This window comes from Paraburkholderia sp. BR10872, assembly GCF_040965835.1.
Lineage (GTDB): Bacteria > Pseudomonadota > Gammaproteobacteria > Burkholderiales > Burkholderiaceae > Paraburkholderia > Paraburkholderia nodosa_A.
The window spans coordinates 1-57,671 of record NZ_JBFRCN010000056.1; the positions used below are offsets into that span (position 1 = coordinate 1).

50 protein-coding genes, 2 pseudogenes and 1 riboswitch (1 of these 53 running past the window's edge) are annotated in these 57,671 nt (G+C 62.7%); of the genes and pseudogenes, 19 read left to right on the forward strand and 33 right to left on the reverse strand.

Annotated elements, in window-relative coordinates:
• The 3 genes and pseudogenes from AB4Y43_RS32325 to AB4Y43_RS32335 form a co-directional block, all read left to right on the forward strand.
• Positions 1–183 (forward strand): hypothetical protein (locus AB4Y43_RS32325; protein ID WP_368729641.1); only part of this gene is annotated, 183 nt, incomplete at its 5' end.
• A 57-nt stretch (positions 184–240) separates the two neighbouring features.
• A pseudogene (locus AB4Y43_RS32330) lies at positions 241–898 on the forward strand (carbonic anhydrase).
• A gap of 72 nt (positions 899–970) precedes the next feature.
• Positions 971–2,500, forward strand: coding sequence for a SulP family inorganic anion transporter (locus AB4Y43_RS32335; RefSeq protein ID WP_368617542.1), 1,530 nt, complete (start codon positions 971–973; stop codon positions 2,498–2,500).
• Positions 2,501–2,720: 220 nt separating this feature from the next.
• Here the strand turns inward: AB4Y43_RS32335 and AB4Y43_RS32340 are convergent, their stop codons facing one another.
• From AB4Y43_RS32340 to AB4Y43_RS32360, 5 genes are all read right to left on the reverse strand, one after another.
• Positions 2,721–3,458, reverse strand: coding sequence for a BON domain-containing protein (locus AB4Y43_RS32340; RefSeq protein ID WP_368729642.1), 738 nt, complete (start codon positions 3,456–3,458; stop codon positions 2,721–2,723).
• Between the two features lie 134 nt (positions 3,459–3,592).
• Positions 3,593–5,092 carry a type I glutamate--ammonia ligase gene (gene glnA / locus AB4Y43_RS32345; RefSeq protein ID WP_368617540.1) on the reverse strand — a complete coding sequence of 500 codons (1,500 nt, stop codon included), beginning with the start codon at positions 5,090–5,092 and terminating at the stop codon, positions 3,593–3,595.
• Positions 5,093–5,111: 19 nt separating this feature from the next.
• A complete protein-coding gene (locus tag AB4Y43_RS32350; protein WP_069262085.1) occupies positions 5,112–5,315 on the reverse strand; it encodes a hypothetical protein in 204 nt (67 codons plus the stop codon).
• 61 nt (positions 5,316–5,376) lie between these two features.
• On the reverse strand, positions 5,377–6,351 hold the full coding sequence (locus tag AB4Y43_RS32355) for a cysteine synthase A (protein WP_368603131.1): 975 nt from the start codon (positions 6,349–6,351) through the stop codon (positions 5,377–5,379).
• Positions 6,352–6,519: 168 nt separating this feature from the next.
• Entirely contained in the window at positions 6,520–6,864 is a 345-nt protein-coding gene (locus AB4Y43_RS32360; protein ID WP_368729643.1) for a hypothetical protein, read from the reverse strand.
• Positions 6,865–7,185: 321 nt separating this feature from the next.
• Here AB4Y43_RS32360 and AB4Y43_RS32365 point away from each other — a divergent pair, with 321 nt between their 5' ends.
• Positions 7,186–8,163: a pseudouridine-5'-phosphate glycosidase gene (locus AB4Y43_RS32365; protein WP_368729644.1), complete on the forward strand. Its 978-nt coding sequence runs from the start codon at positions 7,186–7,188 to the stop codon at positions 8,161–8,163.
• On the opposite strand, the gene atzF is transcribed toward AB4Y43_RS32365, so the two are convergent.
• The 14 genes from atzF to AB4Y43_RS32435 form a co-directional block, all read right to left on the reverse strand.
• The gene (atzF, locus tag AB4Y43_RS32370) at positions 8,160–9,962 is read right to left on the reverse strand and encodes an allophanate hydrolase (protein WP_368729645.1); all 1,803 of its coding nucleotides are present in this window, start codon (positions 9,960–9,962) and stop codon (positions 8,160–8,162) included. The genes AB4Y43_RS32365 and atzF overlap by 4 nt on opposite strands.
• Before the next feature lie 18 nt (positions 9,963–9,980).
• Complete coding sequence (gene uca, locus AB4Y43_RS32375; RefSeq protein WP_368729646.1) at positions 9,981–13,580, reverse strand: urea carboxylase; 3,600 nt, start codon at positions 13,578–13,580, stop codon at positions 9,981–9,983.
• Positions 13,581–13,752: 172 nt separating this feature from the next.
• Positions 13,753–14,394, reverse strand: a complete 642-nt coding sequence (locus tag AB4Y43_RS32380) for an urea amidolyase associated protein UAAP2 (RefSeq protein WP_368729647.1) — start codon at positions 14,392–14,394, stop codon at positions 13,753–13,755.
• Positions 14,395–14,408: 14 nt separating this feature from the next.
• Positions 14,409–15,113, reverse strand: coding sequence for an urea amidolyase associated protein UAAP1 (locus tag AB4Y43_RS32385; RefSeq protein WP_368729648.1), 705 nt, complete (start codon positions 15,111–15,113; stop codon positions 14,409–14,411).
• Positions 15,114–15,126: 13 nt separating this feature from the next.
• Positions 15,127–15,915, reverse strand: coding sequence for an ABC transporter ATP-binding protein (locus tag AB4Y43_RS32390; protein ID WP_069262093.1), 789 nt, complete (start codon positions 15,913–15,915; stop codon positions 15,127–15,129).
• Positions 15,912–16,727: an ABC transporter permease gene (locus AB4Y43_RS32395; protein WP_069262094.1), complete on the reverse strand. Its 816-nt coding sequence runs from the start codon at positions 16,725–16,727 to the stop codon at positions 15,912–15,914. The genes AB4Y43_RS32390 and AB4Y43_RS32395 overlap by 4 nt, the downstream gene beginning before the upstream one ends.
• A 33-nt stretch (positions 16,728–16,760) precedes the next feature.
• Entirely contained in the window at positions 16,761–17,831 is a 1,071-nt protein-coding gene (locus AB4Y43_RS32400) for a putative urea ABC transporter substrate-binding protein (RefSeq protein ID WP_368729649.1), read from the reverse strand.
• A gap of 58 nt (positions 17,832–17,889) precedes the next feature.
• Positions 17,890–17,989, reverse strand: a riboswitch (guanidine-I (ykkC/yxkD leader).
• Between the two features lie 321 nt (positions 17,990–18,310).
• Entirely contained in the window at positions 18,311–19,195 is an 885-nt protein-coding gene (locus AB4Y43_RS32405; protein WP_368729650.1) for a dienelactone hydrolase family protein, read from the reverse strand.
• A gap of 174 nt (positions 19,196–19,369) precedes the next feature.
• Positions 19,370–20,197, reverse strand: a complete 828-nt coding sequence (locus AB4Y43_RS32410; protein WP_368729651.1) for an enoyl-CoA hydratase-related protein — start codon at positions 20,195–20,197, stop codon at positions 19,370–19,372.
• A complete protein-coding gene (locus AB4Y43_RS32415; RefSeq protein WP_368729652.1) occupies positions 20,194–20,640 on the reverse strand; it encodes a nuclear transport factor 2 family protein in 447 nt (148 codons plus the stop codon). Before AB4Y43_RS32415 ends, AB4Y43_RS32410 begins: the two co-directional genes overlap by 4 nt.
• Before the next feature lie 40 nt (positions 20,641–20,680).
• Positions 20,681–22,705 carry an NADPH-dependent 2,4-dienoyl-CoA reductase gene (locus AB4Y43_RS32420; RefSeq protein WP_342948132.1) on the reverse strand — a complete coding sequence of 675 codons (2,025 nt, stop codon included), beginning with the start codon at positions 22,703–22,705 and terminating at the stop codon, positions 20,681–20,683.
• Positions 22,706–22,833: 128 nt separating this feature from the next.
• The gene (locus AB4Y43_RS32425; protein ID WP_342948133.1) at positions 22,834–23,946 is read right to left on the reverse strand and encodes a beta-propeller fold lactonase family protein; all 1,113 of its coding nucleotides are present in this window, start codon (positions 23,944–23,946) and stop codon (positions 22,834–22,836) included.
• Positions 23,947–24,096: 150 nt separating this feature from the next.
• Positions 24,097–24,789, reverse strand: coding sequence for a DUF1223 domain-containing protein (locus tag AB4Y43_RS32430; protein WP_368617532.1), 693 nt, complete (start codon positions 24,787–24,789; stop codon positions 24,097–24,099).
• A gap of 98 nt (positions 24,790–24,887) precedes the next feature.
• Positions 24,888–27,785 (reverse strand): EAL domain-containing protein, encoded by a 2,898-nt coding sequence (locus AB4Y43_RS32435; protein WP_368729653.1) that lies wholly within the window; start codon positions 27,783–27,785, stop codon positions 24,888–24,890.
• Positions 27,786–27,817: 32 nt separating this feature from the next.
• On the opposite strand from AB4Y43_RS32435, the gene AB4Y43_RS32440 reads away from it, so the two are divergent.
• A complete protein-coding gene (locus AB4Y43_RS32440; protein ID WP_368729654.1) occupies positions 27,818–29,257 on the forward strand; it encodes a GGDEF domain-containing protein in 1,440 nt (479 codons plus the stop codon).
• A gap of 30 nt (positions 29,258–29,287) precedes the next feature.
• Here AB4Y43_RS32440 and AB4Y43_RS32445 read toward each other — a convergent pair whose 3' ends face one another.
• The 4 genes from AB4Y43_RS32445 to AB4Y43_RS32460 all read right to left on the reverse strand — a co-directional run bounded on the left by AB4Y43_RS32445 (position 29,288) and on the right by AB4Y43_RS32460 (position 32,743).
• Positions 29,288–30,148 carry a substrate-binding periplasmic protein gene (locus tag AB4Y43_RS32445; RefSeq protein WP_368729655.1) on the reverse strand — a complete coding sequence of 287 codons (861 nt, stop codon included), beginning with the start codon at positions 30,146–30,148 and terminating at the stop codon, positions 29,288–29,290.
• A gap of 84 nt (positions 30,149–30,232) precedes the next feature.
• Positions 30,233–30,934, reverse strand: coding sequence for an ectoine/hydroxyectoine ABC transporter permease subunit EhuD (gene ehuD, locus AB4Y43_RS32450; protein WP_342948138.1), 702 nt, complete (start codon positions 30,932–30,934; stop codon positions 30,233–30,235).
• 56 nt (positions 30,935–30,990) lie between these two features.
• Positions 30,991–31,815, reverse strand: a complete 825-nt coding sequence (locus AB4Y43_RS32455; RefSeq protein WP_083245058.1) for an IclR family transcriptional regulator — start codon at positions 31,813–31,815, stop codon at positions 30,991–30,993.
• 568 nt (positions 31,816–32,383) lie between these two features.
• On the reverse strand, positions 32,384–32,743 hold the full coding sequence (locus tag AB4Y43_RS32460) for a DUF3564 family protein (protein ID WP_368617528.1): 360 nt from the start codon (positions 32,741–32,743) through the stop codon (positions 32,384–32,386).
• Positions 32,744–33,013: 270 nt separating this feature from the next.
• Here AB4Y43_RS32460 and AB4Y43_RS32465 point away from each other — a divergent pair, with 270 nt between their 5' ends.
• Both AB4Y43_RS32465 and AB4Y43_RS32470 read left to right on the forward strand, forming a co-directional pair.
• Positions 33,014–34,900 carry a putative bifunctional diguanylate cyclase/phosphodiesterase gene (locus AB4Y43_RS32465; protein WP_368729656.1) on the forward strand — a complete coding sequence of 629 codons (1,887 nt, stop codon included), beginning with the start codon at positions 33,014–33,016 and terminating at the stop codon, positions 34,898–34,900.
• 4 nt (positions 34,901–34,904) lie between these two features.
• Positions 34,905–35,291, forward strand: a pseudogene (locus tag AB4Y43_RS32470) (response regulator); the annotation flags it as partial.
• A gap of 74 nt (positions 35,292–35,365) precedes the next feature.
• Here AB4Y43_RS32470 and AB4Y43_RS32475 read toward each other — a convergent pair.
• The 4 genes from AB4Y43_RS32475 to AB4Y43_RS32490 all read right to left on the reverse strand — a co-directional run bounded on the left by AB4Y43_RS32475 (position 35,366) and on the right by AB4Y43_RS32490 (position 41,648).
• Positions 35,366–37,957, reverse strand: coding sequence for a hybrid sensor histidine kinase/response regulator (locus AB4Y43_RS32475; RefSeq protein WP_368729657.1), 2,592 nt, complete (start codon positions 37,955–37,957; stop codon positions 35,366–35,368).
• A gap of 37 nt (positions 37,958–37,994) precedes the next feature.
• The gene (locus AB4Y43_RS32480) at positions 37,995–39,032 is read right to left on the reverse strand and encodes a 3-oxoacyl-[acyl-carrier-protein] synthase III C-terminal domain-containing protein (RefSeq protein ID WP_069262111.1); all 1,038 of its coding nucleotides are present in this window, start codon (positions 39,030–39,032) and stop codon (positions 37,995–37,997) included.
• A 542-nt stretch (positions 39,033–39,574) separates the two neighbouring features.
• The gene (locus AB4Y43_RS32485; RefSeq protein WP_368729658.1) at positions 39,575–40,819 is read right to left on the reverse strand and encodes an NAD(P)/FAD-dependent oxidoreductase; all 1,245 of its coding nucleotides are present in this window, start codon (positions 40,817–40,819) and stop codon (positions 39,575–39,577) included.
• Positions 40,820–40,850: 31 nt separating this feature from the next.
• Positions 40,851–41,648: an ABC transporter substrate-binding protein gene (locus AB4Y43_RS32490; protein WP_368729659.1), complete on the reverse strand. Its 798-nt coding sequence runs from the start codon at positions 41,646–41,648 to the stop codon at positions 40,851–40,853.
• Positions 41,649–41,807: 159 nt separating this feature from the next.
• Here AB4Y43_RS32490 and AB4Y43_RS32495 point away from each other — a divergent pair, with 159 nt between their 5' ends.
• Positions 41,808–42,785, forward strand: a complete 978-nt coding sequence (locus tag AB4Y43_RS32495) for an ornithine cyclodeaminase family protein (RefSeq protein WP_368729660.1) — start codon at positions 41,808–41,810, stop codon at positions 42,783–42,785.
• A gap of 104 nt (positions 42,786–42,889) precedes the next feature.
• Positions 42,890–43,537, forward strand: a complete 648-nt coding sequence (locus AB4Y43_RS32500; protein WP_368729661.1) for a transcriptional regulator — start codon at positions 42,890–42,892, stop codon at positions 43,535–43,537.
• A gap of 19 nt (positions 43,538–43,556) precedes the next feature.
• Here AB4Y43_RS32500 and AB4Y43_RS32505 read toward each other — a convergent pair whose 3' ends face one another.
• From AB4Y43_RS32505 to AB4Y43_RS32525, 5 genes are all read right to left on the reverse strand, one after another.
• A complete protein-coding gene (locus AB4Y43_RS32505; RefSeq protein WP_342948144.1) occupies positions 43,557–45,365 on the reverse strand; it encodes an SLC13 family permease in 1,809 nt (602 codons plus the stop codon).
• Positions 45,366–45,424: 59 nt separating this feature from the next.
• Positions 45,425–47,086 carry a gamma-glutamyltransferase gene (gene ggt, locus AB4Y43_RS32510; protein ID WP_368729662.1) on the reverse strand — a complete coding sequence of 554 codons (1,662 nt, stop codon included), beginning with the start codon at positions 47,084–47,086 and terminating at the stop codon, positions 45,425–45,427.
• A gap of 69 nt (positions 47,087–47,155) precedes the next feature.
• Positions 47,156–47,374 carry an EmrB/QacA subfamily drug resistance transporter gene (locus tag AB4Y43_RS32515; RefSeq protein ID WP_069262417.1) on the reverse strand — a complete coding sequence of 73 codons (219 nt, stop codon included), beginning with the start codon at positions 47,372–47,374 and terminating at the stop codon, positions 47,156–47,158.
• Positions 47,375–47,384: 10 nt separating this feature from the next.
• Positions 47,385–49,019, reverse strand: coding sequence for an L-lactate permease (locus tag AB4Y43_RS32520; RefSeq protein WP_342948146.1), 1,635 nt, complete (start codon positions 49,017–49,019; stop codon positions 47,385–47,387).
• A gap of 495 nt (positions 49,020–49,514) precedes the next feature.
• On the reverse strand, positions 49,515–49,778 hold the full coding sequence (locus AB4Y43_RS32525; protein WP_368603155.1) for a hypothetical protein: 264 nt from the start codon (positions 49,776–49,778) through the stop codon (positions 49,515–49,517).
• On the opposite strand from AB4Y43_RS32525, the gene AB4Y43_RS32530 reads away from it, so the two are divergent.
• From AB4Y43_RS32530 to AB4Y43_RS32570, 9 genes are all read left to right on the forward strand, one after another.
• On the forward strand, positions 49,777–49,971 hold the full coding sequence (locus tag AB4Y43_RS32530; protein ID WP_342948147.1) for a hypothetical protein: 195 nt from the start codon (positions 49,777–49,779) through the stop codon (positions 49,969–49,971). The genes AB4Y43_RS32525 and AB4Y43_RS32530 overlap by 2 nt on opposite strands.
• A gap of 199 nt (positions 49,972–50,170) precedes the next feature.
• A complete protein-coding gene (locus AB4Y43_RS32535; protein WP_069262118.1) occupies positions 50,171–50,386 on the forward strand; it encodes a hypothetical protein in 216 nt (71 codons plus the stop codon).
• A gap of 121 nt (positions 50,387–50,507) precedes the next feature.
• The gene (locus tag AB4Y43_RS32540) at positions 50,508–51,608 is read left to right on the forward strand and encodes a GGDEF domain-containing protein (protein WP_368603156.1); all 1,101 of its coding nucleotides are present in this window, start codon (positions 50,508–50,510) and stop codon (positions 51,606–51,608) included.
• Positions 51,602–51,931 (forward strand): hypothetical protein, encoded by a 330-nt coding sequence (locus AB4Y43_RS32545; protein WP_368729663.1) that lies wholly within the window; start codon positions 51,602–51,604, stop codon positions 51,929–51,931. The genes AB4Y43_RS32540 and AB4Y43_RS32545 overlap by 7 nt, the downstream gene beginning before the upstream one ends.
• Positions 51,932–52,226: 295 nt before the next feature.
• Entirely contained in the window at positions 52,227–52,703 is a 477-nt protein-coding gene (locus tag AB4Y43_RS32550; protein WP_069262120.1) for a MarR family winged helix-turn-helix transcriptional regulator, read from the forward strand.
• Positions 52,704–52,752: 49 nt separating this feature from the next.
• Positions 52,753–53,745 carry a carbon-nitrogen hydrolase family protein gene (locus AB4Y43_RS32555; protein WP_069262121.1) on the forward strand — a complete coding sequence of 331 codons (993 nt, stop codon included), beginning with the start codon at positions 52,753–52,755 and terminating at the stop codon, positions 53,743–53,745.
• A gap of 78 nt (positions 53,746–53,823) precedes the next feature.
• The gene (locus AB4Y43_RS32560; RefSeq protein ID WP_368729664.1) at positions 53,824–54,759 is read left to right on the forward strand and encodes an NAD(P)H-binding protein; all 936 of its coding nucleotides are present in this window, start codon (positions 53,824–53,826) and stop codon (positions 54,757–54,759) included.
• A 153-nt stretch (positions 54,760–54,912) separates the two neighbouring features.
• Complete coding sequence (locus AB4Y43_RS32565; RefSeq protein WP_368729665.1) at positions 54,913–56,271, forward strand: epoxide hydrolase family protein; 1,359 nt, start codon at positions 54,913–54,915, stop codon at positions 56,269–56,271.
• A 68-nt stretch (positions 56,272–56,339) separates the two neighbouring features.
• Positions 56,340–56,768, forward strand: a complete 429-nt coding sequence (locus AB4Y43_RS32570; RefSeq protein ID WP_368729666.1) for a hypothetical protein — start codon at positions 56,340–56,342, stop codon at positions 56,766–56,768.
• Positions 56,769–56,800: 32 nt separating this feature from the next.
• Here AB4Y43_RS32570 and AB4Y43_RS32575 read toward each other — a convergent pair whose 3' ends face one another.
• A complete protein-coding gene (locus tag AB4Y43_RS32575) occupies positions 56,801–57,427 on the reverse strand; it encodes a LysE family translocator (RefSeq protein WP_368729667.1) in 627 nt (208 codons plus the stop codon).
• Positions 57,428–57,550: 123 nt separating this feature from the next.
• Here AB4Y43_RS32575 and AB4Y43_RS32580 point away from each other — a divergent pair, with 123 nt between their 5' ends.
• Positions 57,551–57,671: the beginning of an Lrp/AsnC family transcriptional regulator gene (locus tag AB4Y43_RS32580; protein WP_069262125.1), read on the forward strand. The gene runs 332 nt beyond the window's last position; only the first 121 of its 453 coding nucleotides appear in the window; it begins with the start codon at positions 57,551–57,553; its stop codon lies beyond the right edge, outside the window.

Sequence of the window (57,671 nt, forward strand, 5' to 3'; positions counted from 1 at the left end):
CCATCAGGCGCGACTCTCATCGTGGCGCGGGGAGTGATCCCCACAACGACGCCGGATAGATTTAGGCAAGCCAACCACAACGTCAACGATCAAGGTTGCAAAAACGGGGGTGACCATAGATTTTTTTATATTCGCCGCGCATTGTTCCGATTTATTTTTCGAAACCGACAGGCTGATTTCTGATAGAAAGGTATACGTAAGGATTGAGCGAAGCCGCCACCTTCAACGGAGCCTCGACCCATGAATCTGCCGAAACGTATGCTCGTTGCCAACGTCGCCTGGGCACAGGAAATCGCCCGGCGCGATCCAATTCTTCAGCACGCTTGCCACAGGGCAAAAGCCCCAGGTGCTGTGGATCGGCTGCTCCGACAGCCGCGTGCCCGCCGAAAGCGTCACGCACTGCGCGCCCGGAGACTTGTTCGTTCACCGCAATATCGCGAACCTTTTCCATCCCGACGATGACAACAACATGAGCGTGCTCGAATACGCGCTGCGTGTGCTGCGAGTCGCGCACATCATCGTTTGCGGGCACTACGGCTGCGGCGGCGTACGCGCCTCGCTGCTACCGCCCGCCGACGCCCTGCCCCATGTGAACCGTCGCATCGAGCCGCTTTGCGCGCTCGCGCAAACGCACCGCTCGACGCTGGCGCGCCTGCCATCGGAAGAGGCACGCATCAACCGCCTTGCCGAACTGAACGTGATCGAACAGGTGCGCCTGCTGCGCGAGCATCCGCTCGTACGTGAGGGCGAACCCGCGCCGCTCGTGCACGGCTGGATCTTTTCGCTGAACGACGGCCAGCTGCGTGAACTCGCGTCGGGCTACGACGTTGGTTCAGCGAAAGCAACCGCCGCGGCCTGTGCTAATCCATTGCGCATTGCACAGCCCACGCACGCTTGAGGCGCACGCCTCAAGTCGCGTCAGGACCGCCGCCGTCGAGTCCTCCACCCTTCTTTTCTACCCGCTTCCATCATGACTTCGAAAGCTTCACTGTCCGCGCTTGCGCGTGACCTCGCCGCCGGCACCGTCGTCTTTCTCGTCGCCCTGCCGCTATGCCTCGGCATTGCCAGGGCTTCTGGGGCCGAGCCGTTGGCCGGCCTCGTTTCCGGTATTGTCGGCGGCATCGTCGTCGCCGCGCTCAGCGGCTCGCGCCTGAGCGTGAGCGGCCCCGCCGCTGGCCTCGTCGTGATCGTCGTGGATGGCATCGCGCGCCTCGGCAGTTTCTCTGCATTCCTGATTGCTGTGCTGCTCGCCGGTGTGCTGCAGTTCGGCTTTGGCATGCTCAAAGCCGGGCGGCTCGCCTCGTATGTGCCCACACCCGTCATCAAGGGCATGCTCGCCGCCATTGGCCTGATGCTGGTCATCAAGCAGATCCCGCTCGCGCTCGGACTGACGTCGGGCAACGAGACCGGGTCTCTCACTCACGCGCTCGAGTCGATCTCGCCCATCGTATGCATGGTCACTGTGATCTCGCTCGCCATTCTCGCGGGTTGGGAAACACGCGCATTGCGACGCTTCACATTGGTGCGGCTCGTGCCCGCACCGCTCGTCGTCGTGCTTGCGGGCGTTAGCGCGACGCTGGTTTGTGGCTCGCTCGGCTCGGCATTCGCGTTGCCGGTCGAACAACGCGTGGCACTGCCTGCCATCGAATCATTTGCGGCCCTCGGCGACGCTCTTCAGTTCGGTGAATTCGAGCTGAGCGTCGCGCGCTTTGCCGACCCGGAGATCTGGATCGTCGCCCTGACGCTCGCCATCGTTGCAAGTCTCGAGACGCTGCTGAGCCTCGAAGCGGTCGAACAGATCGACCCGCAGCGGCGCGCCGCGCCGCCCAACCGTGAACTCAAGGCGCAAGGGGTCGGCAATATCGTCGCCGGCGCGATCGGCGGACTACCCATTACTTCGGTCATCGTGCGCAGCTCGGCAAACGTGCATGCCGGCGCGCAAAGCCGGCTCTCTGCGATCGTGCACGGCGTGCTGCTACTCGTCAGCGTGTTTGCACTCACCGACGTGATCAACATGATTCCGCTCGCGAGTCTTGCGGCCATCCTCATTCACACCGGCCTCAAGCTCGCCAAACCTTCGTTGTTCGTCGCGCTCGCGAAACAAGGCGCGGCGCCGTTCGCGCCATTCATCGTTACGATCGCCAGCGTGCTCGCCACCGACCTCCTCACGGGGATCATGCTCGGCGTGCTGTGCAGCGCGGGGCTCGCGCTGTGGGCGAATCTGCATCGGCCGATCGCGCTCGCGCGGCACGACGATCATTTCCTGGTCTCCTTTCGCAAGGACGTATCTTTTTTAGGCAAGGTGCCGCTCAAGCAGATGCTCGCTCACATCCCGGATCGCGCGACAGTGATTGTCGACACCTCGCGCGCCGATTACATCGATTACGATGTGCGCGAACTGCTCGACCGTTTCATTGCCGAAGCTCCGTTGCGGTCGATCGCGGTGGAAGTCCGCCATGCTGCAGCCGTGCTACCGCCTGCGACTCGCTCGGGCATTTGAGCGCTCGCCCAGCGATGCCTGAGGGGTGCATGGCGGACAGCCCGGAACGCGCCATTGGGTTTTGGGTGCTTCCTCGGGAAGCCGACCGCTGCCGCCGAACTGCTTGCTGCCCAGCAGTGAGCAGCGCCATGACCCGCAGGTACGCGCACAGCCACCATGCGGCTATCAGATCCTGTGATCGCCCGATGCCGGGGAATTTCGCGATGGCGACGACTCACACTCAGGCGCGCACCTCGATCCGGTTGACCACGCCTCCTACGGTGTCCAGACACCACGCATCCATCTCTGCCTGGCGCCTCTCAGCTTCGGTCGCTACACGCCCCGCAAGCGTAATCCGCTTGCTCTCCACGTTGATTGTGATTTGTTCTGCGTGAACGCGCGGATCGGATTCGAGCACGAGAGCGAGGGCCTCGTGAATCTCTTCGTCGCCATCCGCTTCGGCCGGCACCAACTCCAGCAGATTCGTCACGTCCCGGCACCCGCCGACCCACCACGCGATCACGCTTGCGAGCCGTCGATGCGACAGGCTCATCACCTGGCCCGTCAACGTCACGACGCCACCTTCCACGGTGACCTCCACAACGCCGCCGCCCTCCTCGCCGGCCTGGTCCATGGTGCCGCGCAGCATTTCGAGCTGGTCTTTCACGCGCGCACATATCACACAGTTGCGGAACTCCACCGTTCGCAAAATCCGTTCGCAGATCCGCGTGCGCAACTCGCCGTCGCCAATCGGCGGCTCAGCGCTGACGCGCAGTCGGTCAATGAGGGGTTCGCCGTCGCTGTAAGTCCGGGTCAACCGAATAAACCGCTTCTTGGACGCTATGTCCGGCACTTCGCCTGCAACCGTCAAGGCACCGCTGTCGCGGCTGATGTGAATGGGGAAATTGTGGAGTTTCAGGTGCGATTCGCGTTCGAACGCCGCCATCACCTGCTTGAGGATCGCATCAGGGCGTTGCATGATTTGCCTCGCGCAAAGGGGAACGAAGCAGCCACCTCGATGCCCCGCAGTACAAAACGCGTCACGCGAGGCGGGCGCCGCCCAATTCATTATAGTTATTGCGCCCACCCTTCCCCTCAGCGTTGCACGTGTGATCAGACGTCGAAGTACAAATAAAACTCCCACGGATGCGGACGCAGCCTGATTGCGTCGATCTCATGCTTGCGCTTGTACTCAAGCCACGTATCGATGACATCTTCAGTGAAGACATCGCCTCTGCGCAGAAACTCGTTGTCGGCCTCGAGCGCATTCAGCGATTCGTCGAGCGAACCCGGCACCTGACGGACGTCCTTCGCTTTCTCGGGGGGCAGGTCGTAAATGTTGACGTCAAGCGGATCGCCTGGGTCTGTCCTGTTTTCGATGCCGTCGAGCCCGGCCATCAGCATTGCTGAGAAGGCGAGATACGCATTGGCCGACGGATCGGGACACCGGAACTCGACGCGCCGCGCGTTCGGCGAATCGGAGTACATCGGAATGCGCGCGGCCGCCGAGCGGTTGCGTTGTGACATCGCCAGATTCACCGGCGCTTCATATCCGGGCACGAGGCGCTTGTAGGAGTTCGTGGTCGGAGCGCAGAACGCCATCAGCGCTGGCGCATGCTTAAGCAGGCCGCCGATATACCATCGACACATGTCAGACGTAAGCGCCCAGCCATGCGCATCGTAGAACAGATTCTCGTCGTCCTTCCACAGGCTTTGATGGCAGTGCATGCCGCTCGCATTGTCGGCGAAGAGCGGCTTCGGCATAAACGTCGCCACCTTGCCGTGCTGGCGCGCGACGTTCTTGCAGATGTACTTGTAGATCATGACGTTGTCGGCCATCCGCGTAAGCGTGGAAAACCGCATGTCGATTTCGTTCTGCCCCGCTGTCGCCACCTCGTGGTGATGCACTTCCACCTGCACGCCGGCCTGTTGAAGCAACAACACGATCGTCGAGCGGATGTCCTGCAGTGTGTCGTGCGGCGGCGCCGGGAAATATCCTTCCTTGAAGCGAGGCTTGTAACCGAGGTTGCCGCCGCCATACGCGCCTTCGTCGCGGCCCGAATTCCAGTCCCCTTCGGCAGATTCGACAAAGAAGTAGCCGCTATGGGCATCCTGGCCAAAACGGATCGAATCGAATATGAAGAACTCGAGCTCGGGCCCGAAATAGCACGTCGTCGCCATGCCGGTCTGCTTCAGGTAGGCTTCGGCCTTCTTCGCGATGTAGCGCGGGTCGCGCGAGTACGGCTGATGCAACACCGGATCGATCACGTCGCAGATCATCGAGAGTGTGGGCGTTTCGCTCACGTGATCGATGAACGTGGTCGTGGGATCCGGCTTGAGAAGCATGTCGGATTCCTGAATTTCCTGAAATCCGCGGATCGACGAACCGTCGAAACCGATCCCGTTGGCAAAGAGGTCTTCGTGCACCTCGGGCAGCGTGATCGAAAAGTGCTGCCAGAGACCGGGCAGATCCGTGAATTTGAGGTCGACGATCTGAATCTTGTGTTCGCGCAGTAGTTCGATAACCTGTTGCGGGTTATCAGGACGCGCGACACGATAACTGCCGGCGTCGACGGTTACATCGAACGCCGGTGCACCTCGTGGACTGGCCATGGGGACTCTCCCTGCGCAGCTACTGATCGTGTGCGAGCGCTTCGAGACGGGCGTAGCCCGCGTCTTTCGCCGCGCGCTCCGTCGCAAAGGGCTCTTCGGCGACGAGCGAGCGCCGCACTTCGCGCGCATCGAAATCGACGAGCGAGATAACCCACACCCAACCGCCGATCTGCTCGGCCGTCTGCACGAATGCGCGCACGTTGCCTTTGTCCTTGGTGCTCATTTGACCTCCTCACGAGATAAACACAAGGGGAACATGGGTGACGCCAGACTTGACGGGCAGTCTACGCCGGGACCAGGCCCCTTTGTTTCAACCAGTCCAGATTGAAAAGGCGGGAGCGGTACAACTCGCCGCCGTCGCACAGCAGTGTGACGATCGTATGCCCCGGCCCCATCTCCCGGGCAAGCCTGACAGCAGCCGCGACGTTGATGCCTGTCGAACCGCCGACATAGAGCCCTTCTTCGCGCAGCAATCGGTAGACCATGGTGACGCATGACTGGTCGTCGATCTGATAAGCGTCATCGATCGGCGTGCCGTCGAGGTTCGCGGTAAGGCGGCTGGAGCCGATCCCCTCGGTAATCGAGCTGCCTTCCGCGTGAATCTCGCCCGTCTTCACGTAACTGTACAAGCCGCTGCCGTACGGGTCGGCGAGAACGATCCACAGATCGCGGTTCTTCTCCTTCAGGAAGCGGGCCACCCCGGCGAGGGTGCCGCCAGTACCGGTCGCGCTGACGAACGCATCGACCGTGCCAGCGGTATCGCGCCAGATTTCTGGGCCGGTGCTCTCGTAGTGAGCCTTGCGATTGGCAAGGTTGTCGAACTGGTTCGCCCAGATCGCGTCGTCCAGTTCCTCCGCGAGCCTTCCGGCGATCTTCTGGTAGTTGTTCGGGTCCTTGTAGGGGGCGGCCGGTACCGGGTGGACTTCCGCACCCAGGACGCGCAACAGTTCCATTTTCGCGGGAGACTGGGTCTCGGGAATAACGATGACACAGCGATAGCCGCGAGCCGCGCAAATATGGGCAAGGCCGATGCCGGTATTGCCCGCAGTCCCTTCCACTACCGTGCCGCCGGGCCTAAGTTCGCCACGCTGCTCGGCGTCCAGAATAATGGACAGCGCCGCCCGGTCCTTCACCGAACCACCCGGGTTCATGAATTCGGCCTTACCGAGAATCTCGCAGCCGGTTTCGTCGCTGAGACGAGCGAGCCTGATCAGCGGCGTGTCGCCTACGCACCCGACAAAACCCGTCCGAACATGCATATCCTTTCCCCTGCAATCGCAAGCCTGGCATCAGGCCACTCTCACACTGGAAGCATAGGCAAAGATCCGGCGCACTTCCCGACGTTTGAGTGCAGTCGGTGAAGATGACCGGGAAGGGGATACGCCGACTCACTCGCAAAAAGCTTGCCAACGATCAGGGCACGCCGATCATCGCCCGGTCAGCAGCCGAAGGATCTTCTGCACGATGCGTTCGTGCAACTCGAGCGCCTCACCGAGCGTGCTTGCGCCAAAGCTCTCGTTGTCTTTTCGCGCTTGCATTCCGGCGATGCGCGTCACGAAGAGCGCGGGCTCGGCGGTCCGCGCGTCAGTCACACCGCGAAATCGCGTCGTGACCGTCACGCCGGACTCTTCGAGCAGCGTGCGGCGAAAGATCAATTCGTTTTCGGCCATCCAGCGCGACCACTCGCTGCGGTCGAACACCGCAACAGGCCTGTTCTTCGCGTCGAGGATGTAGAAGCGTTCGCACTGGGGCGGGATCGGGCGGGTTCTCATCCATTCCGATCCGGAAGGTGCGAGCAGGAAGCCGATCGCCTCCCGCCACCGGCTATCGTCGACGTGGCCAGGCCAGTCGTTATGCTCAGCCGCCTGGGAAAGTAGAGAAAATGTTCCTGCAACATGACGACGCCTGTCAAATGGATCGGCACGCGAAGGCGAGCCTCAGTTCGATTCCCGTGAACAATGCGCCGGTCAGGGTTTGTCCGCAACCCGGACTGCCCGATCGTTCGTCTGGAGCACGTGGATCGGGCGAGCGATGCGCTGTGAAGCGTCCCCATGCGGCATACTCGAGTCCACGATACCCGAAGGCGCAAAGACATGGTTGCCGACCTCGCACACTCCTGGTTGACGTTCAGCGCGGCTGTAGCCGCTGCAAAGGCCGCCGGCCGCCCGCTTGTCGCGCTCGAGTCGAGCATCATCGCTCACGGCATGCCCTATCCGGAGAATATTCGCACTGCGCGCGAAGTGGAGGCCCTGGTCCGCGCGACGGGAGCCGAACCCGCGACGATTGCACTGATCGGGGGGCGAATTCACATCGGACTTGCTGACGACCAACTGGAACTGCTCGGCCGCTCTGAGCATGTACACAAGGTTAGCCGCCGCGACCTGCCGGCCGTGCTGGCCGCCGGCGGGCTCGGTGCCACGACAGTGGCTGGCACGATGATATGTGCCGCGCTGGCCGGCATCGAGGTCTTCGTCACGGGAGGCATTGGCGGCGTGCACCGGGGCGCGCAGGAAACCTTCGACATCTCGGCCGACCTGCAGGAATTGGCAAAGACCTCGGTGGCGGTGGTGTGTGCCGGTGCGAAGTCCGTCCTGGACATCGGGCTCACACTGGAATACCTGGAGACTTACGGCGTGCCGGTGCTCAGTTGCGGGCAGGACAATTTCGCGGCGTTCTACACGCGCGATAGCGGCTTTCGGGCGGACTTCCGGCTGGACGACGCAGCGGACCAGGCGCGCTTCATCCGCACCAAGTGGAACCTGGGCCTCGAGGGCGGCGTAGTGTTGAGCACGCCGGTGCCGGAGGCATCAGCAATGCCGTCCGCAGAGATCGACGCGCTGACTCAGCAGGCGCTGACTGAGGCCAGGGCACAAGGCATCACAGGTAAGGCCGTGACGCCCTTCCTTCTGTCTCGCATCACGGCACTCACGGGTGGACGCAGTCTGGCGACGAACATCGCGATCGTGAAACACAACGCCGAGGTCGGGGCACGACTGGCGCTGGCGTTGGCACACAGGTTGTGCACTGGATGTCGCGACGAGCGTTCCATCTCGCAGGGTCAATCGGGCTAGCGCTCGCTCGCGAGCCATGCACGCCATCCGCCGAATCCGGAGATATCGGTTCCCGACTTCACGCCATAGGGTTCGCACAAGAAGCCGGTCACCCACGAGCCGTCCGACAATTCGACCTTCCCCAGCACCAGCGGAGACGGCACGGTTGCCATGAACGAGCCTAACTCGACGCTCGGCATGTCCCAGACTTCGACCGCGATCTCGGAGCCGTTCCCGGCAACTCGCCACAATCCCGGGCGTCGGGTGCCGTCCGCGGAAGGCGGCAGCGCGGCCAGCCGATAATGGGCAGCCGTATGCGTTACCTGCATGCGTCGCGCGCCTCGCGAAACCAGGTCCTTGTTCAACGGCAGCCCTTGCATGTGAGCACCGCACACCGCGACGCGAATCCGGTCGTTGGCCGCGACTCGCCTGGCGGAAGGCTCCGGGCGGCTTCCGCCAACACATTCGATGCCACTCGCCGTCTGCAACACATCGGCAACCCCCAGCAGATACTGGTCGGCGAACGCGCGGCCAAAGACCGTCACGCCCCACGGGAGCCCGTTCTTCATGAACGCTGTCGGCGTGGCGACGGCCGCGTAATCGAGCAGATTCATGAAGTTCGTGTAGTAGCCGAGCAATGAGTTCGGCCCAATCGGGTCCTTCTCCAGTTCAGCGAGCGTCACAGGGCGCGGATACGTCGGCGTCAGCACGAAGTCCAATGAATCGAGCACCGCATCGCAGATCGCCTTCAACGCCTGCAGACGATACTGCGCGCGAAACAGTTCGACCGCCGTCGCGCCCGGCGCCTTGGCCAGCACGTTCCGAATAACGGGAAGCACGGCGTCTGGCGTCGCTGACATCAACTCTCCGGCCACGCTGTAGCGTTCCGCAACCCACGGGCCCTGATAAAGGAGATTAGCGGCCTCGACAAAGGGCTCGAAATCGATCTCCACTGCCTCGCCGCCTGCTGCTTCCAGACGCGCACGCGCGCTTGCGAACAATTCCGGACTCTCAGCGCATCCCGCAAATTCAAGACGCGCCGGAACCCCGAACCGGAACGAGGTAGGCTTGCCGAACCCGCTTGCCGAGTTCCATTGCGGGTTTCTGCGACTGTATGCATCGCGAACGTCGGTTTGTGCGGTCAATGAGAGAAGCTCACTGGCCTCGCCGGCCGTTGCCGTGAAGTAGGTCACGCAATCGAGTGTGCGGCAGGCCGGGACGACACCCGCCGTCGACAGGATGCCTTTGGTCGGCTTGAGTCCGATGAGATTGTTCAGGCCGGCAGGCACACGTCCCGACCCCGCCGTGTCGGTACCGAGCGCGAAACTCGCCACGCCCAATGCAACGGCAAGCGATGAACCCGCGCTGGAACCACCCGACGGGTAGTCAGGATGCACGCTGTTGCGGCATTTGCCGTATGGCGAACGCGTGCCGTTCAGACCCGTCGCGAACTGGTCGAGATTGGTCTTCCCGATCGGGATGGCGCCAAGCGAAATCAGCTGGCTGACGAGCGTCGCGGACTCCTTTGGCATGTACGCAAAGCCGGGGCACGCGGCGGTCGTTTGGACTCCTGCAAGGTCGATGTTGTCCTTGATCGCGAACGGGACGCCGTACAACGGCAGACGCTCGAAGTCCTGCTTCTCGAGCCAGTCGAGGTATGGCGCGACTTCGCTTTCGGTCAGTAGATGAATGAAGAGATTGAACTCCGGATTCAGCGCGCTCGCTTTTCCGAGCAGTTCAGTCACGAGCGTGCGCGGCGTGAGGCGCCCGTCACGATACGCGCTGCGAAGCGTGGAAAGCCGCAGATCGAATGTCGGCATGATTTTCTGTCCTTGTACTTAATGGCGTTCAATGACTGCGACTCGTTGCCCTGCGCGCACGGGCGAGCCGGGGGCCACGTAAATATCGCCGACGGTCCCCGCACACGAGGCGAACACCGAAATCTCCATCTTCATCGACTCGACAATGAGCAATACGTCGCCCGCGGCAACGACGTCTCCCGTCTTCACCTTCACCTGCCAGAGGCTGCCGGCGATTTCACAGTCCACGGAGACCTGCCCGTCTTCCAACGGAGCCAGTTGGGCGTCCTCCGCGTCCGGTGCCTCGATTGCCTCTTCAGGGGTGCCCGCTTCGCGCCAACGCTCGCGCTCGGCCTGGAAGGCCGCCTGCTGTCGCGAACGAAACTTGCCGATGCTGTCGGCTTCGCTCTCGAGAAACGCTTGATAATCCGGCAGCGAGAGTTCCGACTCTTCAATCTTCAACGGATAACGCCCAAGCGGAAAATCGGCGCGGATGCGAAGCAGTTCGTCGGCCGACACTTCGTAGAAGCGAATCTGGTCGAAGAAGCGCAGCAAATAGTGCTGACCGGCGAAATCCGCGACCTTGCGATAGCGATTCCACATCTGCAGCGTGCGGCCGACGAATTGATAGCCGCCGGGCCCTTCCATGCCGTACACGCACAGATACGCGCCGCCGATGCCGACCGAGTTCTCCGCGGTCCACGTACGAGCCGGGTTGTATTTGGTCGTCACGAGGCGATGACGCGGATCGAGCGGTGTCGCAACGGGTGCACCCAGGTAGACGTCACCGAGACCCATCACGAGATAGCTCGCGTCGAACACGATCTCTTTGACGGCATCGATGGATTCGAGGTCGTTGATCCGGCGAATGAACTCGAGGTTGCTCGGGCACCACGGCGCATCTTTGCGCACCGTGGTCATGTATTTTTCAATCGCAAGCTGGCACGCCGGGTCATCCCAGGAGAGCGGAATGTGCACGATCCGCGACGGCACGCGCAAATCCTTCTTCAGCAAGACCTGCTCCCACGCCTGACGTACGACATCCAGCAATTGCGCGAGCGCCAGCTGCTCCGGTCGATAGTGAATCTGGAGGGAACGGATGCCAGGCGTCAGATCAACGACGCCGGGAAGCGCCATGGCCTCGAGAGACTGCATGAGCGCGTGTCCACGAAAGCGCGAGACGAGGTCCAGCTCGGCGGGCCCAATCTCGAGCAGCAGATGCGTGTCACCGGACACGCGCGCAACGAGCCGCTCGCCGCCCGAACCCAGGTCGAGCACGATGGGCGAGGTCAGGGACGAGCGTTTGCAGGTCGACGCGTTCGACTCGACCTCCAGGCTTTCCAGTTCGCGGGCGCGTTGACGTGCGGCTTCACGCGCCTCTTCTACCTCCACCGGAACGAAGCGGATCTTGTCGCCGGCCTTCAGTTGCCCGATGTGCCAGAGGTCGGCCTCGATGATGGTCACCGGACAGACGAAGCCGCCAAGACTCGGTCCATCGGGGCCGAGAATCACGGGCATGTCGCCCGTGAAATCGATGGCGCCGACCGCATAGGGATTATCGTGAATATTCGACGGGTGCAGTCCGGCCTCGCCGCCGTCTTCGCGTGCCCATTCCGGCTTCGGCCCGATCAGGCGCACTCCGGTGCGGCTCGAGTTGAAGTGAACTTCCCAATCCGTCTCCAGAAACCTTTCGATGTAGCGCGAGCTGAAGTACTCTGGCGCGCCATGCGGACCATAGATCACGCGGAGGCTCCGCACGTCTTCGAGCTTCGGCACGGCATTCAGCGTCTTGCCAAACTGCGGATTCTCGAGCGGATAGAGGTGAAGTACGTCACCTGCGCGTATTGCGCGCCCGCCATGCCCGCCGAACTGACCGAGCGTGAAGGTGCTGCGGCTGCCGAGATACACGCCGACGTCCAGGCCGCCGCGTACGCACAGATAAGCGCGTGCGCCGGCGCCGCGAATGGTGCCGAGCGACAACGTCGAGCCTGCCGGGACAAAGAGGCTCGTATTCAACGGTTGCTTGACGTCGCCGAGCAGTACGGGAATGTCCGCCCCCGTGATGGCAACGACCGCGTCGGTATTGAAACGCAGCGTCGGGCCGCTCATCGTGATTTCGAGCGCGGCGGCATCGGGGGCGTTGCCAAGCAGGCGGTTGCCCAGCCGCATGGCGCGATCATCCATCGGCCCGGAAGGCGGAATGCCGACTGCCCAGTATCCGAGACGGCCGGGGAAATCCTGGACCGTCGTCTGCGTACCGCCGCTGACGACTTCGACCGTACTGGCCTCGTACTTGAGTCCCTCGAGGCACCGGGTCCATGGTTCGCCCGATGCAAACGGCTTGTCGTCCAGGATCTGACGCAGATAGTCGCGGTTCGTCTCCACGCCGTAAATGCGCGTGCTTTCGAGCGCGTCCTTGAGCGCGCTGCGCGCCTCGTCGCGAGTCTGGGACCAGGCGATCACCTTGGCGAGCATGGGGTCGAAGTACGGCGGCACTTCGCAGCCGGCTTCGATCCACGTGTCGATGCGTAGCGCGCGACCGTCGGCTGGCGGGAACGCGACGTCGGTCAGCAGGCCGGGGCTGGGCTTGAAGTCCCGGCCGGGGTCTTCTGCATAGAGCCGCGCCTGAATCGCATGGCCGCGCGGCGTCAGCTTCGCTGCGAGTTCATGCAACGGCTCGAGCGTGCCCGCTGCCAGCTCGATCATCCAGCGCACGAGGTCGACACCCCACACCTGCTCCGTTACGCCGTGTTCCACCTGCAGGCGCGTGTTGACTTCGAGGAAGTAGAACTGCTCGGCGGCGCTGTCGTACACGAACTCGACGGTGCCGGCGGAGCGATAGTCCACCGCCTTCGCGAGCTTCACGGCAGCCGCACAGAGTGCCTCGGAAATCCCGTCCGGCAAGCACGGCGCGGGCGTTTCCTCGAGCACTTTCTGGTTGCGCCGCTGCACAGAGCAGTCGCGCACGCCGAGTGCGATGGCATCGCCCTTGCCGTCTCCGAAGACCTGCACTTCAAGATGTCGCGCCCGCTCGATGTACTTTTCGAGGAAAACGCCGGAGTCGCTGAAATTGTTTTCACCGAGCCGCTTCACGGCATCGAAATGCGCACTGAGTTCGGCTGCATTCCAGCACACACGCATGCCGATACCACCGCCGCCGGCCGTGCTCTTCAACATCACCGGATAGCCGATGACTTCCGCCGCTTCCAGCCCCGCCATCAGGTCACCGAGCAAGCCGGTGCCCCTGAGCATCGGCACGCCCTCCTTCTCCGCGATTTCGCGCGCCGTGTGCTTCAGGCCGAAGGCGCGCAACTGCGCGGGCGTGGGCCCGATGAACGCGATCCCTGCCGCTTCGCAAGCCTCGCCAAAGGCGGCGTTCTCGGAGAGGAATCCATACCCGGGATGAATGGCCTGCACGCCCTCGCGGCGAGCGATCTCGAGGATTTTTTTCGTCTCGAGATAGGTCATTGCCGCGGGCCCGTCGCCCAGGCAGTGCGCGACGGGAGCCTCGCTTACATGACGGCTCGCTCTATCCGCCTCCGCAAAAACGGAGACTCCGGTGACATCGAGTTCGCGCAGCGTTCTGAGAATCCGGCACGCGATGGCGCCACGATTGGCGATAAGAATCTTCTCGAACATGGAAGGAATCTTGATTCAGAGGCGGGCCGTCCCGCCGTGGGAGATGCGAGCCGCGGTCGTCCACGGCCGTATTCGCGTCAGCGATCTGCCTGAGTCAGCGCTTCGCGCGTGAGCGTGAAATGACGTCCCGCGCGCACGAGCATGGCGAACGAGATCCAGCTGCGGAGATGCTTCAGTCCCATATCAGCAGCTCCGCGGGCGTCGGGTTGTAGGCGTTGCACGGATTGTTCAACTGGGGGCAGTTGGAAATCAGCACGATCACGTCCATCTCGGCACGCAGCTCGACGTACTTCCCCGGTGCGGAAATGCCGTCTTCGAAGGTGAGGCCCCCTTCCGCCGTCACGGGCACATTCATGAAGAAGTTGACGTTCGCGCCGATGTCCTGCTTCGAGAGGCGGCCGTCATGCGCGCAAGCGCGCAGGAAGTTGTCGCGGCAGCTGTGCATATAGCGCTTTCCCAGCGCATAGCGCACGGTGTTGCTCTCCTGTGCGCAGGCACCGCCGAGCGTATCGTGGCGTCCGCAGGTATCGGCAACGACGGTCAGCATCGGATTGCCGAAATTCGAGTACAACACCGAGCCGGCCGTCAGGTAGAGCCTTTTCTGCCGACGCAGCGTGCGTTGTGGGTCAAAGCGCTCGCGCGGATCGGCGAGGCTGTAGAACAGCGTATCGACCGCCTGGTTGCCCTCCAGATCGACGATGCGCAGTGTCTGGCCCGCCTTCACTTCGTGAAGCCAGGGCTCACCCGCGGCCACCGTCTCGCGGTAGACCGCGCTCTCGGGCTGTTTGTCGCTGACGACAAGCGTGCTCATCATGAAGTGGCCTCCGCTCAAAGAAAGAATCGCTCTGTGTTGATAAACCCGCGCACGTTTTCCTCGCATGCGGTACGGCACACTTCAGCCACGCCAGGCTGCGCCTCGCTCAATTCGAGTTTCACCGCTTTGGGCGCATATTCAGGGTTCGGGTCGAGCGGGTGCTGAATCGCGGTGAGCACGACAAGCGTGTTCATCGGCGCATACAGTTCGACGTAGTCGCCGGCCTTCGAGTTGTGGCTCACGAAATTCAGCTCTCCTTCGCTCGTGACATCAACGCGGCTGAAAAGATTGAGCGTCATCAGGAGGTCTGAGATCTCGAGGCCCCACTTACTCATCTCGACGAGCAAGTTGTCCGTGCCGTTCCGGTAGAACGCGTTGCGCAGTTCCTGATAACGGCCAGCACCGTACCGCGCCGTGACCTCGTCGGCGTTCGAGACACCGCCGATGCTGTCGTGCCACCCGCATGTGTCGTCGACGATGGCAGCGAGAACACGCCCCATATCGGAGTACAGGCAGTGCCCCGTCGTGAGCTTTGCAGTGTGCTGGCACTTCAGCGAATCCGGGAGGTTCAGTCGCTCGCTCTTCTCCGTTGCATTGACCATCATGACGCTGACATTGGCGCCACCGTGCAGGTCGGTCACGCGCAGCGATTGCCCGCGCTTCACGATGAGCGAGGTATGGCCCCCGCCCGGTACGGTTTCTTCAAGCAATAACTTCATGTTCGAGTTCCCTTCATGAGACCGCTTCGATGCTGGACGCGCCTTGAACCGCCGCGCGCGCCAGATGCACCGCGGACACCGATTCGCGGCTGCGGTCGAGTGGAATGTTGTAGGTGACACGGGCTCCGTAGGCACCCGGCGCCTGGGGGTCCACGCGGACCTTGTCGAAAACCAGCACACGGCTTCCCAACGTGAAGCCCTCTTTGAGGTCATGCGTAACCATGAAAATGGTCAGCTTCGCTTCGCGCCACAGGTCCGAGAGCAGCGTGTGCATGTCCTTGCGGATACCGGGGTCGAGTGCGCCAAACGGCTCGTCGAGCAGCAGGACGCGCGGCTTCATCATCAGGGCCTGTGCGATGGCGAGGCGTTGCTGCATACCGCCGGAGAGTTGCTGCGGGTACTTGTTCAAGGCCGCACCGAGCCCCACCCGCTCGAGCATGGCGGCCGCCTCGTCTCGCGCGGCGCGCCGCTGCGCCCCGAAGAGTCTGCCCGTGAGCTTCGCTTTCGGAAGCTCCAGTCCCAGCATCACGTTGCGCAATACGCTCAGGTGCTCGAACACCGAGTAGCGTTGAAACACCACGCCACGATGGGCATCCGGCTCGCCCGGCAGCGGTTGACCGTCCAGCAGGATCTCGCCGCGCGTCACTTGCTCCTGACCCAGCAGCAGCCGCAAAAACGTCGACTTTCCGCAGCCGGAAGCGCCGACCATCGAACAGAACTCGCCCTCCTGGATCGTCAGATTCAAACGTTCCAGAACTACCTGGCCGCCGTACTCTTTCCATACATTACGGACTTCGATCATCGCCCACCTCCGCCGTACCAGGGGAAGGACCACTGCGTGATGCGGCGAAGCAGTTCATCGGTGAGCCACGCGAGCAGCGTGATCCAGGCGACGTACGGCAGAATCAGATCCATGGAGAGGTAGCGGCGCACGAGGAAGATGCGATAGCCCAGGCCGTCCGTCGATGCGATCGCTTCGGCGGCGATGAGAAAGAGCCATGCAGCTCCGAGCGAAAGCCGCATCGCCACCAGCAGGCGCGGCAGGAGTTGGGGCAAAACCAGACGCAGAATCACCGTCCAGCTCGTGGCCCCCAACGTCTGCGCCTTGACCCACAGCTCGGCGGGAATCTCGCGGGCACGGGCGTGCAGGTCCCGAATGATCATCGGCGTGATGCCGAAAACGATGAGCACGACCTTCGATAGCTCATCGAGCCCGAAGACGATGAAAAGAATCGGCAGCACGGCCAGTGGAGGCACCATCGAGACGACGGTGATGAATGGCGAGAGCGTTGCGCTGACGAGCGGAAACGAGCCGGTCGCGATAGCGGCCACCAGTGCAATCACCGCGCTTACGACGAGACCGATACCCAGTCGTCGCAAGCTCGACAGCGTGTCGTCCCACAACAGATATTCACCCGTGCGCTTGTCTTCGGTGAATGCGACCAATCTCACGGCATCGCTCATTTGCGCCGCGCTCGGAAGCAGCTTGTCATCGGGATTGAGCTTGAGCCGCTGCGCAGATCCCGTGAAATACACGGCAAACAGCACGACGAACGGCAGCAGGAGCAGCATCATGCTGCCGATCCGGCTCGGATGTCGATTGATGAGTCGCATGGTGACCGCCTGGTTGTGGCTTCGAAATCAGTCTCAGAGCTTGCCCGCGGCCGCCATCTCGACGTAGCTCGGGTCGAAACGCAGCTTGACGTTGTTCTTGTCGCCGACGATCACATTCTTGTCGAATGCCATGCCCACGGAATCCGCGCTCTTTGCATCCTGGCCGAGCAGACCGTGGTCAAAGGAGAACTTCGCGACGCGCGTCATGATCTTCGGCATGTCCGGGCTCGTGACGAAAGCGACTGCCGCCTGAGGTGTGTAAAAGAGCGCGGTGGTCGACAGCTGCCCCCTGAAGTTCGCAAGGTCGGTACCGGAGGCCTTCGCCATCGACGTCAGCGCGCTGGTGCTCGCCGCCGAATTGCTGTGCATCAGCGCGACCATCTCGAACCATGCGCCGGTCAGTGCCTTGCCGAGCGCCGGGTTCTCCTGCAGCGTCTTCGTGTTGACGACCATCATGTCCATGATTTCGCCGGGAATCTTGCTCGAATCGAAGACTTCGGTAACGTTCGGCTGCGCCTTCAGATCGGCGAGCATCGGGTTCCACGTCACCGCGTTGTGAACAGTCGGCGTCGCGAATGCGCCCGAGATATCGGCGTCGGATGTGTTCACGACCTTGAGATCGCGCTCGCTCATATGGGCGCTTTCCAAGGCGCGCGCGAGCAGGTAGTGAGAGACCGAGAACTGCACGAGATTGACCTGCTGGCCTTTCAGGTCGGCGATCTGCCTGCCCTTGCCCTTCATGAGCACGCCGTCGTTGCCGTTCGAGTAGTCGCTCACGATCAGCGCAGTCGAATCGACGCCGCCCGAAGCCGGGATGGTGAGCGCGTCCATGTTGGTCATTGCGCAGCCGTCGAACTTGCCAGCCGTGTACTGATTGATGGATTCGACGTAGTCGTTCAGCTGGACGACATCGATCTTGATGCCGTACTTCGTGGCCCACTTAGAGATGATGCCCTGGGTTTTTGCCTGGCCCCACGGCATCCAGCCGGCGTAGATGGTCCAGCAAACCTTGAAGTCGCTGCGGCCCGCAGCGAACACGGAACTTGAAGCGAAGGTGGCGAGGGAGACGGCGGCGATGCCAAGACAGCGAACGAGCTTGCGCATGAGGTTGACCTCGAAAGGGACGGTTAGCAACGGCAGGGAGCAGCGCAAACATCGCGTTCTCTCCCGGGCTTTTATCCCGCCGTGTAACCTCGCCTGAGGTCGCCAGCTCTCGGACCAGCACCTGCGAGAAGCAGGCCGGAACCCTAGCTGTCCATTTCCAGATTGTCTGAACCGGATGCTGCGCCGGCTCCTTGCCCACTCCTTAAAGCGAGAAGCGTGCCAATGAACCCAGGCACGGCTTTGTGGCGTGGAAGGCGTTTCTTCGCCCTGCGCCGGTAACAACGTGCACTAATATGCGTCGCGGCGCACCCGTTTCGGGCACTGCGACGGGCCATTCGTATCGCGGTTCGAACCCAAACCGCGCGAATTCTATGCGGCCGACGGCAGTACGGGCTTGCGCCACGACCTTTCGTCGCCCGATGTGAAATGCCGTTTCGGGACTGGCGAAGCTCCCGGCCTTCGACCCGGTCACAGTGAACCTATGGCTTCAGCACGGCCCTGACGATTCCGCCGACGGCTTCTTTGGCACTGGCCGCCGCGTTCTCGTCGTATGCGATGGTTGTCCCGCGCTCGATACACGCATCGCTATAACTAAACGGTTGCTTCGTCGTGGCGTCGACGAGCAGTCCGTTTTCGACCTCGACCGTCCGGCAGTTTCGTGTGGTCTGCGCCTGCGATAGCTGCTGGGGTTCCCTGAGCGCTCGCGCGTCAAAGAAGTGACTGGCGCCGACGTACTCGGTCAACTGGACGTCATGCAGTTTCGTTCTCAGACGTTCCACATAGGCACGGCATGGCGCGACGGGATTGTAGTTGTCTGCAGTCCCCTGGAAAATACGCACAGGTTTGCCAACGACATCCTCGTCTTCGAGATACGTGGAGGTACAGTCGGGATAGAAAGCGACGAACGCCGCGAACTGGGTGCCGGGTTGGGCGTGCATCTTCTGGAACCGGCTCAGGCTTGCATAGAGCGCGTTTTGCCCTCCACGCGAGAAGCCCATGAGCATGATCCGGTTCGGGTCGATTCTCGGGTGCTTCGAAAGCGTCGCAATGGCGCGATAGGCATCCTCGGTCTGTGCCAGGCGGCCGAGTTGCGCTTGATCGTTGATCGTGTTGACGATACCTCGGCCGGAGAAGCTGTCGATCACGAAAGTCGCGACACCGAGCGATAGAAAATACTCCTCCCAGTCGGTGATGCTGCTGCCGATTCCGCCGGACGCATGCAGCAGGATGACGAGCGGAAGCCGGTCAGCACCGTTTCGGGGAAGCCGAAGTTCGCCAGCCACCGTAACAGGTTTGCCATCCTCGCGCCCGCTCAGAAATTCCTGGTCCGTGAGCGTCACGGACGGAATCGGGATGACCTCCATTCGCGTCACCTGCGCGCGTGAGGCGTTCGCGAGGCAGCTGCACACGCAGATCAATGCGATTCGGACGAGCAGAGTTTTGCTTGTTCTCGACATGACGCGCCTCTTCTTCAGTACTGGTTCGCGTGACTGACTTACGAAGTCCAGTATAGGCAGACGTAGTGCGAGAGCGGGAGATCAGTCAGGCAACGGCGGCAAGCCATCGAAGCGCGGTTCACGCCTGGCCTGCCAGCCTGCGATGGCTTCGGAGAGGTCCGCCGTATCGAATATGGCGCTCTGAAGCAGGGCCATGTGCTGCAGCGACTCCGCGGTTGCGTGGTCGCGGGCGAAGTTCATCGCCGTCTTGGTCCCCGCCACAGCCAGCGGCGATTTCGATGCGATGCTGCGGGCCAGCTCCATCGCATGGTGCTGGAGCGCATCGGCGTCGGGCAGCACGGCATTGACGAGCCCCACGGCGAGCGCCCGTTCGGCACTCAAACGCTCGCTCGTGTACGCCATCTGGCGCGCCACGCCCGCAGGAATGAGTTTGGGCAGGCGTTGCAGCACGCCCAGATCGGCCACCATGCCGATCTGCGTTTCCTGCAGGCAGAAGAAGGCGTCCGCCGTGCACACGCGAATGTCGCAAGCAACGGCAAGGTCGAGCCCGCCTCCGATGCATCCGCCCTGCACGGCGCAGATAACGGGGAAACGTGCCTTGTCGAGTACGTCGAAGCAGTCCATCAGATCTGCGAGAGCGCGCTGAAAACCGAGGCGTTTGCGTGGACTGCGGGTGTCGAAGTCGTTCGCTATGTTGGCGAACACCTCGAAATCCATGCCGGCCGAAAAGTGCTTGCCCATCGAACTGATGACGAGCACGCGGACCTCGCCACTCGCATCGAGTGCCTGCACCATTTCGCGCAGGCCCGTATAAAACGCGAGGTCCATTACATTGAGCCGGTCGGGACGGTTCAATTGAAGATGCGCGATGCCGGCTTCGTTACTGAGGCGAAAGTATTGATCGTTCATGGATGGCTCGCGGCTTTATACGCGGGGAGAACATGAGCCAGACGCGCGCCCATCTCGGCACCCAGTACCTGCAGTGCATTGAACGGCCGGATCATCACTTCGAACTCGACGATGAGGCCCGCCTCATCGAAGCGGATCATGTCGATGCCTTTGAGCTGCTTGTCCTGCACGGTCGCGCTGAACTCAAGCACGACGTTCAGCCCGTCGGCACTGCTGAACTGCCTATGATAGGTAAAGTCCCCGAAAATGGTGATCACCGTACGCAGCGCCATCAGCAAGGCGGGCGCGGGACCGTAGGGCTTGAACGCCATCGGCGAGCGAAAAACGGCCTCCGGATGCACGATGGGCTCCAGCCGGCTGAGATCCTTGCTGTCCACGAGCTCATGCCAGATCGCGAGGGACCGCGCGACAGCGGGAGAAAGATTGAGTATGGCGTCAGTCATATCGGGTCCGTTTTCAGGTCCTGGGGAAAACGCAGCGCGCTCACAACGAAGCGGCAAGCGTGGTGCCCTCATGGATGGCCCGCTTGGCGTCGAGTTCGGCAGCCTCGGCAGCACCGCCGATCACGTGCACCTTGCGGCCGGCGGCCAGCAACTGGTCCGCCAGCTCGCGCAGCGGCTCCTGTCCTGCGCAAACCACGACGTTCTCGACAGCGAGGGTTTGCGGCACACCGTCGATGCTCACGTGCAGCCCATCGTCGTCGATGCGCTGATATTCCACCGAGGAGGACATGCCGACGCCGCGCGCCTTCAAGGCCGTCCGGTGAATCCATCCTGTCGTCTTGCCAAGGTTCTCGCCAACCTTCGAGCGCCTGCGTTGCAGCAGATGCACGCTGCGAGCCGCCGGACTCACGACCGCCCGACGCAATCCACCGCGTTCGGCATAGTTCGTATCGACGCCCCATTCGGCGAAGAATTTTTGCGGATCGAGACTCGCGGACTCGCCTTCGTGCACGAGGTACTCGGCCACGTCGAAGCCGATTCCGCCAGCCCCCACAATGGCGACGTCAGATCCCACCGGCTTGCCGTCGCGCAGCACGTCCAGATAGCCCAGCACCTTGGCATGGCTGGCGCCTTCGATGCGCAGCTCGCGCGGCAGAACGCCGGTTGCCACGACCACCTCATCGAAGCCCTCCTGCATCAGCGCTTCGGCGCTCGCACGCGTGCCGAGGCGAAGCTCGACGCCCGTCAATTCGATCTGGCGGCGGAAGTAGCGCAGCGTTTCATTGAACTCTTCCTTGCCCGGCACTTTTTTGGCGATATTGAACTGGCCGCCGATCTCGGTGCTGGCCTCGAAGAGCGTAACGGCATGCCCGCGGCTGGCCGCGGTCACCGCGCAGGCGAGACCGGCCGGACCCGCACCCACGATCGCCACGCGCTTTGGCTGCGCGGCGGGCCGGATGACGATTTCCGTCTCGTGACAGGCGCGCGGATTGACGAGGCAGGACGTGACCTTGCCAGCAAAAGTATGGTCGAGACAAGCCTGATTGCAGCCGATGCAGGTATTGATCTCGTCGGCGCGGCCCTCGCGAGCCTTGCGCACGAATTCGGCATCGGCGAGGAATGGGCGCGCCATCGACACCATGTCGCACGCGCCGTCGGCGAGCAGCTGTTCAGCGAGCTCGGGCGTGTTGATGCGATTGGTGGCGACGAGCGGCACCGCGACCTTCCCCATCAGTTGCTGGGTGACCCAGGCCCAGGCGCCGCGCGGCACCTTGGTGGCGATGGTGGGAATGCGCGCCTCGTGCCAGCCGATGCCCGTATTGATGATGCTGGCGCCCGCCTGCTCGATAGCCTGTGCGAGCTGGATGACTTCCTCCAGCGTCGAGCCGCCCTCGACCAGATCGAGCATCGAAAGCCGGTAGATGATGATGAAATTGCGGCCGACGCGCTCGCGCACGCGGCGCACGATCTCCACCGCGAAACGTATGCGATTCTCGTAACTGCCGCCCCAGCGGTCAGTGCGATGATTGGTACGCATCGCGATGAATTCGTTGATGAGGTAGCCCTCGGAGCCCATGATCTCCACGCCGTCGTAGCCGGCATGTTGCGCGAGGGCTGCGCAGCGGACGAAATCGTCGATGGTTTCTTCAACCTCGTCGTCACTCAGCGCGTGAGGGGTGAACGGATTGATGGGGGCTTGCAGCGCGCTGGGTGCGACCAGCATCGGCTGGTACGAGTAGCGGCCGAAATGCAGGATCTGCATCGCGATCTTGCCGCCTTCCGCGTGAACGGCGCGCGTAATCGTACGGTGCCGCTCGGCTTCCCCCTCTGTCGTCAACATCGCGCCGCCATGCATGGGGCGCGCGCGTTCGTTCGGCGCGATGCCGCCGGTCACGATCAACCCAACTTCGCCACGCGCGCGCTCCGCATAGAACGCGGCCATACGTTCGAAGCCGTTCGGCGCTTCCTCCAGACCGACGTGCATGGAGCCCATCAGCACGCGGTTCTTCAAGGTCGTGAAGCCCAGGTCGAGTGGGCGCAGAAGATGGGGATAGTGATTGGTCATGTTTATGCAACTGGCTGTATGACGGCGAGGTCGATAATGCAACCAGTTGCATAGAGAATCAAGCGATTGCGAGGATTTCGAAAACCTCCTCTATAACGTCTCTTTGATCAGACGTGACTCGCGCACCCCTAGCGCGCCGCGATCCCCTGGGCTCCGGGCGGTACGCCGGTCACCGAACCGATCGGTTCGAGCGTGCCGTCGGGCATCACGCGAAAGCCGCTTACGGCGCCGTTGCCTTCCCGCACATAGAGGAATTTGCTCCGACTGCTGAGCGCCATGTCGAGCGGAGCGCTGAGCGTACCAGCAGCGGCATTGAGCAGGTTGATCTTCCCGTCCGCGGCAATGCGCAGACTGCTGATCGTGCCGCTACCGGCATTGGCAGTAAAGGCGAAACGTCCGTCGCCGGTCGTGACAAGCCAGCAAGGAGCGGCCTGGCCCAGCGGGATCGCCGCGCTGATCGACTCGAGATGTTTGCCGTCTTCGACTTCGTATGAGGAAACGGAACCGGACCCGGCCTCGGAGACGATTGCATATCCGCGTGTCGTGATGGAAAAGCCGAACGGCGTAACGCCGTTCGAGGCATGAGGGGTCGATGTCGAGGCGTAGCCGGTAAAGCCGACAGAATACGTGTCAATGAGTTGCGTGCCCTTTTCGGTCACCAGCAATTCGTTGCCTTCCGGTGCGAACCTGACTTGCGCCGGCTGGGCGGCGGTTCCGCCGGCCAGCGGCCGCTGCGAGCCGGGTAACGCAACGAGGCGCTTGCCGAGTGCGTCGACAAAATAGCCGCTAATGTTCGGCGTGCCGCCGGCGTTGAGCACATACGCGATCGGCCCCTTGACCGTCACGCTGACGGGCATCTGACCGCCCGACGGCTTTCTGTCGAGCAGCGTCAGTTTGCTGCCATCGATTGCGAAAAGCGAAACATCATTGCTGCCGGCATTCACCGCCAGCAGAAAGCCCGAGTCCAACGTCAGCGCGCCCTGCGAGCCCAACGGATCGGCGCCCGTGCCCGCTCCTTTTCCGCCGGTTTGGTAGGTAGCCGCGTAGGTCAGTGTTCCGTTTGTGGCTCGAGCATAGACGAGAACCGAGTTTCCGGAAGGCTGGTTCGACATGACGTAGACGGCCCCGGGCGGATCGACCTCTGAAGCGGCTTGCGCAAAGCTGCTTGAAGCGAATCCCAGCGCTGCGGCGAACGCGATGGTCCGCAAAGGAAACGATGAAGCGAACGTGACAAATGACATGACGAACTCCTTGCCTGGTAGACACGACTTCGTTAGGGGAACTGCCACTGCACTGCGCACTCCTTCTGCTCTCATAGCGTCGTTCGACGATATACAAAGCACACCTTAGTAATGGCGATGGAAAGACCTGTTAGCACCATCCCCGGCGGCTCAAGGCGCGCCGTTGGTCACTCGCGCCGCGCCGATGATCGCACCATCCGTCGACTGGATCAGGATTGCCGCCTGTTCACCGGCCGGCGAAGGAGGCTCGAGTTTCAACGGCGCGCCGGTCCATTCGCCGACGGCCTGTATCGAGCGAACGACGTTGGACTCCCTGAGCGTACGCCCCGTGTTTTCGCCTCGCCCGACGTCGGTGACATGCCCGGTGTCATAGCCAACCAGCAAGACCCGACCGTGGCCGGTGCCGCGTCCCACCATGACTGATAACGTCCCGCCGTGGCGCACACCACTCACATCCACCCCTGCTTCATCCGCTTTCTGCGCGATCGCGATCGCCGCCTCGGCTGCACGTCGATTCGAACCCACCAGTCCCTTCTGGCCGTCGATCACCATTTCGGGCGTGTAGGCGCTCTCACCAAAACGCGCGCTGTACTCGGCCTGGCGCTGCGTGGCGGCTTCCAGCGAGTAGGGGTCGCGCCAGCCCAGGCCGTCCCAGTACGTCACATGAAATGCGAGGGGAAGCACCTCCCGGCGCTCGCGAGATAGCTCAGACAGGTAGGCATCCGCGGGAGGACACGAGGAGCACCCTTCCGAGGTGAACAGCTCGACCACGACCGGCCTGGCTGACGCCACGACGGGCGCGACGAGAAAAAAGAACGCAATAGCAACGAGCCGAACGGACATGATCTGTCTCCAGAACGACAGGACTGCCTCTTAGTTCGCTCGGTTGCGCTTCCCGGTTACAGCTGGAAGGAATTTATTTCGTCGGGCCTCGCACGCCCTTACGGATTGTCCGTGTACGCAGCGCCTGGATCGAGATGGCGCGGAAGCGATGCAATGGCAGGCTTTGGCAGCGGCACGCTGTAGAGAAAGCCCTGCGCAATCTCGCATCCATGGGCATCGAGAAAGGCGGCCTGCTCTATGGTTTCGACGCCTTCTGCAACGACCCGCTGCCCGAGGCAACGTGCGATGGAAAGGATCGCTTTCACGAGTTCGGCATGGCGCCGATCCGTCGTGACTCGCTGCACGAACGTACGATCGATCTTGAGCGTATCAATCGGGAATCGGGTCAAATAGCTGAGTGCGGAATAGCCGGTGCCAAAATCATCGATCGCGATCGATAGACCCATGCTTTCAAATTCGAGAAGCGCGTTCAGAACCGAGTCGTCCTCTTCCAGCAGCAGACTTTCCGTAATCTCGAACTCCAGCCATTCCGGTCGACAACCGGTTTCATCGAGGACATCCTTGACCGTCAGTGCGAGGTCGCGCGACTGAAACTGTCGCGCGAAAAGATTGATCGACACCCTGTGGCGCGCGCCACGCCCGGTATTCCATTCGACGGCCGAGCAACAAGCCTCGCGAAGCACCCACCGCCCAAGATCGACGATAAGACCGGTTTCCTCCGCAAGCGGCACGAACTGATCCGGGCGAATGAAGCCTTCTCCGGGCCGATTCCATCTCAACAGCGCTTCCGAGCCGATGACTTGCGCACCGCGAAGCGTCACCTGGGGCTGGTAATACAACTCGAACTCGCCCAGATCGACTGCGCGCCGCAGCTCTGATTCGAGCGAAAGACGTGCCGTGGCCTCGACGGTCAGGTCCTTTGTGTAAAAGCGAAAGCCGCGGCGCCCTGAGCGCTTCGCAAGGTACATCGCGGAGTCTGCGTATCTCAACAAATCTTTCGCGTCGGTGCTGTCGAGCGGATGCAGCGCGATCCCGACGCTGCACGATATGAAGACTTCTCTGCCGTCGAGCAGGAAAGGTTCGTCGAGCCGCCGGATGATCCTCGCGGAAATTTCCTCGAGGATGCAGCGATCGGCAGTCTCCGGCAGCAGAACGGCGAACTCGTCACCACCAAAGCGGGCCACCGTGTCCCCCACACGCACGCAGGCAACCAGCCGACGCGCGGCCTCACGCAGCAACTCGTCACCGACCGCATGACCCATCGTGTCGTTGACACCCTTGAAGCGGTCCATGTCGATCATCATGACGGCCGTATAGTGGCCGTGCGTGCTGTTCGAGATTGCCTGACGCAATTGCTCGTTGAACAGGACGCGATTCGGCAGCGCCGTTAGCGCATCGAAATACGCCATCCGATGGATCTTTCCTCTGGAAGCGTGCAGTTCCGAGATATCCCGCCCTACGGCAAGGACGGTTTCCACCTTGCCGTCCGCACCCAGTTCCGCTGTCAAGCGGATCAGCTGGCACAGTTCTTTGTTTTCGTCAGGCCCCCAGACCAATTCGAATTCCCTGTCGCTTGCCGTGGCGAATACTTCCCTGAGCTGCTGCTCATAGAGGACGGACCCTGGCCCGCCTGGGTATTCAGCCGGTGTCCTGCCCAGCAGCGCTTGCGCTCCTCCAGTGGCGAGCGCTGCGAACGTTGGATTGACGTAGAGGCGCCGGCAATCCCGTCCGTAACGGGCGACCGTATCGGGCGAGTTTTCAACGAGGGTTCGAAACTCGCGTTCCCGGCGGGCCAGCTTTTCTTCGAAACGGCGCCGCTCACTCATGTCGCGTGCCACGCCGAGGACACCCGCCACCGTCCCCCCTGCACCGAACACCGGCAGACGCCGAGTTTCGAGCAAGGTCCGTTCGCGGGTCGACGGTGCGACCACCCAATCGTCGTTCACGCAAACATGCAGCGCATCGATTGCTGCCTTGTCGCGTTCCCGGAAGTAGTCCGCCAGCTCGGCATCGAAAATGTCGTAATCGGTTTTGCCGAGAATTTCAGCTTTCGGCCGGCCGACAAACTGCTCGAAGCTGTAATTGCAAAGCAGAAAGTTGCCGGCGGTATCCTTCAGCCACACCAGATCCGGAATGGTATGGAGCACGGTCATCAACTGGGCGCGCGCGTCGGACAGTTCACGCGCCTTGTCTTCGAGGCGGCCGTTGAGTTGAAGGATCTTCTCGTATTGAGCCCGCTGCTCGGACTCCGCCCGCTTGCGTTCGGTGATGTCCAGAATCGCACCGATCAAGCCGGCCTGGTGGCCCTCATCGTCGTGGAAGACCGCCTTGCTGAATTCCACATCGCGCACCGCTTTCGTGGCGTTCTGGACCTTGAATTCGTAGCGCTGGATGCCGCCTTTCGCGAACAGCTCCTCGTCCATGGCGAAATAGGTTTGCGCCAGCTCGTGCGGACTCGTCTCAAAGACGGTCTTGCCGATGAATCGTTCCTTGGGGACGCCAAGAAATTCTTCGAACGCCCGATTGAGATGAAGGTACCGCCCTTCCCTGTCTTTCGAAAAGACAGGAATGGGCATCGTATCGAGCAACGATTCGAGAAACGACTCGCGTTCACGGAGCTTTGCCTCCGCACGTTTGCGCGCCGTGATGTTGAAATAGATCGCGAGTACCGCAGGAGCCGAGTCCGGTGTCGGATGGCTCACGAACTGCACGAGGTAATGCTCGCCATGCGTCTGCGGCAGGCCGGCGAATGGGAGTTCCAGTTCGCGCGCAACGCCGGTGATTGCGACTTCGCGAATGGTATCGAGGTACTGCTGCAATGCCTCGGACGAAAACATCCGGGCTTCGGCATTCGTCGCGCAGGCGCCTTCGGATGCAGCCCCCATCATCGCCACGGCTGCGCCATTCATGTCGCGCCGTTGGCCCTGCGCGTCGTAACGGATGACCGGCATAGGCAGGTTGCTGAGCGGCTCGCCGTACTCGCTTTCTGCGTCCATTCCAGGGTTTCTCATGCTGTCAAAGAGAATGTGTGCTCGTACAACGCCATCTACGCACGCGTTCCCGGAACCGGCAACTTCAACATCGCGCAACACGGCATGCCATCCATGCGGTAACGGCAGGATACGGAAATTCTGAAGGGCGTAAAAATGGGAGCCGAGGAATTTCCGGCACGCGCATGACGGGCATTGTCCGCGAATTTATGCAACGCTTGCGTGTGTTATCGATCACGCCTCACTCTGGCATCGCGCTCGACGACATCGATATGTTATATAGGCGCAGTGCCTACTCTCGCCGAACCCGCATGCCGCTCTTCGATCTGCGCACGGTCATCCTGATGTCTTCGGTCATGCCGGGACTCATGGCAATCGCGCTGTTCTCGCTGGCCCGAAGCTTTCCTCAGAACATACGCGGCGTCCGTCATTGGGCATCGGGTGCGCTGGTGGTCAGCGTATCGGTACTCCTCCTCGCGTTTCGTGGCAGCGTGCCGGACTGGCTTTCGATTCTGGTTGCGAACTGCGGAATCGTTTTTGGCGCGGGGCTGGGACTCGTTGGCACCCAGCTCCTCTATGGGTGCCAGCCCAGCTGGCGCTTCGTCTCGTTGCTCGTTTCCGTTGCCGCGGCCGGTATGACCTGGCTGTGGTTGGTCCATCCATCGATTGCGGGCCGCATGATCGTGATCACCGGGGTGCTCGCGGTGCTCTACGGCACGCACGGCGTGGTGATGCTGCGCCTTGGCCGCCCCAGCCGCACGGCGCTTGCCGTTGGCGCACTGCTTCTTGCCGAATGCGCAGTCGCAGCCGCACGCTGCATCTCCATCGGTCTTGCTACGAAGGGCCTACCCGATCTCTTCCATCCTGAATGGATGCAGACGTTCTATCTCACCGCGGGCGCCGCGTTTTCCCTGCTCGTGACAGTGGGTCTTCTGCTGATTGCCATGGAGCGCTTACGTATCCAGCTCGAGCGGCAGTCTTACCGCGATCCGCTGACAGGTTTGCTGAACCGCCGCGCGCTCGCGCTCGCATTCGAAGAGGAACGTGAACTGGCGAAGCGCAACGGGGCCGTGCTCTCCATGCTCCTGATCGACCTCGACCACTTCAAGCGGGTCAACGACGAGCATGGGCACGATATGGGAGACAACGTCCTGATCGACTTCGCGGAACGCGCCAGTGCGGCAATACCGGCGTCAGCCTGTCTCGCGCGCTGGGGAGGCGAAGAGTTCGCCGTGTTGCTGCCCGCACTCTCCCTGCAACAGGCTCACGAACTGGCCGAAGTGGTGCGCACGCGAATCGCTGAGCCCGGCTTCACCGCGCCCGTCATTCGATACACATGCAGCATCGGCGTGGCCTGTCTCGCCGCTGCCGAAGCAACGATCCAGCAGCTGGCGCGCGATGCCGACACGGCGCTCTATCACGCCAAGCATCTCGGCCGTAACCGCGTCGAGATCTGCGACCGCGCATTTGCTGCCTGAAACCGACAGGCAGCGTGGTACGCGACGAAATCAGTTCTTCACCGGGAAATACCAGAGATTGCGGTCGGTATAGCCGAACTGCCTGATGATCGATCCCAGCGTTCCGTCGGCGCGAAGTTCGTCGAGCGTTCGCGACACCGCGTTATTCAGATCGATGTCGCCCTTGCGCAACGCGTAGCGCGCGTATCCATACTCCTGCGGCAGCGGCCTGTAATCAGCCACCATTTGCATTGCGCCAGCTGGATGCTGCTTCAGGAATTGCCCGATCTTGATGTCGTCTTCCATTGCAACGTCGATGCGCCCAGCGATCAGATCGGAGAACTCCGCCTCGCTGCTCGTGTAGAGCTTGAGCTCCTTGAGGTCCTTGCGCCCTTCGAGCAACTGGTGATTGAAGCTCCCGCGCACCGTGCCGACGGTATGGCTTGCAAAGTCGTCCCAGCCATGAATCTTCGACGGATTGCCACGCTGCACCGCGATGCCCGATCCGTACCAGTATGCCGGGCTCGTGAATGCGACGACGCGCAGCCGCTGCTCGTTCTCGTGCAGGTTGTCGACGATGACGTCGGCGCGGCCGGCGAGCAGTGCCGGAATCATCGCGTCGAACGGCACGATATCCCACGTGACCTTCGTGATCTTGAGCCGCTTCGTGATTTCGCGGAAGATGCGCACGTCCGCGCCGTCGAACGTGTGTGTTTTCTCGTCGCGGAAGGTCGACGGCGGGTCGGCGGCGATCACGAGCGTGATGCCGTTCCTGATTGCGCGCGCATACGAGCCGTCTCCGCCTTCGAAGCGCACATCGCTGATTGCGCCGCTATCAGTCGCATGGGCGTTGGACAGCGACGTTGCAACGCCTATCAATATCGATGCAAAAACCTGCGTAGCCTTGCGCATGAAGCACCCCGAATGAGTTAGTTATCCACATGTGGCGAATCGATCGCGTCAATCGCGTTGCTGCCTCTCGCTCGAGGGCGCCGGTCATCGCGCACGCACTGCGGCGTTCGCCGGCCGCGTGGTGCCCATCTTGCGCTCGAGCCAATGCACGGCCAGGGCACTCGGCCAGGAAAACGCCAGGTAAAGCGCGCCGACCAGCGTGAATATCGTGACGTACTGGAAGTTCGTCGACGAGATGATCTGGCCGGTGAACATCAGCTCCTTGACCGTCACGATCGACACGAGCGAGGTGTCCTTGAAGAGCGAAATCGCATAGTTGCCGAGCGGCGGCACGACGATACGGATGGCCTGGGGAAGCACGATCAGGCGCATCGTCTGGCGGCCGGACATGCCGAGCGCCTTCGCGGCTTGCGTCTGGCTCTTCGGCACGGCTTCGATGCCCGCGCGATACACCTCGGCGAGATACGCTGAGTAGTTGATCGACAGCCCGATGACACCCGCCGTGAACGGAGCGAAGCGAATCCCGAACGAAGGCAGCACGAAGTAGATGTAGAACAGTTGCAGCAGCGCGGGCGTGCCGCGAATGACCTCGATATAGACCGACGCAATGGCTCTCGGCAGCCGCGCGCGGCTGATTCTGGCGATGGCGAGCAGCAGGCCGAACGGCAGGCTGAGCGCCAGGATGCTGAAGGTCAGCTCGATGCTCGTGAGCGCCCCTTTGAGCAGATCGGGCAGATAGCTGTTCGCGTCGTGCAGATCGAACAGATCGAAAAAGGTGGTCAGCATGAGGTCCTCGCCCCGTCGCGGGGGCACCGGTGATCCGCCAGGGAGATAGATGCGCGCTAGCTCGCCGCGCCGCGTTGCGGGACAATCTGCGCGCCGAGCATCCGGCTGATGCGCTCGGCATGAGCGCGCAGCGTGCGCCCCAGCGCGTGCAGGTCGTCGTCATCCAGCCCGTTCTTGAGCGTCGTCACGCTGATCGCAGCCACGCCTTCGCCGTCCCGGTTCGTGATTGCCGCGCCGACGCAAACCACGCCCAGATTGTCTTCTTCGTCATCGAATGCGTAGCCGCGCTCGGCGACGAGAATCAGATCCTTCATCAGTTCAGCGGGTGTCAGGCGGGTGTACTCGGTGCGGCGGGGCATGCCGGTATGCGCGAGCAGCTTGACAACGCGCGCCGGCGGCAATAACGCAAGCAGGGATTTGCCGAGCGCCGAGCAATGCGGGAGTTCGCGTTGTCCGAGCGCGGACGCGATCCGCACGATGCCGGGCGCCTCCACCCGGTTGATTGCGACGGCATAGCCGTTGTCGTCGAGCACCGCGAGCCGCGACGTGAGACCGGTCGTGTCGGTCAGCTCGCGCAGAACCGGCATCGCAAGCTGGGAGATGCCGACGTCTGCCGCCGCCCGGTCGCCGAGGTGCACGAGCGCAAAGCCGAGCCGATAGCGCCGTGAGCCGCCAAGGCGTACATCGGTGACGTAATGACGGGCGAGCAAGGTCTGCAATAACTCGAACGCCGTGCTCTTCGACACGCCGATTGCCATCGCAATTTCGGCAACGGTAAGCCCCTCGTTATCGCTGGCCCCCAGTGTCTCCAGGACATCGAGCGCCCGGCTGACGCTGCGAAGCGCGTTGCGCTCGCCAATGGTTTGGTCCGTTTGTGTCATTTGTATTTCGTCTTTTATCCGCTAGCGGGCGGTCGAGCGTTTCAGCCAGCTTAGCGCTGCCAATATTGACAGTCATCAAGGTGGAAACTACCATAAATAATGCGCCGAACGACGTTCGGCCTGGCCGAACAAAATATCTATTCGGCATACAGGACGCCTGATTCGTGGCGTGCCTCACCCAGGTAAATGACAACAGGAGGCCGTAGGGCCGGTGACGCGCTCGGGGCATGTATGCGCGGCGCCATATTCCGACGGCAAATAAAGATGGGAACAGTGTCAGAAAGGGGTTTGGACGGTGGCGGCCAACCGAGAAAGTCGGGTACCTGGTCGTCGCAAGCCGCTCACAGCGATATCCTCCACATCAAATCCGTGATTCAGCGATTGTCTGCAGAGGACCTGAACGAGTCGCGTTTGCCGCCGGCTTATTGGCGAAAGCGCTTGCAGGAAATCATGCAAAGCCATCAATTGTCGAAAAGCCAGTTCGACGAAATCGACCGGCTACTCGCGACATTGAAGGAGTAATGGCACACGGCATCGGCGATGGCTCACAGAGCCGTCTTGCCAACGACTAGCAGGCAAAAAGCGAATTCGCGGCGCGCACCGATTTACGGTCAACAGCCTGCAAGCGCCACTGCCAAGCTGTTTCTCTGCACGCGCTGTTGTCCGGCCAGCTCGCATCGCCATGGCCCGAGTGAACTTCCTGCCGTTCGTTCAGGCTCAGACCGCGCATGATGCAAAGGGGTGCATCGGTTTGCGGAGCGCATAAGACCGTCTCGTCGCCGCCGGCGCGGACGTCGCCCCACGAAGGCAGGTCGACGCCTTCATGTGACTCGCGCGACCAGCGTTTCTGGTCGAGATCGATCCACACAAGGGCGAATTCGTGATTGACTGCCGGGTCAGAACCATTGATCAGGATGGTCAGTCGCATGGACACTCCGTGCAGTGCGGCTAGTGAGTGGGATCGCGGCTCGAATCGCAAGTTGTCAGTCTAGGAGTTCCGCGATGGAACGCAAGCGGATTTTCCATATATTGGGAAAACTCCGTGGTGCGGATACGCACATAACGCGAAGGCCAGGCTGGGACCCGAAGACGTCGGCGTAGCTGCGGTTCGCCCAGGGGTCGGAATCAGTTCTCCGCATCCCGGAGTCCGATCTGGTCTATGCTCACGAAATCATATGATTTGAATCGGGGAGACGACGTGCTTACGTCCGCCAGGGGCGACAAGTTCTGGACCGCCGGCATTTTGCGCCGCATTTATGTTCTCAGGGTCCTCGGCTACGCGATCGGCTCCATACCCGTCCTGGCGTTGCTGCACGTGCAACGTGCGCCGGCGCTGCTCTTCGTTGGCGTCCTTGTCATCTGTCTCGTCTGGCCGCATGTCGCTTATTCGCGGGTACGCAACAACACTGACGACGCACTCCGCAAAGAGAAATGGAACCTGCTGTTCGATTCGGCGTTCGGCGGCTGGCTGGCCGCGGCGGTTCATTTCGAACCGGTTGCAACCGTCGTCATCCTGCTGATGTTTGCGCTCGACACCATGGCCGTGGGTGGTTGGCCGCTCTTCGTGGCCGGTGTGGGTGCGAGTGCGGCGGGCCTGATCGCCGGGGCCGCAATCTTCGGTATCGCCACCACGCCGCTGGACGTACGGATCGCGCCGGTGTGGCTGCCCATCATCTTCATCTATCCACTCCTGTTCGCCAAAACGACCCATGACGTGTCGACCAGGCTTCTCGATCGTTCGCGCCGTTTGCGCGAACTCAGCGAGTGTGACAGCCTGACCCGGCTCGCGAATCGTTCGGCGCTCAGCGCACGATTGCAGGCAGTCCTGACTGACCCCGCCCGCCACGGCGAATCCGTATACGTTGTTTTCCTCGACCTGGACACGTTCAAGACCGTCAATGATGCGCTCGGGCACAGCGTCGGCGATCAGCTGCTCGTCGAAGTCGCCGGTCGTCTGCGGGCCTGCGCCCAACCGGGCGACATGCTTGGTCGTTACGGCGGCGACGAGTTCATGATCGTTGCGCCGCGCGGGCGGGACGACGCGCGCTTCGATCTTCCCGATGCCGTACTCGCGGCAATTGCGAAACCAATGCTCGTCGGCGGGAACGAGCTCGTGGTGAGCGCCAGCGTCGGCATCAGCGTGTTTCCCGCGGACGGAGACAATGTGGAAACGCTGATCTCGTGCGCGGACATGGCGATGTACGCGGCCAAGAGTCATGGCCGCAATTGCTGGGATCGCTATCGGCCTGAAATGGGCGAGAACGCCGACGCAAAGCTCATCCTTTCGGCACGTCTCAGAAAGGCGATCGAAACAGGAACGCTGCGCGTGTACTACCAGCCACAGGTCGACATGCGCAACGGCCGCGTGCTCGGCGTCGAAGCTTTGGTACGTTGGCACGATGAGATATACGGCGACGTCGCCCCGGCCGAATTCGTCTCGATGGCGGAAGCATCGGGATTTGTCGCGATACTCGGCGAGTGGGTGCTGCATGAGGCCTGTCGGCAGTCGGCGCTTTGGAGGCACATGGGGATTGCGCCCGTGCGCCTGTCGGTCAATCTGTCGCCGCTTCAGTTGCAACGCACGGATATGGTCGAGACTTTTCAAACCATTCTGCAGGAGACAGGCGTCGATCCGACGATGCTCGAGCTCGAGGTCACCGAGACTGCATTGATGAAGCAACCGGAGATCGCCGCGCGCCGCCTTCACGAATTTCGCCGCGCGGGTATCCGTATTGCCATCGACGATTTCGGCATGGGCTACTCGAGCCTGAGTCAGTTGCGCGCGCTGCCGGTCGATCGCATCAAGATCGACCGTGCGTTCGTGCAAGGCATCGGGGAAACGGACACGGGTGCGATCGTGAAGGCGATGGTTACGCTTGCGCAAGCGCTCGGTTTATCCGTCATCGCAGAAGGTGTGGAGACGCTCGCGCAACAGGAGTTTCTGCTCGCGCTCGGTTGCATGGAGGCGCAGGGATTCCGCTTCAGCAGGCCGCTCGATGCAGAAAGCATCACGCGTGTACTCGCCGACGGCAGCCCGCTACCGCGGCCATCGCTTGCCACGCTCGGCGAAAACGTCATCGTCTGAGCGACGCGACGCGGACGAAGCCATCGAGATACTCGAGGAGCACGGCGCGGACATCGCAGTCCTGGTGACCGACTTCCGCATGCCGGTCAGCAACGGCGATCAACTGCTGCGCGAAGCCGCCCAACGCTATCCCCGGATCGTGCGGATGCTGGTGACCGCTTACGCCGACAAGGACATGCTGTTGCGGACCGTGAATACGGGAGGCGTATTTCGCATCATCGAAAAGCCGCTGCGGATCGACACGGTACGCGAGACGCTGCGCGAGGCGATTGCGCAGTGGACCGAGCGTGAAACGCGTCAGCATGAATTGCTGGCGATGGATGAAACGCTCGCGTTCCTCGCGCACGAGTTGAACACGTCTTTGGCGACGATCGCACTGATCGCGCAAACCACGACCGTCACCATGCGTTTCGGCACCCGCAAGGAACGCGCGAAAGCCACTGACGCGCACCGGCCGCTAGAACCTCAGTCCTCGCTCGATACACCCGGCTGATCGGCCGGGCTGATCGCAGCCACAAAATATCGATGCAGCGCGTCGGCCGAGCGGTTTCCCAGCGCGGTGGTCTGTTCGAACCAGTCGGTCTCGTCCGGCCATTGGCCATCGAGGACCCGCGGATAGATCTGCTTCGCATACAGGTGCAGCGCTTTCGCGCCGATATTCCCGCTGATACCTAACAGAACGTGCAGCGTCGCGTGCACCGCCCGGATGTCACCGGCCTCCACGCTAGTTGCAAGCTGCGCGAGAAGCGAGCGGATTTGCGCAATGCCCTTGAGGAAGGTCTGATCCAGCATGTCGAGCGAAGCCAGTTCGTCGAGATGCGCCTCATCGAGCAGGTCGCTTTCCGCGATCGCTGCCCGAGTTGCGGCCCGAGTTGCAGCTCGATTGGCAACCTGCATGACCGGCACCGCCGGCCGCTCGCGTTTCTCCGGGGCGCTCGCCACGCGCGAGTGTGCAAACTGTCGCGCGAGACACGCATAGAGCACCCCGACCTGCACCGGTTTCGTCATGACCTCATTCATGCCCGCTGCGAGACAGGTCCTGACTGCCGCCATATCGGACTGGCCGGTCAGGGCCACGATAGGCATCTCGCCATACTCGTCCACGCGGGCGCGAATCCACCCCGCCGCCTCCACGCCATTCATGCCGGGCATGTTCATGTCCATCACGATGGCGTCGACATTGTCACCGCCCTGCAGACGCGCGATCACGCCCTGTCCGTTTTCCGCCTCCACGACGCTGGCGCCACATCGCTCCAGATAGCTCTTCGCGACCATCCGGCTGTAGGTGTCGTCGTCCGCGACGAGAATCGTCTTGCCCGCGAATCCATCGAAGCACGGGTGGCGCAAATGGCGGTCGCCGCTTTCCATGAGCTTTTGCAGCGTACTCACCAGCTCCACCATGCGTATGGACTTGCTGATCGTTGCGTCCATGCCGGCGCCCTTCGCGAGCACGCGAGCCAGGTTGTGAGCTTCGGCCGTATAACCGACCACAAGAAGGCCGCCGCCAGCCAGGTCGGCATCGGAACGGATCTTCTCCGTGGTCGTGTAGCCGTCGAGACCCGGCATATTGATGTCCATCAGCACGAGATCGTAGGCGGAACGCTCTCGAAGGAGCGTCAGCGCGCCTTCACCGCTCTGCGCTTCGACCACCCGGGCGCCCACCCCTGAAAACGCATGGCAGACTTTCTCGCGTATCACCGCGTCATCATCGACAAACAGTATCGTCTTCCCGCTGAAGAACGCCGTGGCGCGCGCGAGAAGCGTCTGCCGGTAAGCCGCGATTTCGCTCTCCGGTATAGCCGGAAACTCGAGCGTAAACTGGGTGAATTTGCCGGGTTCCGAACGGCACTCGATCATGCCGCCGAACGAGCGCATCGCACGCTGGCAGTAAGCAAGTCCCAAACCCGTGCCGGCAGAGTTTCCCTGGGTGCGGAAAGGCTCGAACAGATGGGACATCATCTCGGCTGCAATGCCCGGTCCCGTGTCGTGAACGATCACCTTGTTCCGGTCGACAGTCAGCGTGAGCGTTGCCGTGGGATGCGCCGCCATGTGATGCAGCGCATTCTTGATCAGATTGAACAAGGTAAACAGATAGACGGTCTCGTCCACCTTGAAGGTGAAGTCTTCGAGGACCATCAGTTTGACGCGGCTGCGCTCTTTTCTGCCGCCAAAACCGTACTCGTCGATCGCCTTGCGTGTCGCCTCCGCCGCGCTCGCATAGTTGAGATTGTCCGACTGCATGGGCTTGGCGCTGACTTCATCGAGCGTCATCGCAATGATTCTGAGCCCGCGGTCGATCGCCAGCTGTCCGTGCGCGACGTGCTGCGAAAGCGAAGCCACTGCGTCGACGGGCAACGCCGGCGAGGGCTTCGACTCGGCCATCGCGGGCAGCGCCTCCTCGACGCGATCGAGCACGTACCTGAGCTGGCTGAGCGGATTCCTCATTTCATGGGCGATCGTGCCCGCAAGCGCCCGAAGTGCGCCGTTCTTGGCCTGCGCCGTGATCCCCCGCATGTTGCTGTAGCTGAACGTCAGGCCCGCGCAGATGCCGAACGCGAAAACCGGCAGGTAGGTGTAGAGCAGCAAATGGCCGTCGACGTGCAGGGACTCCGGAGTGACGATCCACGCGCAGAGGATGGCGAGGCCAACCCCGAGCGCGAGGTTCAGCGCCAGCGCGACGAACGACGGAAAAATCGCGATCAGGAAAAACATCATCCCGACTTCCGCCATCGACCAGATCATCGAATAGTGGCCGGTGATCAGGTAGTAGGTGAAAAAGAACGGTAGCGTATAAGCTACCGTCAGGAAGTAATACCACGGCAGGAAAGGCACTGCTGCTGCGGGCCAGAAGCGGCGCAGCAGCAACAGCAGACAGGCGAGCGCGCCGATAACGCGCATCAGCGTGCTTTCATTGGGCTGGGGGTCGATGTACGTCCACCACAACCAGTACAGCGGATGCCCGATGGTCCCGATGACGCCCACCGCCAGCACGCTAAGGTCCGACAATCCATACGCGTCGCGGACCCGCTGCATCAGATAGCGAACGCCTCCTGCCATGCCTTTCATATCGTTCTCGTTAGACTGATACCGAGCCTCAGAACAGGAAGCTGCTCACGTTGAACGACATGCCGGCGCTGCCGACCCAGCACAACGCCCTGTCTCCGCGCTTCAGCTTCCCCGTCTCCTTGGCCATTGAAATCGCAGCCGGAATCGACGCGGAAACGAGATTCCCGGTATCCGGATAGATGTGATACATCTTATCGTCGATGCCTGCCTTCACGCCGTAGCCGTGCCACGCGGCCTTGGAGGAGGCATGCGTAAACACGATGTCGATGTCTTTTTTGGGAACAGAGAGTCTGGAGAAGACTTCGGTAAGCTCATCTGAATTTTTGTGCAGTTCGTGGCCGAACGAGGTAAACCGCATTTCGCCGTTCTTGCCGATACGGTCGGTGGGGTGGCAATACCCCTCGTAACCAGGAATCGGAATCGTGCACAGGTCCGAAACATCCGGCTTGCCGCGAAACGCAAAGCTGAAGTTATCCGGCTCCTTCGCCACCACCAGCGTGGCCGTCGCCGCTTCGCCTATCGTAAACGACGGCAAGGTATATTCGACCTGGGCGTGATGCTTGAGCGCAAAATTCGAAGGATAGAGCGGCCCCCCAGCGAGCATATTGAATTCGGCATTCACGATCATCGCGTTCTTATACTGGCCAGTCTTGAAGAGACTGTCGACGATCGACATGGCCCGCGTCCAGCTCATGCAGGCATCGACCACATCGAAGCATTCGGCGTTTCCAAAGCCGAGCGTGCTCGCCATCATGTGGCTGTTGCCCGGCTCGAGAAACCCGCGACCGATGCCGACGAAGATGAACAGCTCGATGTGCTCCGGCCTCAGATAGGTTTCCGATAACACCTTGCGCGTCGCCATCGCAACGTGATCGATGGGCGACTCATGGCTGTCGCACCAGCGACGATGGACCAGGCCGCTGCGGTCAAGCAGCGTCTTGATGGTTCGCACGGTCCTGTCGATGTCGCCATCGAAAGCGGTAGAGTGGGACCGGATCATATCGACGACTTCTTCGTTCGTGACGACCCTCGAAGGGAGACTGACTGCGACGTTCTTGATAAGCATAGAGAATCCGTGAATCGCGAAAAGATGGATGGGTAAAGGTCTCGCGCGTGTGGCACGCGGATACCTGGACACCAGATATCCGGCCGGACGGCCCCCGTACGTTAGCGCCCCCACCGTTTATCACGAATTCCCCCCCTTCCCTACGCGTTGACTTTCAGCGGCCGGGCCTCGATTGCCTGGGGCTTGTACCCATACGTTCAGGAGCGTGCCCGCCGCTCTCCAATCCTTTCAATTCATCTTCCAACTGCCGGCGCCATTCGGCCATGGCTCAGGCTTCGCAGATCATGTTCGATGCTTACTTTGCGGGAGTCACCCCGGACGGATTATCGGCAACAGTGAGTGAAACTTGAGAGTCGAGATCCTGCAAGCGGACAAGAACTGCGCGCCCACCCGCTGTCTTTCAAAATTTGAGTGAGTTTCCGGAAACGCCGCAGGACGAGTGACAGACCGACATTGACATTCCACTCGTGTAACTGGAGGCGATCGAGCGCGGCGACTATCTGGTCGCCGCGGTCCGGGTGGCTATCGGTCCAACGCGCGCTTTAGCCGAATCGCGCGGGCAAATACGGCGTGGGATCGATGAACGGCGTTTCGCCGACGATCTGCTCGGCGACGAGGCGCGCCGTGACGGGCCCGAGCGTAAGCCCATGATGATTGTGACCGAATGCGAACCACAGTCCCGCATGGCGCGGGGCAGGCCCAAGCAGCGGGCGCATGTCGGGCGTGCAGGGGCGCAGGCCCATCCACGGCGTTTCGTCCAGCCGCGCGCCGAGGCCGAACACGGGGCGCGCCTCGCGCTCGGCGGCGTCGAGCTGCGCGTAGTTGGGCGGACGCTCGCGCGTGGCAAGCTCTACGCCCGTGGTCAGACGCAGGCCGCGACGCATCGGCGCGACCACATAACCGCCTTCGATATCCACCACCGGACGCACGAGCGGCGTACGCGCCTCGCTCGCGTAGTGCATGTGATAGCCGCGCTTGACCATGAGCGGCACGCGGTAGCCGAGCGGCTGCGTCACGAGATCCGACCAGGGGCCGAGCGCCACGACCGCAAGCTCGGCGCTCACCGGTCCTGCGTCGGTCTGCACTCGCCAGCCCTTGCCGTCGGGCATCAGCGTGCGCGCGTCGCCCTGTGCAAATGCACCGCCTTCACGCAGGAACAGTTGCGCATAACCCTTCGTCAGCGCGCCAGGATCCGCCACGCTCGCGGGATCGATCCAGTGAATCGCGCCCGCATAGCCCGCGCTCAGAGAAGGTTCCAGTGCGATGAGGCCCGGCGCGTCGAACATTTGCACATGCAGGCCGTGTGCGTCGGCCACGCCCTGCGCCGCGCGCATTTCGCGCTCGAAGCCGGCGGGCGAGCGCCACGCTTCGAGCCAGCCGACGGGCCGCACGATATCGCGCAAGCCCGCGCGCGCGATCAGCGCGTCGTGCTCGGCCACGCTGCGCTCGATGAGCGGCAGCATGTCCCGCGCAGCATGCGCGAGCCGCGCCGGCGACGACTCGCGCCAGAACGACGCGAGCCAGCGCGCGCAGGCGGGCAACGAACGCACGTCGTAGCGCAGCACGGTCGAGTCGTTGCGCACGAGGCGCAGCAGCGTGCGCCAGTCGCGTGGAAAGCCATACGGCACCACCGACGACGACTCGATCAACCCCGCGTTGCCATGGCTCGTTTCCTCGCCGGGCCCGCGCCGGTCGACGAGCGTGACCTGCACGCCGCGCGCCTGCAGATGCAGCGCGACGCTCACGCCGACGATGCCCGCACCGAGAACGATTGCGCTCTGGCTCATGAATCGGCTCTGGATTCCAAAGTGATCGACATCACTTCGCGACGATATCGCGGCCGAAATACTTCATCGACAGCTTCGTGAGCGTACCGTCCTGGCGCAGCGAATCGATCGCGGCCACCACCTTCGCCTTGAGCGCCGCGTCGTCCTTGCGCATGCCGAAGCCCGTGCCTTCGCCGAGCGTGGCCGGGTCCTTGAGCGGCGCGCCCGCAAATTCGAAGCCCTTGCCCTGCGGTTTCGAGAGGAAGCCGTCCGTGGCGGTCTGCACTTCCTGCACCGCGCCGTCCAGGCGCCCGGCCGCGAGGTCCGCGAAAATCTGGTCCTGGTTCTCGTAGGTGACGACGTTCACGCCCTGCGTGCCCCAGTGCTTGCGGACATAGTCTTCCTGCGTCGAGCCTTGCAGCACGCCAACCGACTTGCCCTTCAGGCTCGCGGGCGTGGGCTGCAGGCCCGAGCCGCTCTTTGCGACCATCTGGATCGGCATCACGTAGATGGCGGGCGTGAAGGCGATCTGCTGACGCCGCTTATCGGTGATGTTCATGGCCGAATTGATGATGTCGAACTTGCGCGCCTCGAGCGCGGCGATCAGGCCGTCGAAGCTGTTCTCCACCCATACGCACTTCATCTGCAGTTTCTGGCACACCGCGTTGCCGATATCGATGTCGAAGCCTTGCAGATCGCCCGAAGGCGTCTTGCTCTCGAACGGCGGATAGGCGGCCTCCACGCCGAAGCGCAGCGTTTTCGGGTCCTGCGCGTGCGCCGCGCCCGCCGTCATGCCCGCGAGGCACGCAAGGCTGGCCGCAGCCGCAAAGCGAATCATCTTCCTGTTCATCGTCGTCACCCAATTCGTAATAAGTGTCTGTTCAAGTGTGCTGCGCTTCGTGCGGCGCCCTTTCACGAGGGCCGCGGCCGCAGGAGGAATATAGACGAAAAATAAAAATAAAGTCTAGAATGGACAAAAATGTCTACACCGCGACTCCGGAGTCCCAACATGAACGAGATGTCCCCAGCCTTCGCCGCGCCGCTCGTCGTCGACGCCGCCCAGGTGCGCGCCGCCCTGCCGAGCCTCGACGTGCGAGGCGAACTCGCCCGCCTGTTCGCCTCGCTCGGCCGCGGCGATGCCGTGCAGCCGCCGCAAACCCTGACGCTGTTCCCGAAGCAGGCCGGCGACTTCATCACCTATCTCGGCGTGCTCGCCGAAGCGGGCGTGTTCGGCGCGAAGCTCTCGCCGTACATCGTGGGCGCCGAGGGCCAGCCGCCCATCATCACCGCATGGACCGCGCTGATGTCGATGAAAACGGGCCAGCCGCTCATGTGGTGCGACTCGGCGCTGCTCACTACCGAGCGCACCGCGGGCACCACGGCGCTCGCCGTCGATCAGCTTGCGCCGCGCGAGGCGAAACGCCTGGCCGTGATCGGCTCGGGCGCGGTCGCGCTGGCGCATCTTCGTCACGTTGCGCCGCTTCGCGCGTGGGAGAGCATTCGCGTGTTTTCGCCGAAGCTCGCCGGCGACGCACAACGCCAGGCCGAACTGCGTGCGCTGGACGCACGGGCAAGCGTGGCGCAAACGCCCGATGCCTGCGTGCACGACGCCGACGTAGTGATGCTGTGCACCTCGTCCGGCAAGCCCGTGCTAGCGCTGGACACGCTCACGAAACCCGCGCTCATCACCTCGATCAGCACGAACGTCGCACACGCACATGAAATCGATCCGGCCGCGCTGCCCTCGCTCGACGTGTACTGCGACTATCGCCACACCACGCCGCAAAGCGCGGGCGAAATGGTGCTGGCCGCGCGCGAGCACGGCTGGTCGCCCGATGCGATCGCGGGCGATCTCGCGGAACTCGTCAACGACACCTGCCCGCGACCGGCGTACGCGCGCCACGCGTTCTTCCGCTCGATCGGCCTTGGCCTCGAAGACATGGCCGTCGCGAACGCGCTGTACGAGCATCTGCAAAGCGCACGCTGATGCCCGTTGATGCGCGGCGTCGAGCGAACGCAGTATCATCGATGTCCTTTCTGCCGCAACCCGGTTCCACACCGATGCCGAAACGAGAAGACGAGAAAACCCGCGTGAAGAAGACCGCCAGCCCGAAGACCGCGCGCGACCTGCTGCTTTCGCGCTACGCGCACGTGGCGGACAGCATCACCACGCTGTTCTTTCCGTTCGCGGAGGTCGTGATTCACGACCTCTCGGACCAGACCGTGGCGTATCTCTCGAACAATCTCTCGAAGCGCGAGGTCGGCGACGACTCCGCGCTCGAAGACGTCGAGGAAACCACGCGCAACAAGCTGCTCGGGCCCTACGAGAAGGTGAACTGGGACGGGCGGCGCATGCGTTGCGTGAGCACGGCGCTGTTCGACGATGAAGGGCACGCGGCGGGTGTCATGTGCATCAACTTCAACATCGCCGCGTTCGACGACATGCAGGCCACGCTCAACCTCTTCCTGCGCGGCGCAGGCGTAATCGCACAGCCCGAGGAGTTGTTCAGGGACGACTGGCAGGAGCGCATCAACACCTTTCTGCACGGCTGGCTGCGCGAGCGGCAGATCGCGCTCAACTCGCTCACGCGCGAACACCGCCGCGAACTGGTCGAGGCGCTGCACGCCGAAGGCGCGTTCAAGGGCAAGAGTTCCGCCAACTATGTGGCGAAGGTGCTGGGCATGGGGCGCGCGACGGTCTACAAGCATCTGCGCGAAATGAAGGCGGACGCCGAATAGCGCCCCAACCCATGCCTGACTAGAAGCGCCAGTACAACGGCGCAATGAACACAACCACCGCCATCGACCACAACACGATCAGCGCACCGATCTTCCAGTAGTCGCCGAACGCGTAGGCACCCGGCCCGTACGTGACGATGTTCACCGGCGTGCTCATTGGCGTGAGGTGGGCTGCGCCCGCGCCCAGCGCGACCGCGATCAGGAACGGCGTCGCGGACACCCCGAGTTCCCGCGCTGTGGCAACCGCAATCGGCACGGTCACGAGCGCGGAAGAGTTGTTGGAGATGACCTGGGTCAGCACGGCGGCAACGACGAACAGCCCCGCCATCACGGCGCGCGGGCCGCCGGAGCCGACGATCTGGATCACATAGTCGCCAAGCAGATACGCGAGCCCGGTCTTCGACATCGCAGTGGCGAGCGGGATCAGCGCGCCGACCAGCACGCAGGTGTTCCAGTCGATGGAATACAGCTGGCTCAGCTTGATCACGCGTGTCAGCACCATCGCCGTCACGCAGATCAGCGTGGCCACGGCGGCCGGCACGACATTGGTCGCAAGCAGCACGACCAGCACGGCGAGAATGACGAGCGCCTCGCGAGCGCCGCGACTGAGCGCGACAGTCTGGCGCCGGACGGCCTGCGGCGCATCGACCATCAGGATCTGCGGGTCGGAGAAGTGCTTGTCCAGCGCCTCCCATGTGCCCCGGAACAGCAGATGGTCGCCGGCGAGCAGATGCGTGGAGGGTCCCGGCACGTCTTCCCCACTGCGCTGGACGGCAAGCACGATCAGGTCTCCTTCGTGCGTCGCCATACCCGGAAACACGGCTTGACCGATCAACGCGGAGCGCTGCGGGATCACCACTTCGGCAAGGCCTGACGTACGGTTGAACAACGCGTTGGTCACTGCCTGCGATTCCCGGTACGGCTCGCGAATGGCGAGGTGCAGGTCGTTTGCCAGCCGGGCGACAACCTGCGCGTCGCCGCGCACGAGCAGGTGCTGTCCCTCGAGCGCAGCTTGCCCGCCCAGCTCCGCATCCTCTTCGTCCATGAGCCCGAGGACGCTGAGGCCCGGGTATTGCGACAGATCGATGTCGGCCACCGTCTTGCCGATAAACGGCGACCCGGCACGTACGCGCAGCCGGCACACGTCCTCGGCCATGCGGTACTGTTCGACGAGCGTATGCGCATGCTGGCTGAAATCGGCCGGCAGCGATCCCGAACTGCGTTTGGGCAGCAAGAGCGGCCCCAGCACCAGAATGATGACGAGGCTGCCCGCGAAAAGCGGCAGGCCGACAATCGACCATTCGAAGAAGCGGATCGGCGCGCCGCCTGCCGCATCGGCCGCGCTCGCCGCGATGACATTCACAGGACTGCCTAGCAGTGTGAGCTTGGCGCCGGTCAGGCACGCAATCGACACCGGCATCATCAGTTGGGAAGGCTCGAGCCGGGTGCGTACGCAGACGATGACCGCGATCGGCAACATCGCGACAACGGCGCCGTTCATGCCGATCAATGCCGTCGAGATCGCGGACAGGATCAGCAGCGAAGCGATGAGCCGTTTCTGGCTCTGGCCGGCATGACGAATGAGCCACTGGCCCGCCCACGTGCCCACGCCGGTCGTCTCGAGGCCGATCCCGACGCCGAGCAGCGCGGCGATGAAGACGATGAGCGGATCGCCGAATCCGCCCAACGCCTCGTGCATCGTCAGCACGCCGGTAAGGTAGAGCGCGAGCAGCGACATGACGGCGACCACCGCCGCCGGCAGCTTGTTCCAGATGAACAGCACCATCGTTACAGCGAGGATGAGCGAGGTAACGATCATCGGGTTCATGTGTTCGACCCTTCGTGCGACTTCACAGTGCACTAGTCCGCCGTCAGCAGCCGCGAAAGCTAGTAGCCCAGCGCCGCGCCGTCTCCGCGCGGATCGGCGCCGCCTTCATAAAAGCCCTGTTCGCGATCGACCCGGATCGCGTGCGCATGTCCCATGTTGTCGTTCCAGTGCGTGACCATCTGCACGGGCTGACCCCGGCGTTTCAGTTCGCGCACGACTTCGTCGGAGATGCGTCCCTCGAGCGACATGTTGCGCGATTTGGTGCCCCAGGTGCGGCCCATCAGCCAGCGCGGCGCTTCGATGGCCTGCTGCACGTCGTAGCCGAAGTCCACGATCCGCGTGACGAGCGCCGCCTGCGTCTGCGGCTGCCCTTCCCCGCCCATCGAACCGAACGCGAGGCAAGGCTTGCCGTCGCGTGACATCAGCGCCGGGATCAACGTATGGAAGGTTCGCTTGCCCGGCTGCAGACTGTTCGGATGATGCTCGTCCAGCGAGAAGAACGCGCCGCGATTCTGCATGATGATGCCGGTGTCGCCACCCATCACCGCGCTGCCGAAGTCGTGATAAATCGACTGGATCAGCGACACGACCATCCCGTCCTTGTCCGAGGCGCAGAAGTAGCAGGTGTCGCCGTCCGGCGCGCGGCGCTCGTGCGGATGCTGATACGCAATGCCCGCGGGCACGGTTGCGATGTCGAGCGCGCGTTCGGGGTCCAGCAGTTTGCGGCGCTCGTCGCAATACGCCTTGGAGATGAGTTCGTCCACCGGTATCGCGACGAAATCCGGGTCGGTCAGCCACTCCTCGCGGTCGGCAAACGCGATCTTCACCGCTTCGGCGAGGTGGTGATAGTAGTCTGCCGTGCCGTCGCCCCACGCGGTGACGTCGTAGCCTTCGATCAGATTCAGGATTTGCAGCGGCGTGAAGCCTTGGGTGTTCGGGGGCAGCTCATACACCGTATTGCCCCGGTACGTCGTGCTGATCGGCGTCACCCACTGCGCGTGATACGCGGCGAAGTCGTCCGCCTGCAGCGGCGAGCCCGCCTGACCGATCGCGCCGCAGATCTGTGCAGCAAGATCGCCTTCGTAAAATCCCGCCCGCGCGCCGTGATCGGCGAGATGCTGCAGCGAGCGTGCGAGTGCACTTTGCACGAGCCGTTCGCCGTCCGCCGGCACGCGGCCGCCCGGCAGGAACACCGCCGCGGTTTCGGGATATTTCGTGAGGATCGGCACGTCCTGCGCCGTCCAGTCCGCGAGCGAGCGGCTCACCGGCACGCCGTCGCGAGCGTAGCCGATCGCCGGTCCAAACAGGTCCGCCCATGTCAACCGCCCGAAGCGCTCGTGGGCAAGACGCCAGCCGTCAATCGCGCCCGGCACGGTGAGCACGGCCTGTGGCCCCCGCGCCGCGATTTCGTCGGCGCCGGCGCTGCCTCGATAGCGGGCCAGTGTGGCTTGCTGCGCAGCGGGTCCGCTCGCATTGATGGCGTACACCTGCTCGCTCTTGCCGTCGGCGATCAGCCAGAATCCGTCGCCGCCCAGTCCCGCCATGTGCGGGTACGCGACGCACAGGACAGCGTTCGCGGCAATCGCGGCATCGACTGCCGTGCCGCCGCGTTGCAGCATGGTAAGGCCAGCCTGGCTGGCGAGATAGTGAGGAGTCGACACCATCCCTTGCGGTGCGCGGGTGGGCGGCCGACCGGTGCGAGGGCCGTTTGGATGACTCATGATGAATGCGCTCCCGTGATGTTGATCCGGCAAAGCGACACGCTCCAACGCCCGAAAGCGGCGAGTCGATCAGGAAGCCCGATCGTCGAACTCGACGCCCGCGTCCCTGACCTTGTCTTTGGAGTGATCCATGAACCGCGTGATGATCGGCAGCGCGCCGCCGGCAATCACGCATAGCAGCCCGAGGCTCAGCAGCAGCGTGTTACCGGTGGTCGCGCCCCTGCTGGTGAGCGGAAAGGCGAGGAACATCAGGATCAGCGCCACCGTTTCTGCCACGAGCTTGTCCATGCCGATCACCTCACGCGAGCATGACGAGAACAATCGTGCCTATCCCGGTGAGGATGGCAACGATGATCGTCCACGGGATGGCGAGTTTCATGACCGCGCCTTCCTGCCCCTTGATACCGGTGATGCTGGTGCCGAGCACGATATTCGCGGGGCCGATGGCGTTGCCGTAGGCGCTGCCTGCGGCCTGCGCCGCCACGATCGCCTCCACGGGCAGCGAATGCAAATGCGCGACGTCGCTCTGCAAGCCGCCGAACAGGACGTTCGATGCGGTGCTGCTCGACGTCATGAACGCGCCAAGCGCGCCAATCACACTGGCGATGCCCGCGTAGACGAGCGGGGGCGAGGCGTCGGCAATACCGTGCGCGAGCACCATGGTCTGTCCGCTGTGATCGAGAACCCGGCTCGTCACGAGGAACGCGATGACCGGCAGCGACGCGGGCACGCCATCCACGATGAGCGAGCGCCCGAGGTTCTCCTTGCCATGACGCGACTGCCACGCCCCGTAGTAGCCATTCGCGCGATATACAATCCACACGATGATGGCCGATATCAGCAGCATCGTTCCCGGATGGGTGAACGGTGCGAACGGCGCATAACGTGTGACCGCCGCGTTCGTCACACCGAACCCTGTGGTCACTTCGGGAAACGGCAGACCGATGCGGAACTGCCGCAAGGCGTTATTCAGCGGATCGATCAGCAAAATACCCAGCGTGACGACCGTGAGCACGACATACGGCAGAAAAGCCATGCCGATGCTCATCACCGGCTCGCTCGCGTCCGACTCGGTACGGACCGCCGTTTCGTCCATTGCGGGCCGCTCCGGCACATCGGCTTGCGGAACCGGCTCGCTGAAACGGCGCCAGCGGGAGAGCGGGTACAGTGCGATCATCGCAATGGCCGCCGCGAGGAACGTCGAGAGTTCCGGGCTCAGGAACGCGAAAATCAGCTGCCCAAAGCCGAGTATCGTGCCAAGAATCAGGACAAGCGGCCATGCATGACGCACTGCGGCCCAGCGTCCGTACAACCATACGATCAGCAGTCCACCAAAATAGGTGGGAATCAACAGCAGTAGCGAGGATTCGAATGCGGCCCGCGTCACGTCCTGTACATCCGCCACCTGCAAGGTCGCCAGCCAGCCGACGCCAAGCGTGCCGAAGAACCGGGCCCATGCATGCGCAATGATCGAAATGGCGGCTGCATAAACCGGCCTGACGCCAATTGCGAGCAGAAGCGGAGCCACAACGGCAATCGGCGCGCCGAAGCCCGCGATACCCTGAAGAAACGATGAAAAGACCCAGCCGAGCCCGAGAATGACGAACAATTCATTCCGGCTAAAGCGGGAAATCCCGTGCCGCAGGGCGTCGTATCCGCCAGCCTGTTTGGTGATCTGATAGAGCAACAATGCCGGCCACATAACGTACAGGATGAATATGGCGTCCCATACGCCCTTGGCGCTCGCGACAGTCAATGTCCCAAGTGGAGTGCGGAATGCGAAAAAGGCGATCAAACCCGCCACGAACATTGCACCCGGACCGGCCTCAGGCGCGCGCCAGCGAAGCGGCACGAGAAAGACGAGCAGCGCGACGATCGAAAGTGTTGCCAGAATCCAGTGAATCAGATCGACCGGAATTGATGTGTCAGTCATCTCCTTCCCTCATACCGACACAGTCTCCGCTGACGTTGGGAGATTCGGCTCGGAAATCGATTTAACTGATGATAGTCGCTTTTGTTTAAGCCGCAAGCTAAAAATCCAGTGACTTATTTCGTTGTGCAACATTTTTCCGATTTGAGTGGCTTATCCCTTCTTCGAAAATTATTTTGTTATTTAACGTCGTTCCCAGCCGATTACCAACATTCGAATAAAGCGAAAAACTATCTCGTGAACGAATCGCAGGTTTCCCTCGATTTCTGTCAACAATGATTGCGTGCGCAATGAAACATCGGCATTTCGGCAGGCGAGACGTCCCGCGTGCTTTGACGCCGTTCGCGCGCCACTAGGCCAGGTTTGCTAACGCAATCGACCGTTGCGCGATACATCGACCCTGAAAGCGAATGGCAGCCGAAAAACACAGCTTTCGGACACGTCCCCGATTCGCGGCTCATGTCAGGCGCTTGCCAGCACTGACGCAGGAATGACTGTTCAGCTCACCGGCCACCGTGCGCGCCCATCGCATGAAAGCCTGCGCTGATGCTCGACCTCGCGTCTGAGCAGTTCGCGGTGCAGCGTCATGGTCTGTATGATGTCGCGCATCACGCAAAGCAAGTCTTCTCCTGCCACGCTGGCGGTGCCGCATTCCCGCTGACGCTGGACGCACACCGTGAGCGCCGCCAGCCGCCGTCGAGCTTCCGCGAGGTGAAGGTCTGCGGTCAGAAGCTCGAGTTCCTCGGTCGATGGGTCGTTCATGATGCCCCTCTCCGGATTCGCCGCAATCGGCCGCAACGAATGGCAAGGCTGGCACCGCGACCAGCCCAGTATATGCCTCGCAGCTGGGATGTTGCTGCACCTGACGCAGCCGCGTTCAGGATCGCTGTTGTCGACCTACGATCCGCGACGCAATGGCCTGCTCTCGACGCGCACGCGGGTCCGGAACGCGTGAGGATGCCGGTCGAAACTATCGCTGTACAAATGAAGGCGGCGGCGTAGTATGAAAACATCCGTCGACTGCGACCGATCCCGCCGCTCCTCCTGCCACTTCTCAGGGATCGCGCCGCTCCCCTCCATCGCAGACCACGAATACCGCCGGCCGAAGATTCGGACGGCTTGCGGATTCCTCACTGGGATTCAGGGAGAGACCTATGCGTTCAGATCCAGACCGCTTTCATATCGACCCAACGCCACGCCGGGCGGATGGGGAATACATGGCGCACGTGCGCATCAGCACCAGGCGAATCGATGGGAGCGAGTGCGAAGTCCACTCCAGCGGCGATCTCGCGGGATTCGACGCGCGCGAGGATGCGATTGCCTACGCAGAAAATTGGGCGAAGCGATGGCTGGATGCCCGCTTTGGCTAGGGTGTCCCATCGGTTGCTCCGCGCAATTGCGGCGCCGCGGCCTGCTGGGGATGGGGCCACGCCAGGCTAAAGGAAATCGCAGCCGTGTCGTTATACCGGGGGCGAATCCAAATGTTCCTGAATGGTGATGGTCGCTGGCATGCCGTACGCGGGAAGAACCCGGTTTCTCGAGAAACGACGCAGTTTTCGGGACGCCACAGAGCTGCGTCTTTTCCTGGAGAGTGCGGCGGAAAGTTCGCGCCTTCTCGCTGTGGCGGTCCAACTCTTCGGGCTGGTGTCGTGGCTCATGTCCCGGGCATTCGCGAATCCCCATGCGCACTTCGATGTGCCGGGCACGCTGGTAGCCGCCAGCGGCATCCTCCTCGCGATGGGCATGACGTACGCCTCACGGGGACTGCGAATGGACGCGCTGGGCCGGTTCGCATGCGCAGCGTTCGTGGCACTGGCGTTTCACTCCAATATGCCCGGCACCGGCAATCCTGCGTTCTGGGTCCTGCCGATCGGCGTGGCGATCAACGTGGGCATGGCCCCGGTGATCTCCGGGTATTTCAACTATCTCGCAAGTGCACTGACTGTCTGGCTGATCATCTCCCACGGCGAGGTGGTCGCGCTGATGTCCTCACAGGACCGCAACTGGATTTTGCTGTTTGCGCTCGCCGCCCTTGCGCTCGGTCTCCTGCTCAATCTCCTGTTTACACAGGAGCGAAAAAAGACATTTCTGGTACAGCGCGAACTGGCACGACTCGCGTTCAGGGACACCCTCACCGGCATTGCGAATCGCCGTAGCTTCATGCTGGAGGTCAATGAATGCCAGGACCGCCGGTCCAGTGAGGAATTCTGGCTGTTGCTCATCGATGTCGACGACTTCAAGCAAATCAACGACACCGCGGGGCACGACGCCGGCGACGAGGTCCTGGCCGCCGTGGCGCGCACCATCGAGGAAAGCGCCAGCCCGCACCTTTGCGGTCGCCTTGGCGGCGAAGAGTTCGGCGTGATCTTCCCGGGCAACCAGCAAAGCGCCAAAACCCTCGCACGTGAAATCTGCGGCACCGTAGCGGCGGCGCGAATTTCCGGACACAGGGTAACGGTCAGTATTGGGGTCTCGAGCATCTCGGAGCTAATCGGTGTACCCGAAACGTTTCGGCTCGCCGACCGTGCGCTCTACGAAGCGAAACGGCAAGGCAAAAACCGATGCGTGGTCGCCGAACCGGCGTCGTGGTGACGCGCATCGCGGCACGGCGCGATGCTGTGTCACTATGGCCCGAAGATGCCCTGACAACCGAAGCGGAAGCCGGCCTCGTCAAGGAACTCACCAACGTTCTGATCCACGCGGAAGGCTACGATCCCGGCAACCGGATTGCGCAGGGCGTGACCGTGCTCTATCTGCACCGGCCGGCCGCCGTCTATGTCGCCGGGGAGCCCTCGGCGCTGCCGCGCTACCGCATCGTTCCTTCGGCGCCGGAAGGTCAGTACACCGATACATCCCGCGTTAATGCGCGTAGACCGGACCGAGCCCGGGCGTGTCCTGCCGGGACGAAACCGTAGCCGCACCGGCGCCTGCCGCCGACGAGCCGTCCGCCACGCCGCCATCCTGAAGCCACCGCGCCGTTCGGGCGGCGCGCCTGTCCCAATCGTCTGAATGTTGCGGATGCCGGGCTAGTGCGTGTGGCACGCCGTTCCTGGCCGCCCCGCACCGCTTTTGTATCGCCATGTATCTGGCCGCCGCGTGGAAACATGGACATACACAAAGCCGGCCCTCCCGACACGTTCGGGATACATCGGCACGCTTCAATACGTCAACCGGGCAAACCGCCCCGCACGAACCCTGGAGTCGCGAAACATGTCCTGCACCGAAACCGTTCCGCATACCACTGAAGCATCGGGCGGCGTGAGCGCGCAGATCGCCCGCCACTGCCTGCTGACGCGCACCCGGCAGATCGCACGCGTACTGACCGGCCTTTACGACGACGCGCTACGCCCGCTCGGCATCAGCTCATCCCAGCTTTCGCTGCTCGTGCTCGTCGCGGAGTACGGCCCCTTGAGCCGCGCCGCGCTCGGGCGCAAGAATCATCACGACCGCACGACGCTCACGCGCAACCTGCAGCCGCTCATCGCGCACGGCTGGGTCGCCGATGGCGAGCCCGGTGGCGATGGCCGCAGCCGTGCGCTCTCGGTGACGCAAGCGGGCCGCGCCCTGCTTCAGACCGCAGGATCTGCGTGGTCGACCGCGCAACAGCGCGCCGCCAGCGTGCTTGGCCTCGAGGGCGCGAGCGCGCTCATGAACATCGCGGCGGATCTCCCGTCAGCCACCGTCTAATCTTTCTTCATCGTCAATGTTGCATATGCAACACCATCAGGAGCCTGCAATGAAAGTCGTCAAAGCCGCCGCCGTCCAGATCAGCCCCGTGCTCTACAGCCGCGAGGCAACGGTTGCCAAGGTCGTGCAGAAGATTCTCGAACTCGGCCGCAAAGGCGTGCAGTTCGCCACGTTCCCCGAGACCGTGGTGCCGTATTACCCGTACTTTTCCGCGGTGCAAACGCCCATGCAATTGCTCGCGGGCACCGAGCATCTGCGCCTGCTCGAACAGTCCGTGACGGTGCCCTCGCCCGCCACCGACGCGATCGGCGAGGCCGCACGGCAAGCGGGCATGGTGGTCTCGATCGGCGTGAACGAGCGCGACGGCGGCACCATCTACAACACGCAACTGCTCTTCGACGCCGACGGCACGCTGATCCAGCGCCGCCGCAAGATCACGCCCACGCATTTCGAGCGCATGATCTGGGGCCAGGGCGACGGCTCGGGCCTGCGCGCCGTGGACAGCAAGGTGGGCCGCATTGGCCAGCTCGCCTGCTTCGAGCACAACAACCCGCTCGCGCGCTACGCAATGATCGCCGACGGCGAGCAGATCCATTCGGCCATGTATCCCGGCTCGGCTTTCGGCGAAGGCTTCGCGCAACGCATGGAAATCAATATCCGCCAGCACGCGCTGGAATCCGGCGCCTTCGTCGTGAACGCAACCGCGTGGCTCGACGCCGACCAGCAGGCGCAGATCATGAACGACACGGGCTGCGCGATCGGGCCGATCTCGGGCGGCTGCTTCACCACCATCGTCGCGCCGGACGGCACGCTGATCGGCGAACCGCTGCGCGAGGGCGAAGGCGAAGTCATCGCCGATCTCGACTTCTCGCTGATCGACCGTCGCAAGATGCTGATGGATGCGGCCGGCCACTACAACCGCCCGGAACTGCTCAGTCTGCAGATCGACCGCACACCGGCGGCGAACGTTCATGAACGTGTGCAACACGCCGCTACGGCGACCGCAAACGAAGGCGAGGAGCCGCGCACGATCGTTGCCTGAGCGCGCACTGATGCGCAGGCTTCTTTCTTTTCTAAATGTGTATATACACTCTTTAGTGTTACGAAACAGGTAAGCGAAATGACCACTCAAAGCCAGCATGACCGTCCGATTCTCGTCACGGGTGCGGCAGGCGCAATCGGCGCCGTCGGCCGCAGCATCACCGAAAACCTGCTTGCGAAGGGACATCGCGTGCGCGCCTTGGTGCGCCGCGAGGACGCACGCGCCGACGAACTGCGCCGTCTCGGCGCGCAGGTCGTGCTCGGCGATCTGACCGATCTCGATTCGATGCACCGCGCCATGGAAGGCGTCTCGCGCCTGTACTTCGGCATGTCGGTGTCGCCTGCGTATCTCGAAGCGACGATCAACACAGCGGCCGTTGCACGCCATCACGGCGTGGAAGCGTTCGTGAACATGTCGCAGATGACCGTCTCGCAGATGAGCATCACCGAAACCACCGACAGCGTGCAGCAAAAGCAGCACTGGCTCGCCGAGCAGGCGCTCGCGTGGTCGGGCCTGCCCGTCGTCACCGTGCGGCCCACGGTGTTTCTGGAGAGCTTCTTCCTGCTTCTTGCGGCAGAGGGCGTGCGCAAGCACGACGAACTCGTGCTGCCGCTCGGCCAAGGCCGGACCTCGCCGATCTCGTCGCTCGACGTGGCGCGTGCCGTCGCGGAGATCCTCGACAATCCGGCGCCGCATATCGGCCAGGTCTATCACCTCACGGGCCTCGAGTCCCGCGATATGGAGCACTATGCCCGCCTCTTCTCCGAGGTCCTGGGCCGCACGATCCGCTACCGCGACGTGCCCGTCGAGGCATGGGCTGCGAAGCTGGGCGAGCTCGGGATAACCGCGCACGTCGTCAAGCATCTCGCGGTCATGGCCGAACTGCATGCGCAAGGCCGCTACGACCGCATGACCGACGACCTGCGCAAGCTCACGGGTCAGGCGCCGATCGGCATGCGCGAGTTCGTGACGCACCACGCCGCTGCATTTTCGGGCGGCACGACATCGGCCTGATGCGATGTGCGTTTGCGTGCCGGGACATCCGGCGCGAATTCCGTTGGCGAGCGATGCAAAACTGCAGCACATGCGCGCGCCAGCACCACTACGCCTGGTATTGCGAAGCATGCCCATGCGCTCTGCCTCCAATATCAGATACACGGAGTACCTATGTCTGACGATTTTCTCATCCCGTCGCCATCGCGCCGCCGCTTCATGGGCGCGACCGCGGCCGCCGTGGCCGCAGCCTCGCTGAGCCAGCTGGCGTTCTCGCAAACCCTGCAAGGCATCACCGAAGTCAAGTCCGCACCGAACGGCGACAAGACCGCGATTCGCCCGCTGCGCGTGCATGTGCCCGAAGCGCAGCTCGTCGATCTGCGACGCCGCATCAAGGCCACGCGCTGGCCCGACAAGGAAACTGTGAACGACAATTCGCAAGGCGTGCCGCTCGCGATGATGCAGGAGGTCGCCCGCCACTGGTCGACCGACTATGACTGGCGCCGCTGCGAAGCGAAGCTGAACGCGCTGCCGAATTACGTGACCGAAATCGACGGACTCGATATTCACTTCATTCATGTGCGCTCGAAGCACGAGAATGCGATGCCGCTCATCGTCACGCACGGTTGGCCTGGCTCGGTCATCGAGCAGTTCAAGATCATCGATCCACTGACCAATCCCACGGCTTACGGCGCGAGCGCCTCAGACGCCTTTCATCTGGTGATTCCGTCGCTGCCGGGCTATGGCTTCTCGGCCAGGCCGACCGAAGTGGGCTGGGGCCCCGAGCGGACCGCGCGCGCGTGGGTCGTGCTGATGAAGCGCCTTGGCTACGACAAGTTCGCGGCGCAAGGCGGCGACCTGGGCGGTATCGTCGCGAACGTGATGGCCAAGCAGGCGCCGCCTGAACTGCTCGGCATTCACGTGAATTTCCCGGCGACGATTCCGCCCGAAATCGCCAAGGCGCTGCAAGCCGGTTCGCCCCCGCCAGCCAATCTCGGCGACGACGAAAAGCACGCCTACGAGCAGCTCGCGAGCGCAGCCAAATCGCGGCGCGCCTACGCGCTCGAACAGGGCACGCGCCCGCAAACGCTCTATGGGCTCTCGGATTCGCCGATCGCGCTGGCCAGCTGGCTGCTCGATCACGGCGACGGCTATATCCAGCCGGCCGCGGCGCTCACCTCGGCCGTATACGGGCGCGACGTCAACGGCGAATCGGCTGGGGCGATGACGCGCGACGACGTCCTCGACGACATCACGCTCTACTGGCTGACGAATACGGGCATCTCGGCCGCTCGCTTCTACTGGGAGTCGCACTTCAATTTCCTGGCCGCCGCCGATGTATCGGTGCCGGCCGCGGTGAGCGTCTTCCCACGCGAGAACTATCAGGCGCCGCGCAGCTGGACCGAGCGCGCCTATCACGACCTCATCTATTACAACCGGCCCGACAAGGGCGGCCACTTTGCGGCGTGGGAACAGCCGCAACTGTTCGCGCAAGAGGTGCGAGCGGGCTTGCGGCCGCTGCGCCAGTCATAGCGCAAGCCGTCTGTACGGCGCCGGGACGCGACTTCCGGCGCCGACCTGAAACCGAAGGAACATCCGACATGAAATTCAACGACACTGCGCCTGTATTGGCGCCCGAAAACACGCCGCCGCTCTGGCTGGCGAGACTGGCAAACAATGCAACGCTGGAAGCGACCGTCCTGAAGCGTCCGATAGAGGGCCGCGCGGACATCCTTTCCGTGATCAGACATGCCGTTTCTCTCTATGAGTTCCAGCATCACAGCTACAAAGGGGAAATCGGCGACAGCCTCTATCTGGAGTCCTACCGGTCGCAGATCCACGGACAACCCATCGAGACTGTAGTCGTCGCGCATTTAAACGAGAACGGTGAAACGGACTCGGTCGTCATCAACCATCGACCGCTCGAGGCTGCGCTGCTATTTTCGGCACTGATGTGGGAGCGGGTGGACGAACGATTCCGCGACTACTATTTGAGCGGACCGGAAGCGGCGGCCATGAAAACGGCGTAGTTCGGCAAGCGGCGTCGAGCCGCCTGCGGCCGTCAATGCATGAAAGCAAAAGCCTGCTCGGCAAACAGAATGACCGCAACCACGATCATCGTCGCGCCGGACAGCTGGCTCACCCTGCGGGCAGCCGTTGGCCGGGTCGTCAGAATGGCCTTCGATCCCACGCCGACGACGGAGTACACCGACGCGCAATTGATCATGTGCAGCAGACCCAGCGCCACGATCTGCGTGGAGACCGGCCACAAGGCATCGCGCCGCGTGAACTGCGGCAGGAGCGCGACGAACAACAGAATGGCCTTCGGATTGAGACCGCTGATCGCGAAGCCGCGCAACGTCCATCGCCACCGGCTTCTCTCGTCCTGCGCCCGTCCAGCCGGGAGTTCCGAAGGCCGCATGAATGTCCTGATACCGAGCCAAACCAGGTAGGCCCCGCCAACGGCAGTCAGTACGGGAAGCACGCCGGGGACGCTCATCACCAGCGTTCCCACACCTGCTGCCACGATCAGCGTGATCGCGAGATAGCCGGCCAGCATGCCGCCAACGGCGGGTGCGACCGCGCCGCCGCGCAGTCCCGCCGAAATCACGTACGCCCAATCCGCGCCGGGGACCATCACCAGCGAGATCGATACGATCCAGAACGCCGTCAACAAACTGGCTTCCACTTCTACACTCGTTTCCTGTCAAGCGGGCGCCACCGCCCGAAGGCGCAAATGGTAGGCCCTGGGACGCGAAAAGTGCTCCCTATGTCTTGCGTGTTGCGGGCGCTGAACGCTAATATTTAGCGCATGGACGCGATCGATCGAAAAATTCTTGCTGAGATCCAGCAGGATGGACGAATTTCCCTCACCGAGCTGAGCGAGCGGGTTGGCTTGAGCGTCTCCCCATGCCAGCGGCGGCTGCGCGCGC

Excerpts from the sequence above, each read along its gene's own strand:
- AB4Y43_RS32335 (WP_368617542.1), top strand. The coding sequence starts at position 971 with ATGACTTCGAAAGCTTCACTGTCCGCGCTTGCGCGTGACCTCGCCGCC.
- AB4Y43_RS32340 (WP_368729642.1), bottom strand. The coding sequence starts at position 3,458 with ATGCAACGCCCTGATGCGATCCTCAAGCAGGTGATGGCGGCGTTCGAA.
- glnA (WP_368617540.1), bottom strand. The coding sequence starts at position 5,092 with ATGGCCAGTCCACGAGGTGCACCGGCGTTCGATGTAACCGTCGACGCC.
- AB4Y43_RS32350 (WP_069262085.1), bottom strand. The coding sequence starts at position 5,315 with ATGAGCACCAAGGACAAAGGCAACGTGCGCGCATTCGTGCAGACGGCC.
- AB4Y43_RS32355 (WP_368603131.1), bottom strand. The coding sequence starts at position 6,351 with ATGCATGTTCGGACGGGTTTTGTCGGGTGCGTAGGCGACACGCCGCTG.
- AB4Y43_RS32360 (WP_368729643.1), bottom strand. The coding sequence starts at position 6,864 with ATGAGAACCCGCCCGATCCCGCCCCAGTGCGAACGCTTCTACATCCTC.
- AB4Y43_RS32365 (WP_368729644.1), top strand. The coding sequence starts at position 7,186 with ATGGTTGCCGACCTCGCACACTCCTGGTTGACGTTCAGCGCGGCTGTA.
- atzF (WP_368729645.1), bottom strand. The coding sequence starts at position 9,962 with ATGCCGACATTCGATCTGCGGCTTTCCACGCTTCGCAGCGCGTATCGT.
- uca (WP_368729646.1), bottom strand. The coding sequence starts at position 13,580 with ATGTTCGAGAAGATTCTTATCGCCAATCGTGGCGCCATCGCGTGCCGG.
- AB4Y43_RS32380 (WP_368729647.1), bottom strand. The coding sequence starts at position 14,394 with ATGATGAGCACGCTTGTCGTCAGCGACAAACAGCCCGAGAGCGCGGTC.
- AB4Y43_RS32385 (WP_368729648.1), bottom strand. The coding sequence starts at position 15,113 with ATGAAGTTATTGCTTGAAGAAACCGTACCGGGCGGGGGCCATACCTCG.
- AB4Y43_RS32390 (WP_069262093.1), bottom strand. The coding sequence starts at position 15,915 with ATGATCGAAGTCCGTAATGTATGGAAAGAGTACGGCGGCCAGGTAGTT.
- AB4Y43_RS32395 (WP_069262094.1), bottom strand. The coding sequence starts at position 16,727 with ATGCGACTCATCAATCGACATCCGAGCCGGATCGGCAGCATGATGCTG.
- AB4Y43_RS32400 (WP_368729649.1), bottom strand. The coding sequence starts at position 17,831 with ATGCGCAAGCTCGTTCGCTGTCTTGGCATCGCCGCCGTCTCCCTCGCC.
- AB4Y43_RS32405 (WP_368729650.1), bottom strand. The coding sequence starts at position 19,195 with ATGGAGGTCATCCCGATTCCGTCCGTGACGCTCACGGACCAGGAATTT.
- AB4Y43_RS32410 (WP_368729651.1), bottom strand. The coding sequence starts at position 20,197 with ATGAACGATCAATACTTTCGCCTCAGTAACGAAGCCGGCATCGCGCAT.
- AB4Y43_RS32415 (WP_368729652.1), bottom strand. The coding sequence starts at position 20,640 with ATGACTGACGCCATACTCAATCTTTCTCCCGCTGTCGCGCGGTCCCTC.
- AB4Y43_RS32420 (WP_342948132.1), bottom strand. The coding sequence starts at position 22,705 with ATGACCAATCACTATCCCCATCTTCTGCGCCCACTCGACCTGGGCTTC.
- AB4Y43_RS32425 (WP_342948133.1), bottom strand. The coding sequence starts at position 23,946 with ATGTCATTTGTCACGTTCGCTTCATCGTTTCCTTTGCGGACCATCGCG.
- AB4Y43_RS32430 (WP_368617532.1), bottom strand. The coding sequence starts at position 24,789 with ATGTCCGTTCGGCTCGTTGCTATTGCGTTCTTTTTTCTCGTCGCGCCC.
- AB4Y43_RS32435 (WP_368729653.1), bottom strand. The coding sequence starts at position 27,785 with ATGGACGCAGAAAGCGAGTACGGCGAGCCGCTCAGCAACCTGCCTATG.
- AB4Y43_RS32445 (WP_368729655.1), bottom strand. The coding sequence starts at position 30,148 with ATGCGCAAGGCTACGCAGGTTTTTGCATCGATATTGATAGGCGTTGCA.
- ehuD (WP_342948138.1), bottom strand. The coding sequence starts at position 30,934 with ATGCTGACCACCTTTTTCGATCTGTTCGATCTGCACGACGCGAACAGC.
- AB4Y43_RS32455 (WP_083245058.1), bottom strand. The coding sequence starts at position 31,815 with ATGACACAAACGGACCAAACCATTGGCGAGCGCAACGCGCTTCGCAGC.
- AB4Y43_RS32460 (WP_368617528.1), bottom strand. The coding sequence starts at position 32,743 with ATGCGACTGACCATCCTGATCAATGGTTCTGACCCGGCAGTCAATCAC.
- AB4Y43_RS32475 (WP_368729657.1), bottom strand. The coding sequence starts at position 37,957 with ATGGCAGGAGGCGTTCGCTATCTGATGCAGCGGGTCCGCGACGCGTAT.
- AB4Y43_RS32480 (WP_069262111.1), bottom strand. The coding sequence starts at position 39,032 with ATGCTTATCAAGAACGTCGCAGTCAGTCTCCCTTCGAGGGTCGTCACG.
- AB4Y43_RS32485 (WP_368729658.1), bottom strand. The coding sequence starts at position 40,819 with ATGAGCCAGAGCGCAATCGTTCTCGGTGCGGGCATCGTCGGCGTGAGC.
- AB4Y43_RS32490 (WP_368729659.1), bottom strand. The coding sequence starts at position 41,648 with ATGAACAGGAAGATGATTCGCTTTGCGGCTGCGGCCAGCCTTGCGTGC.
- AB4Y43_RS32495 (WP_368729660.1), top strand. The coding sequence starts at position 41,808 with ATGAACGAGATGTCCCCAGCCTTCGCCGCGCCGCTCGTCGTCGACGCC.
- AB4Y43_RS32505 (WP_342948144.1), bottom strand. The coding sequence starts at position 45,365 with ATGAACCCGATGATCGTTACCTCGCTCATCCTCGCTGTAACGATGGTG.
- ggt (WP_368729662.1), bottom strand. The coding sequence starts at position 47,086 with ATGAGTCATCCAAACGGCCCTCGCACCGGTCGGCCGCCCACCCGCGCA.
- AB4Y43_RS32515 (WP_069262417.1), bottom strand. The coding sequence starts at position 47,374 with ATGGACAAGCTCGTGGCAGAAACGGTGGCGCTGATCCTGATGTTCCTC.
- AB4Y43_RS32520 (WP_342948146.1), bottom strand. The coding sequence starts at position 49,019 with ATGACTGACACATCAATTCCGGTCGATCTGATTCACTGGATTCTGGCA.
- AB4Y43_RS32530 (WP_342948147.1), top strand. The coding sequence starts at position 49,777 with ATGATGCCCCTCTCCGGATTCGCCGCAATCGGCCGCAACGAATGGCAA.
- AB4Y43_RS32525 (WP_368603155.1), bottom strand. The coding sequence starts at position 49,778 with ATGAACGACCCATCGACCGAGGAACTCGAGCTTCTGACCGCAGACCTT.
- AB4Y43_RS32535 (WP_069262118.1), top strand. The coding sequence starts at position 50,171 with ATGCGTTCAGATCCAGACCGCTTTCATATCGACCCAACGCCACGCCGG.
- AB4Y43_RS32540 (WP_368603156.1), top strand. The coding sequence starts at position 50,508 with ATGGTGATGGTCGCTGGCATGCCGTACGCGGGAAGAACCCGGTTTCTC.
- AB4Y43_RS32550 (WP_069262120.1), top strand. The coding sequence starts at position 52,227 with ATGTCCTGCACCGAAACCGTTCCGCATACCACTGAAGCATCGGGCGGC.
- AB4Y43_RS32555 (WP_069262121.1), top strand. The coding sequence starts at position 52,753 with ATGAAAGTCGTCAAAGCCGCCGCCGTCCAGATCAGCCCCGTGCTCTAC.
- AB4Y43_RS32560 (WP_368729664.1), top strand. The coding sequence starts at position 53,824 with ATGACCACTCAAAGCCAGCATGACCGTCCGATTCTCGTCACGGGTGCG.
- AB4Y43_RS32565 (WP_368729665.1), top strand. The coding sequence starts at position 54,913 with ATGTCTGACGATTTTCTCATCCCGTCGCCATCGCGCCGCCGCTTCATG.
- AB4Y43_RS32570 (WP_368729666.1), top strand. The coding sequence starts at position 56,340 with ATGAAATTCAACGACACTGCGCCTGTATTGGCGCCCGAAAACACGCCG.